The following is a 57671-nucleotide window of genomic DNA, read 5'->3' on the forward strand; positions in this document are numbered from 1 at the left end:
ATAAGCGATGCATAATAGGGCGTGATGTTTAATGGGATTGTTTTTGTTGCGATTTTAACTCCTTCTTCTTCCTCCGGTGTTAAGTTGACAACTTTCTTTAAGTCTTCTAAATTTTTGATCGTATTCGTCAATTGCCACACCCAATCGTTCCATTGCTCGTCCGTTACATCCTTCCAAAGCTCGATTTCTTTCCAATGTCTTTTTGGTTTGAATAAATTGTTTCTCATCATTACCCCTCCATAAATTAACATATTTTTTATTGACCTTTTTTGAATGAGTTCTCCATGATCATTACTTTATTAAGAAATGTTGTACTCCATATAATAGCGATTTTCCCCTTCGCCAAATTCATCGAATCTCGTCTCTTTTATGACAAACCCTAATTTTTCATATAACTTGACTGCAGCTTTGTTTTTAGTACTGACCGTTAAGCACACCTTATGAAAACCTTCTTGCTTTAGAATCGGATAAATTTCCTGTAAAAATAATTTCCCGATTCCTTTTCCTTGCTGGTCGGATCGGACATAAAACCCAAAAATGTAGGCTTTATGAATATCATGGTAATCTCTCATCAATTCACAAATGGCAATTGGTCTTGGATCATTTGACTGCCGATATTGAATGAGTTTCCCGTAGCGTGTAAGCGGAATAAGAGTTTGTTCATCTACAGCTCCTAATCCTGGAAAGGCATCTTTTTCAAGCTCCATCATCATTTTTAACTGTTCTGGATTCAATGAAGCCGGTACTTCGACATAATAGGATTTGTTTATTGTTTCCACTTTTCTTTCCTCCTCTGTTCGACTTCATATTGGATATCATTGAGCGGCCATATTGGCCTTGGAATGTGCCGATACGTAAATGTTGTTAAACGATTGGAAGCAACACCGGGTGCGTCCACATAAATAATACGGCCAACAATCGGTTCAAACGCTGCCCGGAAATGATTTTTAGCTTTTAACCCAAGAATTCTCTTTGTCGAAGGCTCAAGGCCAATATGACGAAACATTTCAGGATCATTCGCTGACATCGGCCTTCCAATAAGTAGGACATCCAACTCGCCCACGCGAATGTGTGCCGTTCCCTTTAAATCCACTTTTAAATGCTGATTGAAGGGCCCGGAATTGTGAAATATACCGTCTGATAGAGCCATGACCGTTGCTTCGACCTGAACGGGTTCCCCAAATTCCGGCGATACCTTCCCTCCAAGAGACAACGATACCTTGTTTCCGACTCCGGCATTAAGGCAAGCCTCAATGGATTCGGGATCGTAGAGTCCTCCAAACAGTGTGTCAGGAATATTCAAGTGCACCATTTCTCGAAGCAGCTCTGTTGTATCCCCGCTCCCGCAGCTTAACGGATTATCTGAGATATCCGCCAGCACGATTGGCAAGGCCTCTTCTATAGCCAATGCAAAATTCAGTCCTTCTTTCACATCAGGTAAATCCATGATAAATTCTTCTCTTACACTCCAAAACAAGGAAGCTAGCTTTTCAGCTGTCTCTTTTCCTTTTTGCGGATCGAGCGCCACAACCAGCACGCATGCACCTGCCATAGGAATATCCGAGTATGGAAACCCGCCAAATACGGACACATTGTAAATTCCCTCATCCTCTTCCGCTTGTTTCGCCCATTCGATCATTTTATGCATCGGCCCTTCAGCCGTTCTCATATTGATAGATGGAGGCATCATCGGCAATTTTTCAAAAGAAGCGTAAAAAGTCACACCTTCCTTTAAGTGCTTTAATAAAGCGATAGCCGCATGAACGCCTTGTTCATACATATCAATATGGGGATATGTTTTAAATCCAAAATGAAGCGGTGTGTAATCAATTATTTTTCCGCTTAAATTGGCGTGCATATCCAGGGTTGTCGCAATCGGGACATTAGGTCCGATGATTTCACGGATTTTTCCTAGTAAATGGGCTTCCGGATCAAAGAGGTGCTCCACAACCATCGCGCCATGCAGTGCCAGCAATAAACCGTCCAGCCTTCCCGACAATTGGATGGACTTCAGCATTTGCTCTTCGATGATAGAGTAAGCATTTGTTGAAACAACGCCCGATGGGATTGCAGCCGCACAAAGAAGCGGTACGATTTCAACATCCTCTTCCTGTTTCAATACATCCAGAAACCCTCCCACTTCCGTTTTCGTTCCTGTATAGGCATCATAAATTTCATCCCCGACAAAGTAGCCTTCATTACGAAAATGTTCAATTTCGGTTTTCATCGGGCTGAAACTGTGGGATTCATGGTAAAAGAACGCAATACCAATACGGTGTTTCCTCATATGCTCCACCCTTCGTAATAGACATAGACGTTCATCAATAGTTCGTATAGATTGACTTCCATTCTGTCATGACATCGAATGCATGATGAGAAACTTCACGGTGGCCGTTTCCAGACATTTTCATACCTCCAAAAGCCACACCCATCTCGGCATTTGACGTTCCGTTATTTATATAGACAAGCCCACTTACTGCTTCCGTTGAAGCCCGGTTCGCATAATGAAGGCTCTCTGTATAAATGGCAGTCGATAACCCATAAATCGTCCCGTTATTTACCTCAATGGCTTCCTCATATGAATCTACTTCAATGATGGCAAGAACAGGACCAAATATTTCTTCTTGTGCAATGGTATCATTCGGTTTCACATTCTCAATGATTGTCGGCTCATAATAATAGCCGCCCAATTCTTTGACACGCTGCCCGCCTGACACAATTTTCCCACCTTCTTCAATCGCTGTATTTACATATTTTTCGACTGTATGAAGCTGGTCTTCATTTACGAGAGGGCCCACTTGTTTTCCTTCTTCAAGTCCATTTCCTATTTTCATAGACTTTGTTAATTCTACTACTTTTTGTACGAGCAGCTCCTTTACTGGACGCTCAACGATTACCCGGCTTGCTGCTGTACAGCGCTGACCAGTTGTTGTAAACGCTGATTTAACAATTCCATCCGCCGCTTTTTCCAAGTTCGCATCCTTCAAAACGATTACCGCATTTTTTCCACCCAATTCTAAAGAAATACGTTTTAACGTTTTACTGCTCATTTCAGCAAGCTGTTGTCCGACTTCCGTTGAGCCAGTGAAAGAAATGACTTTAACATCCGGATGCTCAGCGAGTGTTCGCCCGACTGTCCTTCCTGAACCTGTAATTAAGTTCAACACTCCTGCCGGCAATCCGGCTTCATTTAGTATTTCTACGAAAATCTTTGCCGATAACGCTACCTCTGAAGCCGGCTTCCATACGACAGTATTCCCCGCAATCAGAGCTGAAAAGATTTTGTAAGAAGCAAGCGCCACCGGGAAGTTCCAAGGGGTAATGCACGCAACAACTCCAAGAGGTTCACGAACCATTCTTACGTTCCGGTCCGAGAAGCCGACAGGAACCGTTTCTCCAAAGAGGCGTCGGCCCTCTCCTGCCATATATTGAGCAGTAGCGCTAACCACTCCGACTTCGCCTAAAGACTCCGCAAGCACCTTGCCCATCTCCATTGTCATGACTCGAGCCAATTCTTCTTTGCGTGTTTCAAATACTTGAGCCGCTTTCGTTAAATAAGCTGCCCGTTCCGGAATAGGGATGTTCTTCCATTGTGAATATGCTGTATTCGCTTTTGCGACCGCATCGTTCACTTGCTCTGTTGTAGCAGCTGCACATATCCCGACAAGCTCTCCAGTGGCCGGATTCAAACTTTCAAAGTAGGATTGATCAGGTTCACTCACCCATTTCCCATTTATATAAAGCTCTCCCTGAAGAATCTTTTTGATTTGATTAGACATTAACGTGACCTCCTCTTCTGTGGTACCCATGTAAAAATGAAGATTAGTTTCCTGCGACCGTTTCTGATATAGCATCTTCCAAAATCGTTAATCCCTTATCCAGCACATCTTCTTGAATGTTAAGCGGGAGCATTAATCGGATTGTTTGCCCGCTTACACCGCAGTTCATAATGAGCAAGCCGTTTTCTAGTGCCTTCGATTTAATCTTCGGTACGAGTGAAGCTGAAGATTGCTGGTCAAATTCAATACCGATCATCATGCCTACGCCTCGGACTTCAACAATGTCCGGTAAATGTCCTACCGAGTTTTGAAGCCGATCGACTATTTCTGCTCCAAGCATTGCACTTCGTTCTACCAACTTCTCTTCTTCAATCACCTCAATATTTGCCAGGGCTGCAGCACAAGAAACCGGATTTCCGCCAAATGTCGAACCATGACCAGCCGTCGGCCATTTTTCATGAAGCTCACGACTTGCAACAATGGCACCAAGAGGCATGCCGCCGGAAAGGGCTTTTGCCAGTACTAAAATATCAGGAGTCACATTTGCATGCTCTGATGCAAACATTTTGCCTGTACGTCCAAATCCTGTTTGTACTTCGTCAAAGATAAGCAAAATGCCGTGTTCCTCTGTAGTCTTTCTTAACGCCTGCAAAAAGCTTGGCGGTGCCGGATAATAGCCGCCTTCACCCATTACCGGTTCAATGATGATGGCTGCTACACGTGAAGGGTCCACTCGTAAATCAAATAGTTTTTGAAGCTGATTCAAGCAATACTCTTCAATTTCTTCCTCTTTAATGTTTTTCAATTGGCTAGGATACGGGTAAGGGACGTGGTACACTTCACCTAAAATCGGTTCATAATAACGACGGTATTTAGAGCTTGAAGCAGTAATGGCTGTTGCGCCTAATGTACGACCGTGAAACGATCCTTCAAAAGCAATGATGGCCGGTCTGCCTGTAGCAGCCTTTGCTAATTTAAGCGCACCGTCTATGGCTTCAGCACCCGAATTAGAAAAAAAGACAGTGTCCAGATTTCCTGGTGTGATATGAGCAAGCTTTTCCGCCAAATTCGCTGCCGTTTCATAATAACCGTAGTTCAATCCCACATGGATCAAATTTTCTGCTTGCTTTTTAATGGCTTCAACCATTTTTTCATTCGTATGCCCGACTGCATTGACGGCCACTCCCGAAACGAAATCAATGTATTCGTCGCCGTCGGTTGTCCAAAACTTGGCGCCATGCGCTTTTTCAATGACAAGTTCTGTTACTCTTGTCATGACCGGTGATAGATGCTTTCTTGCTTTTTCTTGAATTTCATCTGTTTTATTTTGTAATTTCATATGTCTCATCCTTTCTTAATTGCTCCTTGAATATCGTAAATGCTCTATCTAAAATGTTCACCATCTCATCAATTTCTTCTTTTGTGACATTTAAAGGAGGACTGATGATGAGATGTTCTCCCTTTATACCGTCAATTGAACCGGTGCCCGGATAAAAAACGGCTCCGAGTTCCATCGCAATTCCATTTAATGTTTCAGCGGCTTTTTCAGATGGATCGAACAGCTGATCATGCTCACAATCCCTTACAAGCTCCATGCCGATTAATAGTCCTCTGCCTCGAATATCAGAAATATAGGAATGTTTTTGCTTCAACTCTAATAGTCGGTCGACGAGGTAAGGACCTTGTTCATTAACGTTTTCCAGCACTCTATCTCGATCATATACGTGCATTGCAGCAAGACCGGCTGCCACTGCCACAGGATGTCCGCTATATGTATAGCCATGAATGAATTTCCCGTCACTGTTTTGAATGAGGCCATTAATTATTCGATCATGAACGATCATCCCGGCAAGCGGTGCATACCCGGCTGAAACCCCTTTTCCAAAGGTGATGATATCAGGTTCAATTCCAATCTGTTCCGTCGCGAAGTTGGTACCGGTACGGCCGAATCCTGTCATCACTTCATCGATGATCAAGACGATTTCGTATCGGTCACACAGTTCTCGAACTTTCTCAAAATACCCAGGCGGCGGCGGAACGGCACCTTGCTGGCTTCCGACGATTGGTTCAGCGATAAATGCCGACACATTTTCGGGACCAAGCTCTAAAATGGTTCTTTCAATATCTGTCAAACACGTCAAATTTTCTTTAGCAAGACAATCGTCTTTCTGACGGCCATATGGACATCGATGGCAATACGGAGAATAAACGTGCGCATAGTTTAATAGATTAGGAGTGTATGCATGCCTTCTTTTGACATCTCCCCCTGCCGATAAAGAACCAATTGTGTTGCCATGATACGATTGCCAGCGCCCAATCACAATATGCTTTTGGGGTCTGCCGGCATCCCTATGAAATTGCCTTGCCAGCTTCAATGCACTCTCATTCGCTTCTGAGCCTCCGGTTGTAAAATACACTTTATTTAAGTGGTCCGGAGCCATTTTCCCTATCGTTTCAGCCAATTCATGCAATACATTCGTTTCAAAGCGCATCGTATGGACGAAGGCTGCCTTTTTTGCTTGTTCTGCCATAGCGTCTCCTATTGAAGCAACCCCATGACCCAAGTTTGCCGCAACCGCACCTGAACAAGCATCCAAATATTTTTTCCCATTCTCATCGAAGAGATAGACCCCCTCACCGTGAGTTATGATTGGGTAATCCTTTTTTAAATCACGATGAAACACGTAGTCTCTTTTTATTCTGTCCATCTTTCCACCACCATGGCCATTCCTAATCCGCCCGCTACACAAATCGTCGCAAGGCCGTATCGGCGTTTTTGTTTTTCAAGCTCATGACATAATGTAGTGATGATTCTTGCACCAGAGCATCCAAGCGGATGGCCTAAAGCAATTGCCCCACCGTTAACATTCACGTTTTCGCCTTTCAGGCCCCATTCTTTTAAACATGCAAGACTTTGAGCTGCAAACGCTTCATTTAATTCAATTAAATCAATATCTTCTAAACGAAGATCTGCTTTTTCCAATGCAAGTTTGGAGGCAGAAACCGGGCCAATTCCCATTTCTTTCGGTGATACACCTGTTGCAGCAAAAGAACGAATCCTTGCCAACGGAAGCAATCCAAGCTGTTTCGCCTTTTCTTCCGACATCAACAGCAGCATGGAGGCACCATCATTTCTACCAGAGGAGTTCCCGGCTGTGACCGTTCCATCTTTTTGGAACACAGGATTTAGGGTTCCTAATTTTTCAACGTCCGTTAATCTTGGGTACTCATCAATGGCAAAGTCTCTAATCTCCTTTTTCCCTTCCTTTACCGGTACAGGAATGATTTCATCATCAAAAAGACCCATTTCAATTGCACGTTTCGCTTTCTGCTGACTCATGAAGGCAAATTCATCTTGTTCCCTGCGGCTAATGTTATATTTTTCAGCGAGCCACTCAGCTGTTTGTCCCATTGTGAATCGGCCGTAAATATCCTCCGGCTGTGATTTAGGCTGACTTTCTGTATTAGAATCATACAGTGTCATATTTCCCGTCATGGATCCAAATCGAGTTCCAACCGTATAATGCGGAGCTTGTGACATGCTTTCCACTCCCCCGGCCAAAACGACATCTGCCTGGCCGGATAAGATGGACATTGCTCCGTTCATGACAGCCTGCATGCCCGAACCACACTGACGATGGACCGTATATGCGGGAATCGATTCCGGAAAAAGAGCCTTTAATGACGCAACCCTGGCAATATTCGGTGCATGGGCACTCTGCTTCGTTTGACCAACGATGATTTCATCGACTATATTTGCACCGTATCCGGCAGAAGAAAGATTATTTTTCATGATAGTGGATACGAGCTCCTCCGGGAGTGAATCCGCCAGTGATCCGCCTAATTTTCCGATAGCAGTTCTAAATGCATTTACGATTACCACCATTATGCATTCACCTCATTCCCTATAATGGATTCAGCAATATGGAAAGGCGCTTCTGTTTTCTGTTGAACTTCCTTGAGGGAAATTCCAGGGGCCAATTCAATAAGATGAAGTCCATCTCTTTTTACAGAAAATACTGCTAAATCGGTAATTATTAAATCCACTATTCGTTCCGATGTAATCGGATAGGTTAATTCCTTGACGATCTTTGACTCTCCTTCATTAGTTGTATGCATCGTTGTCACTATTATCTTTTTTGATCCTTCTAATAAATCCATCGCTCCTCCTACACCAAGAACACTTTTTCCCGGTACAGCCCAATTGGCGATTCGCCCCTTGGCATCTATTTGCAGCACACCTAAAATCGAGACTGTCACATGCCCCCCGCGAATCATCGCAAAAGAGGAAGCGCTATCAAAAAAGGCTGAACCCTCCATTACTGTGACAGGCAGTTTTCCTGCATTGACAAGTTCCTTATCGATGTGCGCTTGATCAGGGGTCGGACCTACTCCAAGAATGCCGTTCTCTGAGTGTAAAAAAACGTGAACGCCCGGTGGAATGAAATCAGCTACCATCGTTGGAATCCCAATCCCCAAATTAACGATATCGCCTTGCTTTAATTCCTTAGCTGCTCTTGCGGCAATGTATTGTTTCACATTCAAGTTAAGCCCCTCCGTTCACTACGATAAAATCAACATATAAATGAGGGGTAACAATTTCTTCTGGAGAAATTTGGCCTACCTCCACAATTTCGTCTACCTCGGCAATGACTACATCCGCAGCTGTTGCCATCATCGGATTGAAGTTTCTTGCCGATTTGTTATAAATGAGGTTCCCTAATCGATCCGCTTTTTTCGCTTTAATTAACGCAAAATCGGCTTTAAGTGGTTCACACAATACATATTTTTTACCGTTAAGGGTGCGTTGTTCTTTGTTTTCGGCAATTTTCGTTCCAACGCTGACCGGTGTATAAAACCCGCCAAGCCCTGCACCGCCTGCTCGAATAGCTTCAGACATCGTTCCCTGCGGGATGAGCTCTACTTCCAGTTCCTTATCCTGATAGGCCTTTACTACCTCCGGATTGGATGTAAAATACGAACCAATTGCTTTTTTTACTTGTTTTTGCCTTACTAATACTCCAAGACCTCTGCCCGGTTCTCCGAGGTTATTACTAATAATCTCCAAATCTCTCACTTCTGACTGAGCCAATGCGTCTACTAAACTAAGCGGACTTCCTACAAGTCCAAATCCTCCTACCATTATTCGCGAGCTGCTTTTAATCATTTTTACAGCTTCCTTGCACGTTATCAGCTTGCTCATCTTCAATTTCCTTCCTTTCCATAGATTTTATGGATTTTAACGGTTGGATATCATAAAAAAACCGAGCAAGACATAAATCCTCTATAAAGAATGACGTTTTAATGCGCATTCCTCATAAAGTGTTCATGTCTGCCCGGTTTTAATAAGACCATGGAAAGAGGTCATCTCCCCACTTTATTCTAACCAAACGTTATGTATTCATTTACTTCAAATTATCCCAGTATCGTTGAACTGCAGCCTGGAGAGCCACAATAATCGCTTGCTGAGAAGGAGCAAAATAATAGTTTTGGATTCGTTCTATTAGCTGCTGAATCCCGTCCTGAAGACAGTAGCCTATCAACAGTCTTTGAAAAAAGTTTTTTGTTATTTCTGTTACGAATGTGAATTCGGCGTTAACAATTCTATGGTCTTTCAGATTCACTTCCAGTACGATTCCCGCATGCTTATACATTTCATACATGGACGTTCCCTGAGGAGCTTTTGCATATCCGGTAACAATCACTGTTTCCAGTGTTTGCATGCCCCACCCCCCTTTCAAAAACTAATTGATCATTTTCTGTCTCTGAATCTAGTATATGGGGAAAAAAAAACAATGTCAATACAGAATATTCAAAATAATCAAAAGATTCAGTGTATAATTATGCACTAAAGAGAGCGCTTTCAAATAGTAACCCATATGGTGAATAGTAAACGAAGTTTAACCTTATGTAAAGACCTAATTGTAAAATTTTTGCTACCACGAATGAAGATCTATTATGACAACTCGAAGAAAATTGCAGCCGGGTTCGCGTTAAGAGGCAATTGAACTATCATTCTAAAAAAAACTCACCGTGACCGACGAGTTTTTTCACTTATATAGATTTCTCTAATCCTCCCTAGGAAACCACAGGATAATACTCGTTCCTTTATTTACCTTGCTTTTTACCTTAATCATTCCTTTATGGGCATCCATCAATGCTTTCACAATGGAGAGCCCGATGCCAACGCCGCCCGTCTTACGGTCACGGGATTTATCACCGCGATAGAAGCGCTCAAAAATATGCGGGATATCGTCTTCAGCCATTCCTGAACCTTCATCGGCAATCACAAATCCTACATAGCCTTCCTTCTCTGTTGAAATGGAAATTGTGACATTTTTTCCTTCTGACGTATATTTAAGGGCGTTATTAAGGATGTTTGATAGAATTTGCATCAAGCGGTCCTTATCTGCCAAAAACATTTCCTCCCCAAGCGGTTCCTCGATATGAAGCCGGACCCCCTTTTGATTGAAGGCGGGAAGAAACATTTCCCATAACGCTGCTAATACACTGCCGGCTTCCAATTCGATCTTTTCCAACCTAATTTGCGGATTTTCCGCAGCCAGCAGCTTTTCCAGTTCATTTACGAGCCGAACTAATCTCATCAGTTCCTCGTGGCTTGTTTGCAAACGCTGCGGTGTCGGCTCCCAAATACCATCCTGAAATGCTTCAAATTGGCTTCTTAACGTAGCAAGCGGTGTCCTGAGCTCATGTGCTAAATCACCGGTAAATTGCTTTCTTAGCATTTCTTCCTTCGCCAATGATTCGGCGAGATTATTAAAGGAAATCGCTAGATGCTTAACTTCTGTAGGCAGTCCTTTTAAGGGAATCCGGATATTTAAGTTATGCTGTTGCAATTCATTTGCTGCAAAAGAAAGCTTTTTCAATCCGGAGGTTAATTTTTTTGAAAAAAGCAGGCTAAAAACGATTGCCAAAATAATCGTTAAACAAACAGAAGCAAAAATATATAATTGGATCGTTTGTAAAAATGTATATTCATCATCTATTAAGCCTTCAGGGTAAATCGCCGTCAGCTTTCCGACCTTTTCATTATCAACTTTAAGGGTATAGGATTGGGAATGCCATTCATCTCCATTCGGTGCCAGCTCTGTTAAGCCCAAACTGTTCATCATTCCTCGGATTTTGGAGGAGTCCATCTGAATTTGCCCAAAACGATCATATAATTGAAAATAAAGCTGGTCTGTCATCGCTTGCTCGTGTAAAATTCCAAAAATCTGACCGCTAGTAAAATGACCGCTTTGTTTATAATCCTTTTCGATTTCGACGATAATTCTTTCAATCTTTTTATCTCTGTTCCGGTCTAAATAGCTTTTAAAGCTCGCTTCAAAGCCCCACTGAATAAAAAAACTGACAAAAAGAATGCCAATCATCGAGATGATAACAAAATAAAAGAGAATTTTAGACCGGAGTGTTTGCAGCATCTAAAACCCCTCCAAATTTGTAGCCCATGCCAAAAACAGTCAGGATAAATGCGGGCTGCCTTGAATCCAGCTCAATTTTTTTACGGAGATTTTTTATATGGGTATCAACACTCCGTTCATAGCCTTCATAATACATGCCTTCATCCTGAATTTTTTCAAGTAAATCCATCCTGCTGTATACCCGTCCGGGATTTAGCGCCATATTCGTTAACAGCTTATATTCAAGCGGTGTCAAGATAACATCCTGGTCATGTACGGTCACTTCTTTTTTTATCAAATCAATCGCTAATTGTTTACGATTAAATTCAAGCCGTTCCAATTTCTCAGATTTTTTTACCCGGCGTAAGATTGCTTGGACACGAACCACGACTTCACGAGGGCTAAATGGTTTTGTTAAATAATCATCGGCACCAATCACAATCCCGTTAATCCGGTCATCCTCGGCAGATTTAGCTGTCAGCATGAGGATGGGAACATCCGATTCTTTTCTGACCAGCCGGCAAACCTCTTCCCCGGAAATATCAGGAAGCATTAAATCGAGAATCATTAAATCAGGGCATATTGTTTTAGCTTTTTTCAAGGCATCAATGCCATTATCGGCGCTATAAATATCATAACCTTCTCTTTCAAGGTAGGCTTCGAGGACTTCGATAATTCTCTTTTCATCATCAACGAGTAAAATCTTCATTTCTATCACTCCCTACACCATAAATATATCATTTTGGTTCGGGGATTTTTTCAACTTCACAAATTCACCACAACTTCTTCATAACATCTTCAATCTTTCCCGCTAAGATGAAACTGTGATTACAAGAAGGTGAACATCCTTCATTGTCTTATCTTATTCGGATCTTACTTATTTCTAAATTAACCTCCATTTTTACATAGGGTGCCCCCATGTCAGGGCACCTACTTTTTTTGTTTTTAAAAAATAGCTACAATTGGGAGCACCAATAAAACCAAACTTGCTGTATGCTTTTACTAGTGAGGTGCTTTTGAAAATGAATAAACTATCCTTTAAAATTGGTGTACTATTCTTTTTAGCTATTTTTCTATTAGAATCGATTTCGATGTTTTTTTTACATAATACTATCATTCATTCAAGAGTACATGATGAGCTGTCTGCCCTGCAAACAAGAGGGAATAATCATCGGGAAATTCTGGAGGCAGCCTTTCATGAGGAGACGATCAAGCATATTGCCCTGATGGAATCAAGGACAGATACCCAAGTGATCTTAACGGATCAAAAAGGAAAAATCGTAATGTCTTCCAATACCGTTACAAGGAACATGAGGAAAATCATACAATCCGCCCCTAAAAAAGTGCCGCATGACGGGTTAATTTTGGAAGAAGATTGGCAGCGTGAAGCCTATATTGCCTCTGTCAGCCCGATTATCATCAACAATGAGATAAATGGTTATGTGTATATGTTTCAAAACACCCAAAAGATAAAGGATTTAATTTCCGGTCTAAACCGGCACTTTCTTTTAGCCGGTGTCCTTTCGCTTTTATTTATGTTTATTATTATTATCTTTCTAACGAGGTTCGTAACCCTTCCGCTGATTCAAATGAGCGAAGCAACAAAACGAATCAGTAAAGGGGATTTCTCGGTTTCGTTACCGAAACTAAGGAAGGACGAGATGGGAGAATTAGGCGAATCAATCATGATATTAGCTCACGATTTAGAACTTTTAAAAAATGAACGGGATGAATTTTTAGCGAGCATTTCCCATGAGCTTAGGACACCGCTCACCTATATAAAAGGGTACGCGGAAATCGCCAGGCGGAAAGACACCGGAGTTGAGGACCTCGATAAATACTTGGGAATCATTCACGAAGAGGCGGTGAAGCTGTCAAAGCTTGTAAAAGAATTATTTCATTTAGCCAAAATGGATGAAAATAATTTCTCTATTGAAAAAGAACCGGTCCATTTGCGTCCGTATTTGTTAGGAATCGCTGAAAAATTTTCACTGGCATTGAAAGAAAACCAAATGGAGCTTGTCCTTAATTGTCCTGATGATCTTTATTCCTGCCTTGACCCTATCCGCTTTGAACAAGTGATTTTGAATTTGCTTGTTAATGCCAGGAAATATTCAGACCCCTTTACCAAGATCATGATTGATGTGAGTGAAATGAATAGTAAGCTCCATATCAAGGTAGCGGATCAAGGAAAAGGAATTCCCGAAAAAGACCTGCCAAGAATCTTTGAGCGTTTTTATCGTGTTGAAAAGTCCCGCGCACGGGCCCTCGGTGGAGCAGGGCTTGGGTTGGCCATTGTCAAACAATTAGTCGAAGCCCAAGGGGGGACGATTCATGTCACAAGCCGTCCAAATGTGGGGACAACATTTGAGATTATTCTTTGAGAAAAGCGAAAGCGCCCATTTAGCGCACGACAGGACTGGAGCGCTTCGACTGAGATAAAGTTAAATATAAAAAATGAATTCTACATAGTTTATAGGAAGTGGCAATAATACCGGATTCATTTAGGAGGTATCTCCAAATAGAAATGGACTTTTATAGTACAAAAAGCCGATTTCCTAAGACAATAAGGAATCGACTTTTTTATTAATCTCTCTTCAACAATTGCGCCCGATTGTAGAACGAGAAAACCTTTTTAACATAACAGTCATTACCTGAAGTTAAAATCTTTTGTTTTATAACTCAGTTCTCATAATAAAAACTGTTACAAAATTTATCCAACCAATAAAACAGCTGCGAAAAATATAATTTGTAAGATGGTTCTGAGAAATAAAGGAGTAGTAGGCTTTCCGTCAATTGTGATTCCTTTTCTTGCAGCATATATATTAGCTGGAAACATAATAATAAGTAGCAATGCCAAACCAATTGAAGCAATACTTGAAGTAAATGGAATCAGTAAACATATAGCACCAATAACCTCAAGTATCCCAGTTATGGTCACCATGAGCTCAGGTTTTGGGACACTCAAAGGTACCATTTTAATAAGATCAGGACGTCTCTTTCCCCAATGAGCTGTCGCCGAAAATAAGAACATCAGAGCAACAGCACCTCGTATAGAACTTTCCCATCCATCAAAATAAGATATTCCTAAAACACCGGTTATACGTAAAATCAAAAATGATAAGATCAGGACGAAAAACGGAGCCATTTATATTTCCTCCCCTTAACAATCTATTTACTTATTGATACTACTCTATTTTTATATGTATAATCTATTCATTTATAGTTTACATAAACATTCTTAGAGGGATACATTCAGGAAAAATGCGTAATTACAACGTTAAGAAGAGCCCAATTTCTTAATGTTATATTCAATGGGGAAAAAACGTCTTCTTCTAAAGCCATCACGAAAAAAAACATGTATAATTCATACTCCGTTCGTTTCAGATTACGAGACAAAAGGACAGATTAACTCAACCTGCCCTTTATGCCATTAGAATTTAGTAGCTCATAAAAGAAGTTCCTACGATGATAAGTAGAACGAACAATACAACGACTATCGCAGTAGAGTTTTTTTCCTCACGTTCCTCACGCAAAAATAACACCTCTAGCTATTGCTTACTAATGACTTTACTCTCCTAAATTATATTTTTGGCTTATTACAATACGGAAAGTACGATAATCAGCAGAATGAACAATACTACGATTAATACAAAGCTGCTGCCGCCATAGCCACCACCGTAGCCATAACCAGATGACCAACACATATTTATCACCACCTATTGGAATATCCGAAAGAAAAAATCTCGGTATATTTATATATATTCCGTAAGACAAGGGTGGATTGGACAAGTATCATTGTGGTAGAACAAAATCAGCGATTTGCTTAAACAATTTCTAAAATGAAAAGAACCGTCATTCCTTCATAACATCTGTATTTTTTCTTTTTCGCTCTTAAGTGTCTACGATATGATCTTGAATCTCGGACTTCTATGTTTTTGATTTTTTCTCTGAATTAATTTTTTCTTTTTTGTCTTCTATTTCTCCATGAGTTTCTTTAAAAACATTGGTTGGTTACATTTGCATAGAATGCTCCCAAACTTCTAATATCTCATTAGCTACACTGTTCCACTCAAATTTAGAGACTGCAAGTTCTCTTCCTTTTTTTTCATTTTTTTCATTAATGATTTGTCCGATAGTATTTCAGTTATCTTCTCAGCAAAACAACTTGGATCCTCTGGATTTTCAACTATTAGACCGTTCTCTCCTGAGAAAATAAAAAGATTGATAACCGCAGCTATCAATCTTTTTTTAGAAATTACAGAACTTTTTTTCATTGCCATAACATCAATAAATTACAAATCTAGTATCCTTAGTTTTTAAAGATACATAGTTCAAGAAAACCCATATTAATTCGAAAAGATTTTCTTTGCATTGTCCATAGCCATTTTATTTCCTAATGCAGAATAATCAAGCCACGGCTGATCAGAGATTAGATAAACATGTTTTTCTTTAACAGCTTTTAAACCTTTCCAAATTGGCGTTTTTTCCAATTCTTTAAAAGCTGTTTGGGATTTATCATCTCTATTGACAATAACAAAAATAGCATCTGCATCAAAATCTGGAAGTACTTCTTGAGAGATAACTTCGTATGATTGGTTTTTATCAATATCTCCAACCCCATTTGCAGGCTTTAATCCTAAATCTTGAAATAGAATGGGTCCCATTGGTTTTTTTGTACCAAACACTCTTAATTCTTTGGCTGTAACACGAATTGCCATTACCTTACTATCATCTCCAAGCTTATCCTTGATTAGAGCTTGGACATCTTTGCTTTCCTTTTCATAATTTTCAATAAACTGATCTGCTTGTTTTTCACGATTAACTAATTTCCCTATCGATATTAAATGATCTCTCCAGGTTCCATCATTTAGGTCAAATATATGAGTGGGCGCAATTTTTTTATATTTTGATACGTCTTGGCCTGAAAATTCGTTATCAAGGTAAATAACAGATGGTTTTAATTCAAGTAATGCTTCCATATCCGGATCTTTCACAATCCCAAGCTTTTCAGTATTTTTTAACTGGTCCTTTACGTGTGGAAGAAAATCTTTTAACTCTCCCCCAATAACTGAACCCGCTGGCGTTATACCTAAGGCAAGCAAATCATTCGTTAAGTGAATAGAAAGTGAAGCAATTTTGGGCTCTTCACTACCATCTTTTTCATTCTTAGCTACATTGTTAACTTTTGAATTATTTTGTCCACATGCTGTTAACAGAACGATTAACATAAAACTAATTAGAATAGTAATTTTCTTCTTCATAATTTCCCTTCCCGATAAAAATATTTATTTTGTTTTTGCAAGTAAATATAGAAAATAGGGTGTTCCTGTTGCCGCAACTACTATACCTGCTGGTATTGCATTTGGCTGAAAAATAGACCGTCCAATCGTATCGGCGAGTACTAGGATTATTAATCCGATTAACCCTGAAAGAGGAAGAAAATGCTGATACATCGGTCCAGCTAAACGACGTGCAAGATGAGGCGCGACCAGACCAATAAAGCCTATTCCTCCTGCCATTGCAACACTAGCACAAGATAAGCCAACAGCAGTTGCCAATAAAAGCAAACGATTTTTCCCAACAGAAACACCTATTCCGGATGCGATATCGTCCCCCAGAGATAATGCATTTAGCGTTTTGGATTTAATCCAAGAAAAAGGCGCTAAAATTAAAATCCATGGAAGAAGGGCAATTACATGGATCCAATCTCTTCCCCAAACGTTGCCTACTAACCACCTAGAAGCAAAATTATATGTCTCTTCATTAAGACGGAGAGAGAAAAAAAGTGTAATGGCACTAATACCGGCAGAAATGGCAATTCCAACTAAAATAAGCCGGATTGGTAATATTCCTCTATATGGGTCATAAGCCAATAAGAGGATTAATAATGCAGTTAAAGCTCCTCCCCCAAACGTAAACAATGGAATAAAAAGAGATGCATTTTCATCCATTGAATGAAAGAATGTAACAAAGATAATAAGGCCCAAAGCTGCTCCTGCATGTAATCCTAGAATTCCTGAATCTGCTAAGGGATTACGAGATAATCCTTGTAATATTGCACCGGAAATCCCCAAACCTACTCCGGCTAGCATCGTAATTACTATTCGTGGCAGACGATAAACAAATAATACGGTAGAGCTTTGAAAATCCCCTTGTCCCAAAAAAGTTTGAATGACTTTTACTGGTGGAATCTTAAGTGAACCTGTATTTAAACTTACAAGTACAGCTGCGATACTAATAAAACTAAATACAGTGGTGACAATAAAAGCCCTCTTGGTGTCTTGGTCCATACGGTATTTCACTTATAAGTCCCTCCCTGTTTTTCGCGCAATATATAGAAAGAAAGGGACTCCTACAAGTGCTGTCATCATTCCGATAGCTAGCTCACGAGGCGGATCAACCATCCTAGCTCCTAAGTCGGCCAAAATTAATAATATAGCTCCTAGCAATGCTGACATTGGAATAATCAGCTGATAATTCCCGCCAACTAACTTTCTTGAAATATGAGGAATGACAAGTCCGACAAATCCAATGGAACCAACAGCTGAAACGGAAACCCCTGCTAAAATGACAGCTGCTGTTATCCCTAATATTCTGACACGATTTGTTTTAACTCCCAAATTTGCTGCGATATCATCACCGAGCGATATAAGCGAGACGGATCGTCCTAAAAGCATTCCCCAAGTAATAGTAATAAGAATAATGGGAACTAATACTTTCAAGTAACTCCATTTAATCCCAGCGAGTCCTCCTGCATACCAAAAAGCTAAGTCTTGACTAAGATCATAGTAAATAGCAACTCCTGAGCTAATTGAATGTAGAAATGCAGCCACTACTGCACCTGAAATAGTAAGTCTAATTGGAGTTAAACCTCCAGGAGAAGCTGAGCCAATCATAAAAATCATCAAAGTGCTTAATAAAGCTCCAATAAATGAAAAAACCATCAAAAGAGAGTAAGGGATACTAGGAAAAAACGCGAAACAAAGTGCAACCACAAGCATTGCGCCCCCGTTAATCCCAAGAATTCCAGCATCAGCTAATGGATTCCGTGTTATTCCCTGCATTAATGCTCCTGCTACAGCAAATGCCGCTCCAATAACGGCAGCACCAATAACACGTGGAAGACGCAGTTCGTGAATAATCTGTTGCTGTGTCAATTTTGGGTTATAATCAAATATAGCAGACCAAACAGTATGGAAAGTTAACTGCTTTGATCCAAATGTTACAGCTAAAAACATGCAAATTAATACTCCTAAAATAATCAAAATGAAAAGAATAGTAATTAAATAATTCCGAATATTGATTTTGATGATTCTTGAAGAAAAGCTGTTTAACATAAAACTCATCCTTTATTTTAAATAAATATGTAATAAATAAAATTACATAAAACTCCACCATCCATTCATGTGTTTTCCAAATGAATTTCTATGCTTTTAATCTTCTCAAAGATAATTGAAAATGATAATCTTTATCAATTGCATTATTATCTTAAAATATACAATGTTTATCTGTCAACGCTTAATTAAAAATTATTTTCAACAGAATTTTGAACAAAAATTTTTATAAATGAAAATGATTATCATAATTATCATTGATAACCATTATCATTTAGACTGAAAAAAGAATATATATGTACTAAAAATTTGAGCTTATCCTAATAACAAAAACCTTATCAACTTTTTTGGTTGATAAGGTTTTTTTTGTTTACGCTTCTTTCTTTTTGACTTCGTCTGTCAGTTCTTCAATGCTTCGTCTTACATTGGACTTTCCTGAATAGTTTTCAATCAGTTCCTTCACATCAATGCCGCTGGAAGCTTTTAATGACTCTTGGAGGCTTGCCATTAAGTTTGTTGCATAACCGGTGATTTTATTGGCGCCGCCATTTTCTCCGGAGCTTCCTGTATCAACAACAGTAATTTTATCAATATTGGACAGCGGGCCGGCCACTTGCTTCGCATATTCAGGAAGCATTTTGATCACCATATCCAGGATGGCCGCTTGACCGAACTGTTCGAAGGCTTCGGCAATTTTTTCCTTTGCTTCGGCTTCCGCTAAACCTTTTAAGCGGATGATTTCGGCTTCTGATTGCCCCTGAGCCTTTTGTGCTTCCGCTTTTGCCGTACCATCGAGACGAATCCGTTCGGCCTCTGCTTTTGCCATTGCTTCGACGCGATATTTATTGGCTTCTGCCTCTGCAAATTGTTTTGCCTTATCTGCAGCAGCTGCTTGTTCAACCGCATAACGGTCCGCATCTGCTTTTTTCTTCACTTCGGAATCGTATTGACGTTCACGGCGGAGAATTTCTTTTTCCTCAAGTTCGATTTGTTTTTGTCTTTCGATAATCTTGATTTGCATTTCCTGCTCTGTTACATCCTGTTTTGCCCTTGCACTTTCAAGATCATAAGCTTGGTCGGCACGTGCTTTTGCGATATCCTGTTCACGGCGGAACTCGGCAATTTTCAACTGATTGATTTTCTCCGCTTCCGCGATTTCTGTTGCCCGCTCTAATTCGGAGCGCTTCGCTTCTTTTGCCGCTTCCGCTTTTTTAATCCGTGTTTCTTTTTCCGCTTCTGCTGTTGCGATGTCGGCATCTCTTCTTACTTGGGCAATCCGCGGTTTACCGAGAGATTCAAGGTAGCCGTTCTTATCTCTAACATCCTTTATCGTAAAAGAAACAATGACTAATCCCATTTTAGCAAGATCCTGTGAAGCAACCCTTTGGACCTCCTGGGAGAACTTGTCGCGATTTTTGTATATTTCTTCAACCGTCATCGATCCCAGAATTGAACGCAAATGGCCTTCAAGGACTTCCCTTGCTTCATTTTCCCGATCTTCCTTTGGCTTTCCAAGGTACTGTTCCGCTGCTGTCGCAATTTCACTAATGGAGCCGCCAATTTTGATAATTGCCACGCCATCGGCCATGACCGGAACACCCTGTTCAGTGTAGACCTCGGGGGTTGTTACTTCCAGCTTGCTTGAAAGCAAACTTAGCGGCTTTGCCTGTTGAAAAACAGGTAAAATAAAGCTGCCTCCTCCGCGGATGATTTTTATTTTATTGCCCGCTTCATCGACATGGACATTCCCGCTGCCCAAAAAGCTTCCGGTGACGATCAGCGCCTCATCAGGTCCTGCTGTTTTGTACTTTGTGATAAAAACCCCGATTAAGGCAATGATTATTAACACAACAATCCCGATAATAATCCAAATAATGTTGAAATCCATTTTTTTCTTCCCTCCTATAAAAACCTCTCTAATTCGTTTTGGGTTGATACGTGAAGGACCCCATTTTTACTATCGACAACAAGGACGCGCGTGCCATTTGGAATCGGCACGCGATCAAAGCTTGTCGCCGGTTTGGCAATTCTCCCGCTGATGCTGTCAATCATGACTTCCCCATAGCCATCCACAGGAATGGCGGTAATAACGGTACCAATCCGTCCTCTTAAATCTGTTTCTTTATACACAAGCGATTCTTCAGCTGAAGATAATGGGATGAGAACGAAAATATTTAATAATGACACAATAATGAAGGAAGTTGCCGCCGCGATTCCCATGATTACTAAATAATGGAATGAAGATAATCTCTCTAACAGATATCCCGTCGCTGAAAGTATCGTCACAAAAGCAAAGAGCAAGACAGGATTCAGAAAATGAAGTCCTCCGTCTCCAACTCCCTGAAAATGAAAAACATCGGCAAACAATACAAACAAAACCGTCAATACGCCGGAAATAATTAATCCGTACAAATAAATGGTTTCTAAAGGAATGCTGAAAGGTTCCACCTGAGATCAGTCCTTATTTTTCGATTCAAAAAATTAATAAAACATTCGAATGCATTAAGTGCACATTTCATTCAAATTTTTGGCATCCGTCCCCTTCCTATGTGTACAGATGAATATACGGATTCCGAATGGAAAAGATTCACTTTTTCAAGGAGTTTTTTTGAAAAAAATTCCTTTAATTTAACTGTTCGAGAGTTTGGTACTACTTTTGGGCAGTTTTGTACTAGTATTGAGGAGTTTTGTATTCTTTCAAAATTGTTTTGTACCTTTTCTTAAGGTTTTTGTACTTATTTTTAAGTTTTTTGCATTTTTAGATAATTATTACCAAAATCAACACATAAAAAAAGTGTCATGGTCCCAGACCACAACACCTTACTGAATCATATTCAAAAACTTCTTCGTCCGTTCTTCTTTCGGATGATTAAAAATTTCTTCAGGTTTATTTCTCTCCACGATGACGCCCTGATCCATAAAGATAACTTCATCCGCAGCCTCACGGGCAAAGCGCATTTCATGGGTAACGACGATCATCGTCATCCCTTCTTGAGCAAGGTCCTTCATTACTTTCAGGACCTCACCAACAAGCTCGGGGTCAAGCGCGGAAGTCGGTTCATCAAACAGCATCACCTCAGGCTCCATGGCAAGCGCTCGTGCAATCCCGACACGCTGCTGCTGACCGCCCGATAGCTGGGCAGGGTAATAATCTTGTTTTTCACCAAGGCCTACTTTTTCTAATAGCGCGACTGCTTTTTTCCGAGCCGCTTCCTTCCCTTCATTTTTAACAATGACCGGACCCTCCATGACATTTTCAAGGGCTGTCTTATGAGGGAATAAATTATAGTTTTGAAAAACCATCCCCGTTAACCTGCGGAAGGAAGCGATATTTTTCTTGGAAACAGCGTGTGAAAAATCGAGATTCTGACCTTCGATGGAGATTAAGCCATTGGTTGGTGTTTCTAAAACATTTAAACAGCGCAGCATGGTCGTTTTTCCCGAACCGGATGGCCCAATCACGACAACAACCTTGCCTTTTTCAACCTCAATATTAATGCCTTTTAATACTTCTAAATCACCAAACTGCTTATATAGTCCTTTAATTGAAATCATTGTCATTCTCCCTCTTCTCTAAGACACGTACCGGTCCAGTTTCTTTTCCATCATTTGTTGAAGGATGGAAAGGAAAAAGCAGATGACCCAATAAATAAGCGCCGCTTCTGTATAAACCAATAAGTATTCATAGTTGGTTGAAGCGATTTCCTGTGCCTTTCGAAACATCTCTGTTAGAAGAACCAGTGATGCTAAAGATGTATCCTTTACAAGACTAATAAATGAATTGGATAATGGCGGTATCGATACACGTGCAGCTTGTGGGAGTATAATTCTCCGCAAAACTTGTGAATAGGACATCCCAATTGAATAGCCTGCTTCCCATTGTCCTTTCGGAATTGAAATAATCGCCGCACGGATGATTTCTGATCCATAGGCACCTACACTTAGCGAAAAGCCGATAATAGCAGCAATATAGGAATCCAAGGTAATCCCGATCGTAGGCAGCCCGTAAAAAATGATAAATAACTGTACTAACAAAGGTGTTCCGCGAATGGCTGACACATAGACTCTTGCAATACTTTGAAGTATTTTACTTTGAGAAATACGGGCAAGCGCTGTTAAGACGGCAAAAATCAAACCGATGACAAAGGTAATCAACGTCAACGGTATTGTATAAAAAATAGCCCCTTTCAAAAGGGGCAGAAAGGAACTTTGAGCTATATCGACTAATCTGGCTGTTCTTTCCGGGTCAGCAAAAATACTATTTAAGTACATCTTCACCAAACCATTTCTCAGAGATTTTTTTATACGTGCCATCTGCAATGATATCTTTTATTGCTTTGTTAACGGCATCTTCAAGTGTAGTACTGTTTTTTCTAAACATAAAACCGCTTTGAGAAGCATCAGCCGAAGTCGCAACAATTTTAACCGGAGCATCAGGCTTTTGTTTTTTGAAATCTAAAAATGAAAGCTTATCATTTACCGTAACATCAACACGTTTTGAAGTTAGCAGCTGGATCGCTTGGTCGAAGCCTTCGACCCCAACAATCGTAGCACCATTTTTCTTAGCGATATCTGCATAGTTACTTGTTAATGATTGAGCAGATTTTAACCCTTTCATATCCTCAAATTTTTTCACCTTATTGTTATCACTGCTTGCAATAAGAACGGCAGCTGATGAGATATATGGAGAAGAAAAATCGTATTTTACCTGACGGTCCGGGCGAATCCCTACTTCGTTAGCAATCATATCAAAACGCTTAGCATCTAATCCCGCAAACATCGCATCCCACTGAGTTTCCTTGAATTCAGGTGTCACGCCGATACGTTTCGCAACTTCGGTCGCAAGCTCAACGTCAAAACCGGTTAATTTACCATTTTTATCATGGAACGTAAATGGAGCATATGTACCTTCTGTCCCAATTAATAACTTTCCGTTTGCTTTCACTTGTTTTAATAGATCACCGCTTGTATCCTTTTGGGCGGTTTGCTTGTTATCTGTTTTCTTCGAAGTATCTGTAGCGTTACTTGTGCCGCATGCAGATAAAACAACCATAAAACTGAGTAAAAGTGCAAAAATTGCGGTTAGCTTTTTCATTATTAATCCCCCTAATTCTGAGTGTATTTCTCGGATTTATTAATCATAGTACATCCTTTCTTTTCTGTCAAAGGAAAAATAAAGGAAACAATTATATTTTACCCAATAATGAAAAATTCATGTTCACTACAAAAAAACCTACCTGGGAAATCCCTGATAGGTGGAGAATCTTTAAGCTGATAATGGCTTTTTTTGCGTTTGTTTTTGCTTTACCTTTACACTGTTTTTCTTAATCGGGCCATAAAAGAATAATCCACTGGCCAATAATATCATCCCGTAGGTAAATGTTTTAATGTCTGCAGTTCCTGCTATTATAACCCAAACGGAATAAATGGTAGCAAGAATGGCGATGATCCCATCTGCAATTCTTGATTTATCCCCTTTATATGTTTCACCTGTGATGACCAATTTAAGCTGATAAACAGATGAAATTAAATAGGGTACGAGATAGGCAAGGGTGGCAATCAAAACAACAAAGTCAAAAGCGCCTGAAATCGATTTTGATACCGTTGAAAAAATAAATAATTGTCCGAGCCCGTTTGTAACTAGCAAGGAGAGCAATGGTAAACCTTTTTTGTTTTCCTTTAGAAAAACCGGGAGAAATAAACCTTGTTTTGCCGCTTGATGGGGAACTTCAGCACTTAACATTACCCAGCCTATGGTTGAGCCAATTAAACTGATTAAGCCAATACCCGCTAAAAATTTGCCGCCAATTGGTCCTAATACGGTTTGGATCGCATCAATTAATGGTTTACCGGAGTGAATGAGTGTTTTTTGGTCTAACATCCCCATCACAAGGGTACTAATACCGATATAAATACCAAGAGCAATAAATAAACCAAGCATTGTCGCACGTTTCACATCTGATTGTTTTTTAGCACGTGAGGCAAAGACGACAGCTGATTCAACTCCGATAAATGCCCATAATGTATTGATTGCTGCATTGTTGACCTGTTTCATTAACCCAACTGCATGCCCTGCACCATCCAGTCTCGTTGCCATAAACGGAAGCATATTGCTTTTTTGAAAGGCAAATAGACCAACGATGATAAACACTAAAAAGCCAATAACCTTTGCAGCTGTTGCGGAAAAATTTAACTTTCCTGCGCTCTCCATACCCCGCAGGATGATGAAGTGAGTTCCCCAGAGAAGAAGGGAACAAACGATAAACGTTAACCCATTTCCTACTTTTAAAGTGAAATTGCCAATCGTAAACCACTTAGCCTCACTTGTTAAAATCGGGAAAAATGTAGATAAATACCCTGCAAACGTTGTGATAATTGCAACATTTCCTGCAAGATTTCCAACCCAGTAGCCCCATGATGACATAAAACCCGATAAAATCGAAGCCTGTGACCCTGATTTAAAAATTTCTTTTGCGTAAATCTGAGGACCACCTGTTAAGTTTGGCTTGCGAATTGCCAGGTTTCCAAACACAAGTGCCAGCATAAGTACACCGAATCCGGTCATCAGCCAGGCTAATATCACACCGGCAGGACTAGCTGCTTCAGATAAAGAACGAGGCAGCATAAAAATTCCTGAACCAACCATATTTCCAACGACAAGAGCCGTTAATACCCATAAACCTAATTTATTTGAATTTTCCATGGTAAAATGCCCCTACATAAGATGTTGTTTTTCAAAGATGATGTCGAGCTTCCGTACTTAGGATAAGCCTGGAACAAGACTTTGTCAATGAAAAATTTCACCTTGCTAAAGTGGTAGAGGATTAAAATAATACTTGTGCCTAACTGTTTCATTTTTGGGATGCAAATAACAAAAAAGCACACGCTATTGTGTGCTTTTTTGTTGGAAAATAAAGAGTTAATGGTGTTTTTATTGTGTTTCACATACAAAAATCGCAGGGGAAACTTTGAAGGCAGAAAAAATATTAAAGGGTGTGAATTCGAGTGAATTATAGGTTGAAATGGTTCTTTAAGAAGGATTTCAAGGACATTACTCGCTCTATACACGCCTTAACTGTCCTTCAAAAGGGATTTCAAAACTGTGACTTGACTTGTAAAGCGGTTTACCCTTAATGTGGAAACCCCTTAGCAAGTGACCCCTTTTTTACTATTCCTTCCACCAACTATCAAACATTGAAGCAGGCAGCCTTCGTTTATGCTCCGTAATGATGTAGCGCTGTTCAATTTTTTCAGCAACTCCGGTTGCAACGGATTTTCCTTCCAGATAATCATCGAGCTCATCATAGGTAATGCCCAGTTCTGTTTCGTCAGCCTGGCCCGGTTTTTTATCAAGCAAGTCAGCTGTAGGAACCTTTAAATATAGCTGTTCGTCTGCACCAAGCTCTTTTAGCAATTCCTTTCCCTGACGCTTTGTTAAACCGGTTAACGGAAGAATATCCGCTCCGCCATCACCATACTTCGTAAAGAAGCCGGTAACTGCTTCTGCCGCATGATCGGTGCCAATAACAAGAAAGCCTTCCATACCGCCGACTGCATATTGAGCAATCATTCTTACCCTGGCTTTAACATTACCTTTTTGAAAATCGCTTAACGGTTTATCCGTAGTTATGGAATTATATTCTTTTTGAACATCATCCACAGCCTCTTTGATATTAAATGCATACTCACGGTCTGCTCGAATAAAGGCTAATGACCGTTTCGCATCCTCCTCATCCTGTTGGACACCGTAGGGTAAGCGGACAGCAATAAAGGTCGCTTCCTTCCCTTCACTCCGTAACTCCTCTACCGAAAGCTGGGCGAGACGCCCTGCCAGTGTGGAATCCTGCCCGCCGCTAATTCCGAGAACAAAGCCTTTTGCCTTTGCTTTTATTAAATAATTTTTTAAAAAGGCAATCCGTTTTCTAATCTCTTCTTTCGGTTGAATATCAGGATTCACATTTAATTCTTTCATAATCTGCTCTTGTAATGTCATCCACAAAGCCTCCAATCAAAAACCTAGTCAATATATGTAATGTACCACACCATTTATTAAAATTCTAAATTCGAGTACATCCAAATTAAAAATTAATGTTTTTCATTAATTATGCCATAAATGTCGGCTGCAACCTTCTTGATATCTCTCTCTTTATCACGGACGTTCAGGAGAACGACAATCGAAGTTTTATCTTTAAAATAAACATGGAGCGATTCCCAGCCCCCAACAACCCCCCTGCTGTAAACCCGGTCACCCGAATGATAAACTCCCAGACCATAGCTTGATTTTGGTCCCGGTGTTACCATTTCCTTTAAACTTTGGTTTTTTAGGAGCTTACCGTTCATTAATGCTTCATCAAACAGGCATAAATCAAGTGCGGTTGCGTATATATCTCCGCATCCAAAAAGTAAATAAGGATTCAGTTTACTTGAATTGATCAACCGTTCTGCGAGTTTGATATATCCCTTTGAGGTAAATGGGACAATGTTTTCGGGGGTGATAAACCCTGCATTTACCATGGATGACTTATTAAAAATATTCTTTTCGATATATTCATGCAAAGTGGTTCCTGTCACTTTTTCGACTATGTAGCCAAGTACTAAGTAGTTAATATCGTTATAATCCCATTTTGTTCCTGCGGGGAATTTACCGGCTCTCTTTGCCGCTTTCTTGATAATATCCCTCGGCTCCTTGTCCCCTATATGCCAAATCGGCGGCTGAATTCCTGAGGTGTGATTTAACAAATGGACAATTTTTATATTTTTCGGAAGATTTGAGACATATTTTGATACCGGATCTTGAATTGTCAGCTTTCCACTTTCCTGAAGCTGAAGAATACAAACTGCAACGATTGTTTTTGTTATCGAAGCAATTGGAAAGGTCGTGTATTGACTATTTAACGTCCGGTTAAAGATGTCAGAATATCCCACTCCTTCAGAAAAAAACCTCTTGTTATTTTTTACTGCTGCAATACTTCCATTAACATGGTTGGATATCAAATATTCTCTAATCTTCTGCCGAATATGCTCTTCCTTTGAGACAGGTATTACTGAATTTTTTTCATATTGGGCAGAAGCATTATGTAAAGGCTTAAGATATATTTGATTAAAAAGCTCGTCAGAGCTAGTGCTGGAGGAAAGTCCGAAAAAAATAATGGCCATAAACAAATAGAACAGAAGATATTTATATTTCATTTTTAACCCTCATCTTCAAGTATTAGTCCAACAGTTTATTTATGGATTATTATGTATAAAAAGGAAAAATTCCATCCATATCTAATGGTTGGATTTTTTCCTTTTCAAAACAATTTTTTCGTTTATAGAAATAGATTCTGGTAAACTATATGTTTGTAGTGATTTTATAAAAAAGAACGCACTTCGCCATCATCAAGCAAAAAAGAAGAAGAGTTATTCTTTATTGGAGGGATTAATTGTGGAAGCAAGAAAGTGCAATGATTCACTGGTAGTCAGAACAAGCAGGATTTTTCCAAATGATGTAAATAACCATAATACGTTGTTTGGTGGAAAGTTAATGAGTGATATCGACATGACCGCCTCCATTTCCGCGGAAAGGCATTCAAGAACAGAAAATGTTACGGCCTCCATTGACTCTGTTGACTTTTTAAGTCCAATTACACCTAAGGACTCAGTTTGCATTGAAACCTTTGTAACGTGGACAGGCACCACTTCAATGGAAATTTGTGCTAAAGTGATCGCCGAGAATCTTAAAACAGGCGATCGAAAAATCGCTGCTACAGCCTTTTTAACCTTTGTGGCATTAGATAAAGATGGTAAGCCGACAAAAGTTCCAGCAGTTATTCCAGAGACCGAAGAGGAAAAAAAGTTATTTGAAACAGGAAATGAAAGAGCGGAAAAGCGAAAAGAACACAGAAAAGATAGTACGGAGCTTGCAAGTTACTTTACCACATTTAAACCATGGGAATAAGAAAAGGTTCGCCCAAAAAGGCGAACCTTTTCTTATTGTTTAATCATTTAACTTCTGTAGCTCCCTGCGATCCGGTGCCTGTGGCGGTTGCTGCATCCAGCCGCGCTCGACCATGATCGCAAATCCATATTGAATATAACCGTAATTTGTTGGATATGTCCCTCTGAAATTTCTACTGCCTGCTGCAAAATCGTTTTTATTTCTTCATCCTGATTGTGATAGAGAAAGTATTTCAACAGGCAAACCGCTATGCTCTCTTGGATAAAGGTAGCTCATAGTCCTCCCAACTCCGCACTGGAAAGTCTAGCATTGTGTTCAACCATGAACTGCCACCCCCAAAATGCTTTATTAATAGATTTCCAATCGTCGATTTGATTTATTCATCTACCGTGATTTCGAATACCTATTTTACATATGTTTCACTGCGCTTTTGCCACGTCATCACTCCGTCTTCTTCATCAATCTCTATTGTGACATCGACAACCCCATTTTCCGCCATGATTTTTTCTTCCAAACGGTCTTTAATATCATCTGCTGCAGCAACCGTTAACTTTGGATCTACTTCAATTTCCAACTCAACATGCAGGTCCTCTCCCTCTTTAATGACAGTAATTCCTTGGATATCTTTTACATCAGGATCCTCCATTACTAAAGCACCGATTTTGTACTCCATTTCTTCATCCGCTTGACCAATAACTCCTGCAGCATTATCCAAAAAGACCTTCCCTACCACAAAAAACATCATCGCTCCGATTACCATAGAGGCAATTCCTTCTGCACGATGGAATGCAGTAAAATGTGAAATTATAATCGCTATAATGGCCAATAAACCGCCAAAAGTAGCCACCAAATCCTCCATGAACACCAGTTTCGTTGCAGGTTTTGCTCTTCCCAAATTGACTAAGCTTTGAAAAAATACATTCAATCCATTTGCTTCAATTTCAATGTCATGTAATATTTCCTTCATCGCTTTAAAAAGGACAAAGGTTTCAAGAAGGGTGGCTACAGCCAAAACCACTATATTAAGAATAAAACCTTGAGATGGAGACGGATGGATTACATGATGCCAGCCTTCAACAATGGTCTCAAAAGCCATAATGCCGACAATTAAAACGGCACCTAAAAGCACCAAGTTAACCAACCGGCCAAATCCATTTGGAAAACGCTCAGTCGGTGCCTTTTTACTTAAGGCCGAACCGACAAATACGAAAAACTGATTCGCTGCATCCCCAAGACTATGCATGGTTTCGGCAAACATGGCAACATTGCCTGTAAACATAAAGGCAGTTCCTTTAATGATCGCAATAATCGTATTAATAATAGCGGCAAGCATCGCCGATTTATTTCCTCTTTTCAGTAACTGGAAAAGTTCACTCATTCTATCTCCTTTCTTCAATTACACCTTTTATTGCTATTTTTACTATTTTCTAAATGAACCTATTTCATGAATATAATTGCTTTTTCAACCTATTTAAAAGATGTATTTTCCGGAAATGATTAATAATGGTAAAATTAGTAACACAATACAGACAGAGAAATTTTTTTAAAAGGGAGGAATAGAATTGAATTTTGACGAAATCATGAGCAGGCTCGCTGAATTGGGCACGGCCCAAACTAAGAAAACCTTTTTGAATCACGGTGCGAAAGAGCCTTTCTTTGGAGTCAAGGTCGGTGATCTAAAAAAGCTGGTCAAATTCGTAAAGAAGGATCATGACTTAGCATTGAAGCTATTCGCTTCAGGAAATCATGATGCGATGTATTTAGCAGGTCTCTCCGTTAATCCTAAAGCGATGGCGAAGGAAACCCTTCAAGACTGGGTAAAGAAAGCGAATTGGTATTTGCTGGCGGAATATACTGTTGCCGGGGTTGCGGCTGAAAGCATTTATGCCCTTGAACTGGCGCGGGAATGGATGAATTCCGAGGAAGAAATGACGGCCGTATGCGGCTGGAGTACGTATGCAAACTATATATCGATCACGTCTGATGACCAATTAGACCTGGGAGAAATCCTAACGTTGCTACATCAAGTAGAAACAACGATTCATGAAGAACGAAACCGTGTCCGCTATGTCATGAATCTCTTTGTTATTTGTGTCGGGGCTTATGTTACTGCACTTCATGATGAAGCAATAAGAGTAGCAGAACTAATTGGAAAGGTTCATGTCGATGTGGGTAAAACAGCCTGTAAAGTTCCCCTTGCCAGAGACTACATAAAGAAAATAGAACAACGGCAGAAAATTGGCGTAAAAAAGAAAACTTGCATTTGTTAACACTGGCCAACTACATTTCTACGTTAACTGACCGGGAGATTGTCTCCCGGTTCCAATTACATGTTAACGATTCATCATACGTTTTTCAGGATAAGATTCAAGCGGTTTGTCCGCTCATTTTTTTCTTTTTCTGATGCTAAGTCATATTTTTTTAGCAGGTGAAATACTTCGTTTAATAGCTCTTGAGAATGCTCGTTTTTAAAGAAGTTTGTAAACAATGGCTGCATTTCCTCAGGTAAAAAAGCTGCTTGCGATTCATATTTACTCTTGACATCGGCCTGTGAATGATTAAGTTTGCATTCGCTCATGCATTTTCCTCCTTAATTTTACTCTTATTAGAATAACAGAAAACCCATTCCTATTATGAGAATGGGTTTTGTTTTTTAGACTAAATTATTTAATCTCCGTCACTTCCAGAACATCCAAGAGGAACACGAACACCGGGATTCCGACAATGAGTCCCCAAACACCAAAAAAGTGCTCTGAAAAAATTAACACGATAAACGTATAAAACACCGGTAGGTTTGTTTTTGAAGACATTAAATTCGGGTTTAGAATATAGGCTTCAATTCCGTGAACAATCAAAACAGCGATGCCGATATAGAGCACCTTCATCATTCCGCCGATACTATAGGCAATGATACAGAGCGGAATTAACGAAAGAATTACCCCTGCAACCGGAATCAGGCCCAATAAGAATATCATAATGGACAAGCCGCCCAGCTGCGGGAAACCAAGGATCCATAAGGAAATCGTCGTTAATATACAATTGACAACAGCAATTATTAATTGGGCTTCAATTACTTTACCGAAGGTTCTTGCGAATTTTCGGGCAAAAAACTCAACTTCCTCGTAAATCGAAGCCACTTTGCTTGATTTGAATTTCTTTGTAAATTCAATCAAACGCGGTTTTTCCAATAAGAAGAATAAGCTCATCAAAATCGCCAGAAGCACTTGCAAACCAAATTTACTTATATCCGTAAAATATTTGATGATAAACGTAAAACTTTGCTCCAGATAATTGGAAATTTGAATTTTTTCGACGCGGGTAACCAAATAATTCAAAATAAAGTTATCATGCTTCTTCGTATAAAAAACGGTCAGCTGGCTGATTAGTTCCCTAATTTCTCTGGCGATAAGCGGCAAATACATGACCAGGGCGTAGGAAAGTAATCCGACGATCAGGACATAGGAAATCACAACAATCAACTTACGGTTAATGGGTATTTTCCCTTCAATAAACTTAACCAGCCGATCCATTAAAAATGTGAAAATAAACGTAAATAAAATTAAGTTAATCATGTCTTTCATTGCGTATAATACGACCGCAATGAAAATAAAAATTAAAATCCGTTTAAATCCGCTGCTTTGAATTAATTTATTTACCATACGTTATTTTCTAACCTCATTTTTTTGTTCTATTATTACAATGATAAATATTTCACAATATACTTATTATATCAAATTTTTACTTATATGTTATTTCTTAAGCCAGACTAAAGTGAAACTTTTATAACTTTCTACTAAAAATGGATCGGGGGAATTGTGCTATCAATCGCTTTGCACTCATATTGCTGTTTACTTAAATAATCCAAGAGCTTCGGCAATTGGGCAAGCGTTTCTTTCTTCTCATGCATAAGGATCACGATCGGTCCCGGTTTACCTGCCCTCTTTTGTAATTGTGCAATGACACTATCAACAAAGCGGGCATCCCTGTAATACCAATCCTTACTATCAATATTCCAATCCCACATTAAATATCCATTATCAAAGACGGCTTTCTTTTCTTCAGGTGTCAAATCAGGAACACTGCCATATGGTGTTCTGATTAAAACCGAATCTACACCAGTAATTTCTTTTAACGTATTGCGGTCCTGGTTCATTTCACCTAAAACCGAAGCCGGTGTGGCATAAAACAGTTTCGCGTTATGTGTAACCCCATGGAGTCCGACAGTTTCTCCCATTTTGACCATCAGTCTAGCAGAATCCGGATATCTTCTAATATTTCCATCGAGCATAAAGAATGTTGCTTTAAAATGATACTGCTCTAACAGCGCGATGATCTCACCTGAAAAACTTTCGGGGCCATCATCAAATGTTAAATATACAGTTTTGAGGGAAGTATTGGCCGGCTGTGTATTTTGCTCAGATTGACCTGCACCCGGTTCTGACGGTGGTTTCGTACCATCCTCGTTATTTGCGGCAGGTTTTTCCGGTGTTGTTATATTATTCGCAGGATTATTTTCCGGTAGTTTACTAGTCTCTTGATCTGTTTTTTGACGATTCTCTCTATACGCTTCATTTTGTCTCCGGCGAATCAATTCTTTTTCAACCTTAGAACCATTTGCAAGTTGTGCAGCTTTTTCGACCCCTAGATGGTATGACTGATTTGTTTTTTGTTGATTAATAGGTTTATTGCCTGCGGCTTTTGCAAATAAATAATGATTTACAACTATTCCTGCACCCAAGAATCCACCCACAAAAAAGAGAAGAAATATTCCTTTTGCCCATCCTCTTTTAAGTATCCCCATTTTCCAATCCCTCTTTGATGTTATATTTATGTTCTTTTATCCATTATAGACGATTTTTTCCATAAATTGTTTCGAATATATTAAAAATATTACAAATCTATTAAAAAACAATATTGCTAGAATGGAAATAGGGAATTAGGCACAAAAAACCGAACCAACCAATGAAGGAGGTTCGGTTTAATATGAATATTAAACAAAATTCTTTACACTATTATTTCTTCCAAACTTATACGTAGCAATTAAGAAAAATGCCAGCGCAAAGGCAATCAAAATCATAAAATTAAGATACAAGCTCCCCAAATGACTTCCCTGCTGCAATTTAGTGATCGTATCTAACGTCCAGTGCTGCGGCATAAAATCGGCGATCTTTTGAACAGCCTCGGGCATGATTTCTACGGGCCAGAAGCATCCTGCCAGTAAGCATGACGGCGTAGAGACTAAGTTTTGTAAGGCACCTGCCGAACTGGAACTGCTTGCAAACGAAACAATCATTAATGATAACCCCACTGCGACTAACGAAAACATAAATAATACAATGGCCATTTGCCAAAAAGGAACATGCATTTCAATATGAAAAATGTTTGTCATCATGAATATAGTAAATAGGATTTGTGCCAGCATGACAATCATATTAACGGCGATATTTGCTAACACATATTTTCTCGCATTAATTGGAGTGGAGAGTAAACGAAAAAAGGTTCTATTTTCTTTTTCTTTTATAATGATTTCTGCAAAATTACCTGATGACATCAGCATAATCATGATTAAAAAGCCAATCGTTTGATAGGTCATATCTTTGTTTTTAGATGTGTCCGCTAATGATTTAGCGGTAAGCTTGAAATTTGCCTGTTGATACCCTGTGTACATTTTCATAAAGGTAGTCGAATCCCCGTTGGCTGCTTTACTGATGCTGACAATATTATCGAGATAATTATACAAATACGACTTCACGAAGGTTGTTATTTGTGCCCCTTTAATCGATACAATTCGGATGTTACCCGGATTTCCATTTATAATGCTTTCTGAGAAGCCTTGATGAAGCGTAATCGCGCAATCAAGTGTACCTGAAGTAATTTTATCATTGACTTCCGATTCGTTTATTTTCATCACTTGAACATTCTTCAAGCTCTCTAAAAATTGGACCGTATCATTGGCGATCTGCTGATGATCCTCATTGATAATCCCTACCTTAAGTGTCTGCTGTCCCGAACCTCCATAGACAAGGAAGGAGATGAAGATTCCAACTAGCGGCATACCAAAATACATAATGATGTTTCGTTTCTTTCTAAAGGTAACACTTAGGATTTTTTTCATTAACCAAAAAATATCCTTCATCACAGTCCCTCCCGTCTGTTTAACGAAATAATCGCAATCCCTAAAAATAGAGCGGATATCACCAGATTTAAGCTTATTGTCGGAATCGCCGCTGTTAAGTCGTTAGCATAGATGATTTTCGTTATCGCGTTATTCATCCAGGAAAGAGGAGAAAGCTGCGTGATCACGTTCATGATGCCCTTCGGATTTTCGATTTTAAAGTAGGCGCCTCCGAAAAATGAGGATAATTGAATAACAAGCATGACAATCATCCTTGCAGCCTCCCCTGTTTTCGCCATGTAGCTTATTCCTAAACCAAAGCTTACTGCCAGAAACACTTCTGTTAATAACACAAGAAGGACGATTCCAACATGGTCACCCCAATTCGCTTTGAAGGCATAATGACTAAAACCGACAACCACCAATAAACAAAGAGCATTCATCACCAAACAGCCAAGAATTTTCCCGAGAAAAATTTCACCCTTCTTAACCGGTGCCGCTGCCAGCCTTAACGCAGTATTCCTTACTCTTTCCCCGCGAATTAACGTACTTGCATAAACCGCACCATAAAGAGCAATCATTGTCGTCATCGCCATGGCATAATAGTCCATTGAGCCAGGCTGCTTTGCCGCTTGCAACGATCTTTCCTTAATAAAATCGTGCCCGGTTCCGCTTGTCATCGCTGTACTTACTTTTGAGGTATCGACACCGGCTACGGCTGCTGCCACATTATATTTATCGGCAAAGGCTGCCAGCATACCTTGGACAATACTTTCTTCAATACTGTTACGGTCACTGCCATACAGTTTCATACCTATATCGCTAATTTCTACATAAGCCGTATAGTTATTTTCCTTCACTTCCTTTTTTCCATCGATGTTCCCGGATGCCAGTTTAAAATGGACACCTGATTTTCCTGCCTGTTTTGCGAAGGATTGAAAGTAGGAGTTTAACTCGGGCCCTGCTGTATTTTTATATAAAACATGGATATCACCAACAGAAACCTTGCTATCAAAGACGTTCGAAAATGCCGTTCCTAAAATTAACATTAAGACAATCGGAAATGCCAGCATAAAAACGAACGTTCGCACATCGCGAAAGGTTTGTTTAATTTCCTTTAAAGCTATCGTTAATGTGTTCAAAGGTTGGTCCCTCCTTTCCTTTAAAAATTAATCCCGTAAATTTCTTCCCGTAAGCGTTAAAAATACCGTTTCTAAATTTGGTTCTTTTTCTTCCAGTGAACTGATTTCGATATTATGGTTAATTAAATGCTGAACAATTTTGTTTAAATTGTTCACTTCAATATCAGAGTTGATTTTAATAAAGTTTTCTTCAAGCTGAACCGTTTTTACGCCTGTGATTTCCTTGATTAATTCTACATTAATTTTTTCAGCTGTTTTAACCTCTATCCATACATCCTTCGTGTTGGTAATGATGGCAATTAATTGCTCCTTCGTTCCTTCAGCAATCACTTTCCCATGGTCGACAATCGCGATTTTTGTACAAATTTCTTCCACTTCTTCCATGTAGTGACTTGTGTAAATAATCGTACAGCCCATCTCATTTAATTTTCGTACGGATCGCAAAATATAATTCCTTGATTGCGGATCAATTCCCACTGTCGGTTCATCCATAATAATCAGTTTGGGCCTGTGGGCAATCGCACAGGCGATATTTAATCTCCTTTTCATCCCGCCTGAAAAACTCTTTGGATATTCTTTATGTTTGTCACTAAGTCCAACAAACTGTAAGGCTTCATCCACCCGTTCCGTTAATTTTGCGCCGCGTAAACCATACAATCCGGCAAAAAAACGTACATTTTCGGCTGCCGTCAAATCCTCATAAATAGCCAAATCCTGCGGAACAATCCCGATATTCATTTTGGCAAATTTACTGTTTTTCGCAATATTTTTACCAAGAATCGTGATTTCACCGTCATTAATCCGTAATAGTCCTGCAATCATATTGATTGTCGTACTTTTCCCCGCACCATTGGCGCCTAAAAATCCGAATATTTCTCCTTCTGCAATTGATAAGGATATATTGTCAACTGCAATGAAGTCAGCAAATTTCTTCGTTAGGTTTTTCAATTCTAATACATTCATCCTTGATATCACCTCTCGCTCTTTATGTATTTAGTATAAAAAAAAGGATGATTCTGCATAAGTGCAGGAGTTCATCCTTTTCATATGAGAAACTTCATATTTTTTTATTAAACATTTCATCACTGAATCGGGAGCAGCATCGTGACCGAGAATCCCTCTGTGCCGTCCACAATAATCGTTCCATTAATAGAAGCCGTCCGTTCCTCCATGCCAACGATTCCCAGACCTTTTTTGATTTTTTGAACCCCTTTGCCATCATCCTTTATTACCACCTTGACCATGGTATTTAGCACATGTAATTCGATGGAAATAACAGTTGCTTCAGAGTATTTAAGGGCATTGGTCATTGTTTCCGTCAGGTTCTCGTGAATGATTTTCCATTGGATGGGCGTGATACGTTCAATATTCCCTTTGTAGATAAAGGGAGTATGAATAGGATGCCTGGCGGAAAAATCATCAATGAATAATTTCAGGCGGTTGATTCCCATTTGCTCTGTCGGCGGCTTCAAATTTTTCAAGGTAATTCTGATATTTTCAATTCCTACCTTAGAAATGTTGATAGCGTTTTGCAATAGTTCTTGTGCTTTATCTTTGTCCGTATTCATCAGCCGCTTTGATGCTTCCATTTGAATTAACGCCCCTGTCATCGAGTGGCCGATTTTATCATGAAAGACCTGGGCAAGACGATTTCGCTCTTCTAATTTAAACGTATATTCCGACTGTCTGATGAACTCATTGTTTTCATTGAAGCTCTTTGATAATTTCTGCATATCTTTTCTCATAAGGTCTAATTGGTTTTCTTGATAGTGAATTCGGGTGGTAAACTGTACTAGCATCGTATAGATCACAAAACTAAAAACTGCCACAAGACCGTATTGGAAAGCGATTGAGTTATCAATCCATAGGATCGGCAACAGAACCAATACAAACAAAGTTATTTTTTTATCGATATAATAAGCAGAGAATTCGCATAGGCTAAGCGGCAAAAGTAAAAGAAACAAAGTCTGTACTTCAATATAAGTAACCGCTAGTTGAACGATTGATAAAATAAGAACGATTTTTTTTCCGATATCAATTTTCACAATATAAATGGCTACATTAATACAGAGATACAACAGAAATGAAAACACAACCCAAGGGATATTGGTTATTGTGGAATGAATATAAGTTAAGGCAAGGTACACTAATAGGACAAGTTTACAAATGATAATCCAGAATTCCATCCTTCATCCCTCAGTTAGTTCACTTTTCCGGTTAAATAGTAAATCGCAATTTGCGTGCGATGATTAAGTCCTGTTTTCCCTAAAATCGAGGATATATAGTTAGCAATCGTCCCCTCCGAAATAAACAGCTGTTTCGAAATCTCCTTGTTCGAAAGCCCCTTTGCTATTAAGGACATAATATCAAGTTCTCTTTCAGTAAATAGGCTTATATCTACTTTGCTTTCAGGTTTATTTTCGCCTAAATTTGCTTTTATTTTCTCAAGGACAACCTCCTGCATCACGGTGTTGCCGTTAAATACACTTTTAATCGCATCGCGTATTTGTTCAGGATCATTATTTTTCAAAAGATACCCCTTTGCCCCATTTTTGATGGCATCCAGGATATATTCATCATCATCGAAGGTCGTTAAGATCAACGGTTTCGTCTTTGTTTGTTCCGTAATCAGCTTCGTCGCCTCAACACCGTTCATATTCGGCATCCGAACGTCCAGCAGCGCCACGTCAACCTCATGTTTTTTACAAAACGCCAACGCTTCAAGGCCATCATTAACCGTTTCCAACACTTCAAATTCTTCGTATGTATTTAAGATAATCTTCATGCCTTCACGAATAAAGGAATTATCGTCAGCAATGATTACTTTTATTTTCATTAAACTGCATCACATCCTTCAATGGTTGTGTTTGTCTTTACTGCTAGTTACTTCGTTTTAAACTATTCTTGCTCCACCTTATTTAATACCATAAAGTTTGCATTTTTCATAGAAGCTGGTTTTACTGATTTCCAGTAATTTTGCCGCCTCAAGCTTGTTTCCTTGTGTAACCCTTAGTACATTTTGAATCGATTGTTTTTCAGCTTGAGCAACTGTTTCTTTTAATGGCTGAACGGGAAAGACCGAAGGATTATTTGCCGCTTCGAATGTTAATTTTTGATGAAGCGACTGATTTTCTTCATGATCCCGGAGGTAAAGCGGCAGGTGAATCAGCTCAATTGTTTTACCATCCAAAACATTGATGGCTCGTTCTAACACATTCTCAAGCTCACGAATATTCCCCGGCCATAAATGATTCTGAAGTCTTGCGATTACATCCGCCGATAAGTTAATTTCCGTGCGATGGAATTTTCTACTTAGCTTTTTTAACAGATGCTTGCCAATGATTTGGATATCTTCTTTCCGTTTTCGAAGCGGTGGAATTTCTATTTTAATAACATTTAAACGATAATATAAATCTTGGCGGAACTCCCCTTCTTGCACCATTTTTTCTAAATCCCTGTGAGTTGCAGCGATAACCCTGACATCCACCGGTGTGGATTTTTGTCCGCCGATTCGCTGAACTTCTTTTTCCTGCAGGATTCTTAGGAGCTTACTTTGCATCGAAAGGGGCATATCCCCTATTTCATCAAGAAAAATCGTACCGAAGTTGGCATTTTGAAATTGCCCCTTTTTGCCGCCTTTTTTAGCACCTGTAAAAGCCCCCTCCTCATAACCGAATAATTCTGATTCCAATAAATGCTCCGGAATGGAGGCGCAATTAATCGGGACAAACGGGAATGCTGCTCGAGTGCTACTGGAGTGGATCGCATGGGCAAATAACTCCTTGCCGGTCCCGGATTCCCCCAATAATAACACTGAAGATTGACTTCCTGAAACTCTTTCTGCCAGTTTTTTTGAAGCCGAAAATGCTTGGCTGTTACCAATTAAATCGTTAAAGCTGTACTTACTTTTCAGCTCTTTTTCGAACCTGTTTTTGTAATATTTAAGTTCTTCTACAAGTGCTTGAATTTTTGTCTGATAATGCCACCATTCCTCGGGATTACGAAACATCACAGTTCCGACGGCACCAACCAGTTCTCCATCTACAATAAGCGGAAAACGGTTGGCAATCATGTCACTCCCATTTATCGATTGGACAGCGGCCAGATCGGCATGACCTGTTTGAGCAACGATATGCATGCGCGTGTTCTCAATGACATCCTGAACATGCTTCCCAATCGCCGATTCGGCCGTTGTTCCGATAAACTCACAATAGCCTGAATTGATATATTGAATGATTCCTTTGCGATCAACTAAAACAATCCGTTCTGCTGCTAGATTAATAATTTCTTCGAGCCAGTGGTAGGGAATATGAGCAAGTCCTTTCATCGAAATTCTCCCCTTTACGTCTTGATAACTCTATTATAACAAAAGTTTAATCGGTGGTCTGAAACTTCCAAAAATTGAAAAAGAACCCATAAAGGGTTCATATCTAATTTTATTGAACTGTATAACCTCCATCAAGAACAACTGCCTGCCCGGTGACTCCCCTTGCTTTATCACTGGCTAAAAAGACAGCGTAATCTGCAATTTCCTCAACCGAGAGCAGTCGTTTTTGCGGAACAAGCGGGAAGAGAACTTCTTCAATCACGCTGTCGAGCCCGACATTTCTCGTTGCGGCCAAATCTTTCAACTGATTTCTAACAAGGGGAGTATCCACATATCCGGGGCACAATGCATTTACGGTTATTCCATGCTCCGCCCCTTCCAATGCCGCTACTTTCGTTAAGCCTATGACACCGTGTTTTGCACTATTGTATGCTGCCTTTCCGGCAAATCCGACCAGTCCATTGATGGAGGCCATGTTAATGATTCTTCCAAATCCTTGCTTTTTCATAATTGGGAAGACGTTTTTAATCCCAATAAAAGGTGCAGTCAGCATTACATTGATTAATAACTTAAATTTTTCTGTTGGAAATTCTTCAATTGCCGATATATATTGCAGACCTGCATTGTTTACCAAAATATCTACACGGTCAAAAGTTTGATAGGCCTTTTCAATACTCCTTTTAAAGGCCTCCTCATCCGTAACATCACACGGGGCGGCTAATGCTTGAAAACCTTGCTCTGTTAACTCAGCTGCCACCTTTTCAGTTGCCACCTTATTCAAATCCGAAATGACAACCTTGGCCCCTTCCTTTCCAAAGGTTTTGGCAACTTCAAGCCCGATTCCACTTGCTGAACCTGTAATAAAGGCTGTTTTTCCTTCTAAAAGCTTTCCCATAGATGATTCACTCCCCGATACACAATAGTAGTTATTGGTGCTTTGACATAAGTTTTGGACTGACAGTAAATGAAGCCTCTGTTTTTTCTTGAACTTCCTTTATCGTCACACCCTCCTGCAATTCTATTAAAATCATTCCTTCCTCATTAAAATCAAATACGGCCATATCAGTTATTAACCTGTTGACAACGTTTTTTCCTGTCAAAGGCAGATCACATTCATGCTTTACTTTTGATTCGCCATGCTTATTCACATGCTCCATGATAACAACAACCCGTTTAGCCCCATTAACAAGGTCCATGGCACCGCCCATCCCTTTAATCATCTTGCCGGGTATCATCCAATTGGCCAGATCACCTCTTTCGGACACCTCCATGCCTCCAAGGATCGCTAAATCAATATGTCCTCCGCGAATCATCGCAAACGATTCAGCGCTATCAAAATAGGATGAACCAGGAACAGCTGTTACCGTTTCTTTTCCGGCATTGATTAAATCCGGATCAACTTCATCTTCAAAAGGATATGGACCAATCCCCAGCAATCCATTTTCCGATTGAAGCAATACACTGTAATCTGAGGGAATTTCATTCGCTATAAGTGTGGGCATTCCAATCCCTAAATTCACATTCATACCATCTTCAATTTCTAAAACTGCCCGCTTAATAATTTTTTGTCGTCCATCCATTGGAAAAATCTCCTCTCTATACTTGAGTCACTTTCCTTCGTTCGATTCGCTTTTCGTAATTTTCTCCTTTTAGAACTCTTTGTACATAGATGCTTGGAGTATGGATTTGGTCAGGATGAAGTTCACCTGCTTCCACTATTTCTTCCACCTCTGCAATCGTAATTTTTCCCGCCATCGCTGCAAGCGGATTAAAATTCCGTGCTGTTTTCTGATACACCAAATTTCCTAAGGGATCTGCTTTCCAAGCCTTTACTAATGCAAAATCTCCAACGATCCCTTTTTCAAGAATATAGGTTTTTCCATCAAACTCTTTATGTTCTTTCCCTTCGGCAATTGGTGTTCCCACACCTGTTGCCGTATAAAAACCAGGAATCCCTGCACCTCCCGCCCGGATTCGTTCGGCAAGTGTTCCTTGAGGGACAAGCTCTACCTCTAACTCTCCGCTTAAAAATTGCCGTTCAAAAATCTTGTTCTCCCCCACATAAGAGGAAATCATTTTCTTAATCTGTTTATTCGCTAATAAAAGCCCGAGTCCCCAATCATCCACACCACAGTTATTGCTGACAATGGTCAAGTCTTTTACTCCTTTTTCCCGTAAAGCGAGAATGGCCTTCTCAGGTATCCCGCAAAGACCAAACCCCCCGACAATGATGGTCGCACCGTCATAAATATCTTGAATAGTGGCCTCAAAGGACTCGGTGATTTTTCCTTTTTTCATTTTACAATCTCCTTTCTATTCATCTATCAATTAGTTAAAAAGGTTACTAGCCAATTAAGGACTAACAACCTTATAAAATACATGCTTATACAATACCAGTTAAAGAATAAAGGGCAATAATGAAGAAAACTGCAAGTGTTTTTATAATTGTTATGGCAAAAATATCACGGTATGATTGCCGATGTGTGAGTCCGGTTACAGCAAGCAATGTAATCACAGCACCATTGTGTGGAAGCGTATCCATTCCACCGGACGCCATTGCCACTACACGGTGCATTACTTCCGGTGGAATGTGGGCCGCGGCAATTGCCTGGTTGTATTTATCAGCCATTGCACTTAAGGCAATTCCCATACCGCCGGATGCTGAACCTGTAATCCCTGCTAGCGTAGAGGTCGTTACCGCACCATTTACTAGTGGGTTTGTAAAAGTATGAGAGATTCCACCACTTATCGCTGAGAAGCCTGGTAAAGCCGCGATGATTCCGCCAAAGCCATACTCAGCTCCGGTATTCATCGTAGCAAGCAGTGAACCACCGATACTGGCATTTAAACCCTCTTTAAAATTTTGAGTAACCCGTTTCCAGTCATAAGCAAAAGTGGCCACAATTCCTACGACTAAAGCCATTTCAACTGCCCAGATCGCAGCAACTGCAGCAGTATCGACTACACCAAAAGCTTTTAAGCCTATTTTTGAAAAATCAAAGCCATTTGGATACCATTTAGGAATGTATGTGACAAAAACCTTATTCATTACTCCCACAAGAACAAGAGGCACAAAAGCCAATAGTTGGCGGGCTACAGATTGTTCAACTGAGAAGTTTGCAACAGGCTCTCCATTATTATTAAGATTTGCCTCTTCAACAGCTGCAGCATTTTCTGTACCGAAGCCAAAATAGCCTTCACCTTCTTTTGCTGCCTTTCTCCTTCTAGATTCCAAGTATAGTAGGCCAACAACAAAAATAAATAAGCCGCCGATGATCCCCAATACCGGTGCCGCATAAATATTGGTTTTAAAGAAAGCAATCGGTATAACGTTTTGAATTTGCGGAGTACCCGGAAGGGCATCCATTGTAAAAGAAAATGCACCTAATGCAATGGTTCCTGGAATCAAGCGTTTTGGAATATTCGCTTCCCTGAACAAATGCGCTGCAAATGGAAATACCGCGAAAACCACAACGAACAAGCTCACACCGCTGTAGGTTAAGATGGCGCCTAACAGGACGATTGTCAGAATTGCTCGTTTAGCTCCAATTACTTTAACAATTGTTTTAGCAATCGATTCTGCAAGGCCGGACATTTCAACAACCTTACCGAAAATAGCACCTAATAAAAAGACAGGAAAATAATTTTTAATAAATCCGACCATCTTTTCCATAAAGACACCTGAAAAGAACGGCAAAACATAGCTTGGCTCTGTCAATAAAACAGCAAAAAGGGCACAGATTGGAGCAAATAAAATAACAGAAAAGCCGCGATAGGCAACAAACATTAATAACCCTAGTGCCAAAAGGATGATAATTAAATCCATATAAATCCCCCTTGTTCAATTATTACTTCGATACAAAAAGAAAGCGATTACAAAATTATATTTACACCTCCTTTATTAAAATTCCCCTTACATAATTGTAGGTTGCAAGTTCCATACCAAAGTAACTTGATATTCCAAATTATTAGAAAATGATGAATAAAAACCAACTTTGGGTGTGTTTAAAGAAACGAAATGGCTTTAATTCAGATAAGTGTTTTCCGTTTTTTCGGAAATTTCACAATGTATATATTCCGAAAAACAGGAAAATTCCGCTTTTAAGGAATTCGTTTAAATATAACCATCATTGTAAAGCGCTTTGCACCCCGATAAATCATCTATCGAGGTGCGGCAGCGTTTTTTAATTTGTGAAATTGTTCACCTTTTGTACATTTCATTTGAGAGTATTTGGCAATATGATGAAAGTATAGATTATCTTTGAAAGTGAGTTAGGCCAATGAGTAAAGAGATAAGATTACAAGTTATTACAAAACTAATCTCTGAAAACGAGATTAAAACACAAGAAGAGCTAAGTCAAATGCTTTCAAATAATGGGCTGCATGTAACACAGGCAACAATCTCAAGAGACATCCGGGCATTAAAACTCATAAAAGTACCGTCAAAGGATGGCTGTCTCAAGTATAGCTTTGAAATGGAAAATAGCTTTATCATTTTGGAAAAACTGGAGCACAAGGTCAAGGATGCACTGGTTAGTTTGGAAGTCATCAACTACTTCGTGATGATGAAAACACTGCCCGGACATGCCCATTCATTTGGCGCGCTGCTGGATTCTTTGGAGCTTGAAGGCAAGGCAGGAACCATTTGCGGGAATGACACCTGCTTAATCATTTGCCGATCCCATCAAGCGGCACTCAGTATCAAACAACAAATTGAAAACTATCAAAGATAGATGATTATAACTCTTTGTAAGGGAGAGATCATATGCTTCATTCCAATGTAGTTAAAATGGATGTGATTTCAGATTTAAACCAGTTTGATATTTTTTCTTGCCTTCCAATAAAAACAGTGCAAAAATATCTTCCTTTTATTTATTATCGCACCTACAAGAAAAACCAACGGCTCTTTATGGAAGGAGACCCAAGAGATAAAATCTTCTTTTTGCTAGACGGGTATGTGATGTATGAGAGCGGCAGCGAAGAAGGCAGTATGCTCTACCTGGACTTTGTTAAAAATAATCAAATGTTTCCCTATGGGGGCCTATTTACCGATGATGTATACCACAATACGGCCATCGCCGTGACAGATATCCATGTTTATTTCATCCAAACTCACGTGCTGGAGGATTTGCTGAAAACAAATTCTAAGTCCTTAATGTATGTGATCTCAAAGCTTTCCGATATTCTCAGCCTCCATCAAAAACGCGTACAAAAAATCCTTATCCCTTGTGCCCAGGAACGAGTTTTACATTCCCTGCAATTTTTGATGGATGATCTTGGTGAACAGGACGGCGACGATATTACCATCCCATGTCCACTTACCGCCTCCAATATCTCAAAACTATCCGGGACAACGCGGGAAACCGTCAGTTTAATCATGAACCAATTAAAACGGGAACAGGTTATCTCTGTAACCTCCAAAATCATCAAAATTCACAAACCGGATTATTTTAAAGAAATTGGTTAATAAAATTACATAAAACCATTCTGCAAAAAGACCGTTGATAGATTCATATCAATGGTCTTTTTATGACGCTTACTATCGGAATTTTCACAATTATAGAACTTTATAACCCTATTTTTAAATCTATTCAATGATTATTCACATGGTCCTGAAACGAAGTCTCGAATTAAATAAAAAAACTCAATAAATATACATGAACCCTTATGTAACGGACAAAAAAACGTAATGATTTTAACATTTTGTTTGTTATGGACATTACAAAATGAACCGCTTACATGGCGTAAGATAAGGGTGTAGCAAGGAGATACAAAAAAAGGAGGAAGAGAGATGAGCAGTATAACAGAGATCGTTTCGACGCCCGAGATCCAAAAAAACAGAATGCATCCGATCAATGTTACATCGGAAATTGGTACGTTAAAAACCGTTCTACTCAAACGCCCTGGGAAAGAAGTAGAAAATCTCGTACCGGAGTATCTTCAAAGACTATTATTTGATGATATCCCGTATTTACCGGTTATACAGCGGGAGCATGATTATTTTGCCGAGACATTAAAAAATAGAGGCATAGAAGTTTTATACCTAGAAAAATTGGTTGTTGAAACATTAAGTAATCAAGAATTACGAAAACAATTTATCGATGATATTTTACGAGAAAGCCAAGCAAATGTTAATGGAGCAGCGAAAGTATTGAAGGAATACCTCCTTTCCTTCCCTACTTCAGCAATGGTTGAAAAAATAATGAGCGGTGTACTTAAAAGAGAAATTGAAAAGAGTAAAAAAACACACCTTTACGAGTTTATGGAAGATCATTATCCATTTTATTTAGATCCAATGCCAAACCTCTATTTTACCCGTGACCCGGCTGCAAGTATTGGAAACGGGATCTCGATTAATAAAATGCGGGAACCCGCACGGCAGCGGGAGTCCTTATTTATGGAATATATCATAAACTATCACCCTCGCTTTGCTGGACACGATGTTCCTGTCTGGCTGGACCGAAGCTTTTCCTTCTCGATTGAAGGGGGAGATGAACTGATTCTTAGTAAGGAAGTCGTGGCCATCGGCGTTTCCGAACGTACCTCTGCTAAAGCAATCGAAAGGCTGGCCCTTAATTTATTTAAAAGACAGGATTCGACTAAGAAAGTGGTTGCCGTCGAGATACCTAAATGCCGTGCCTTTATGCACCTTGATACGGTATTTACGATGGTCGATCATGATAAATTTACGATTCATCCGGCTATTCAAGGTCCACAGGGCAATATGAATGTCTATATTTTGGAAAAAAGTCCTGAAGCGGAAATTGCCACAATCTCACATCGGTCTAATCTGCAGGAAGCATTAAAAGAAGTATTAGGCCTAAGTGAACTAGTGTTAATACCTTGTGGAGGCGGCGATGAAATAGCCTCTTCGCGTGAACAATGGAATGATGGTTCCAATACCTTAGCGATTGCCCCGGGAGTAGTCGTTACGTATGATCGAAACTATATTTCTAATGATTTACTGCGCCAGCATGGAATGGAAGTGATTGAGATTACCAGCTCGGAATTATCCCGCGGCCGTGGGGGTCCACGTTGCATGAGCATGCCAATCGTTCGTGAAGACATCATTAACTAATTTTACATAAAGGAGAGAGATTACGATGTTAACAACCATTTCAAAATTTAATGGAAGAAGCTTTTTAGCAGAAAAGGATTTTTCAAAAGAAGAATTTATGTATCTGATCGATTTAGCCTTTCAATTAAAGGATGAAAAAAAACACGGTATTCCTCACCGCTATCTTGAAGGAAAAAACATTGCCCTGCTTTTTGAAAAACCTTCAACACGCACTCGCTGTGCTTTTACTGTCGCCTGTACTGATTTAGGAGCACATCCTGAATATTTAGGTAAGGATGACATCCAGCTGGGGAAAAAGGAATCGATTGAAGACACAGCCAAAGTTTTAGGCCGGATGTTTGACGGAATCGAATTCCGCGGCTTTGAGCATAAAAAAGTGGAAATGCTGGCTGAACATTCGGGCGTACCCGTTTGGAATGGTTTGACCGATTTATGGCATCCAACCCAAACACTCGCTGACTTTTTAACCGTAAAGGAAAACTTTGGCCGCCTTGAAGGAATTACATTCGTATATGTCGGGGATGGGCGGAACAATGTCGCCAACAGCCTGCTGGTAGGCGGTGCCCTTGTCGGTATGGACGTTCGCATCTGTTCACCGGAATCCTTATTCCCTGCAGCAGAAATCGTTGAACTGGCTCAGGAATTAGCAAAACAATCAGGTGGGCGCGTGACAATCACAAGCAATGTAGATGAAGGGGTTGCCGGAGCAGACGTCATCTACACAGATGTATGGGTTTCCATGGGGGAAGAAGACAAGTTTGAGGAAAGAATTGAGCTACTTTCTCCCTATCATGTCAAAATGGAGATGCTTGAAAAAACAGGTAATGAAAATGTCATTTTCCTCCATTGCCTCCCTGCTTTCCATGACCGGGAAACTAGCTATGGAAAAGACATTTATACAAAACATGGTCTTGCAGAAATGGAAGTAACGGATGAGGTATTCCGCAGCAAGCATTCCAAGGTATTTGATCAGGCTGAAAACAGAATGCACACCATCAAAGCGGTTATGGCGGCTACACTGGGTAATCTTGTATAAAAATCACACAGGAGAAGGGATTTATTCTCCCTTCTCCGTTTATTTCTTACCAATCAAAAATGAAGGAGTGGAATCAAAATGGCTAATGGAAAGAAGCTGGGACAGTTTTCATTAATCGCCATCGTAGTTGGCTCGATGATCGGAGGCGGCGCATTTAACCTTGCAACCGATATGGCCGGCGGTGCTTCAGCAGGGGCAATCATCATTGGTTGGGTGATTACCGGTATTGGAATGATTGCCCTGGGACTTTGTTTTCAAAATCTAACAGATAAACGTCCGGACCTTGACGGGGGAATCTTCAGTTATGCATCAGAAGGTTTTGGGAAATTCATGGGCTTTAACAGTGCATGGGGCTACTGGTTCTCAGCCTGGCTCGGAAATGTAGCCTACGCCACCTTATTATTTTCATCGATCGGCTATTTCCTCCCTGTATTTAAAGGCGGACAAAATGTTGCCTCTATCATCGGGGCAAGCCTTCTTCTATGGCTGGTGCATTCCTTAATCCTGCGTGGCGTCCAGTCGGCGGCATTAGTAAATCTGATTACCACCATAGCAAAATTAGTACCGGTGTTCTTATTTTTAATCATCGCCATTTTTGCCTTTCATTTTAAAACATTTACTGCAGGTTTTTGGGGAACAAATAGTGCTTTCCACTTTAGTGATGTGATGGGGCAGGTAAAAAGTACGATGCTTGTTACGCTATGGGTATTTATCGGCATCGAAGGCGCAGTAGTTTTATCAAGTCGTGCACAAAATAAAAAAGATGTTGGGAAAGCAACGATAATCGGACTACTTGGAACGCTAGTTATTTATATCCTTATTTCAATAATGAGTTTGGGTGTGATGAGCAGATCGCAAGTGGCGCATTTAGATCACCCTTCTATGGCATTTGTTTTTGAAAGTATTGTTGGTAAATGGGGAGCAACGGTTATCAATATTGGCTTAATTATCTCGGTTCTCGGAGCCTGGTTAGGATGGACATTGCTGGCATCGGAAATTCCATTTCTGGCGGCCAAAAGCAAGCTGTTTCCAAAATGGTTTGCCAAAGAAAACAAAAATGGTGCTCCAATCAATTCCTTATGGATCACGAACGGATTCATCCAACTATTCCTATTGACCTTCTTATTCACTGATAAGGCCTATAACTTTGCCTTTTCGTTAGCCTCATCAGCGATTTTAATCCCTTATGCATTTTCTGCCTTTTATCAGCTTAAATACTCACTGGCAACCAAACAATCAGATCGAACGAAAAATATTATGATCGGTGTAGTAGCCAGCATTTATAGTATCTGGATGATTTATGCAGCCGGAGTCAGTTATCTATTATTAACGATGATCTTATATGTTCCCGGAGTCTTGGTGTTTAGAAGCGTTCAAAAAGAAGCCAAATTACAATCTATCTTTACGAAAGGCGAGCTGGCAACAGCAATTGTTTTTGCATTATTTGCAGTTCTTGCCATTTATGAATTAGTAAATGGAACTTTGAGTATTTGATTTTATAATTGGAAATTCAACAATATTGGAGGTTTTTACGATGATGAGAAAAAAAGCAGTGATTGCTTTAGGCGGCAATGCCATTCAATCAGGTGATGGAACTGCAGAAGCGCAGCAAAAGGCTATTGAAAATACAGCAAAACAGCTGGTCGATTTTATCGAAAACGGAATAGATATCATTATATCTCACGGTAATGGCCCGCAGGTCGGAAACATCTTATTACAACAAAAAGCAGCTGATTCTGTAAAAAATCCAGCGATGCCGCTTGATACCTGCGGTGCTATGAGTCAGGGAATGATCGGGTACTGGATGCAGAATGCAATGGACAAGGCAATTAAAGAGCGGGGCATGGTGAAAAATATTGTGACGGTTGTCACCCGCGTTGTCGTAGATAAAAATGACCCTGCTTTTACTAATCCTACCAAGCCAATCGGACCTTTTTACAGTGAAAAAGAGGCTCGAAAAATAATGGAAGAAACTAGTTCGTTTTTTAAAGAAGATGCAGGCCGCGGCTGGAGACGGGTTGTAGCTTCACCTAAACCAGTCAGTATTAAAGAGTATTCGATTATTAATTCGCTAGTCGAGCAAGGTACTATTGTCATCTCTGTCGGCGGCGGTGGAATCCCGGTAATTGAAACAGAAAATGGCTTAGTTGGAGTTGAAGCCGTAATCGATAAAGATTTCGCTTCCCAAAAGCTTGCTGAATTAGTCGATGCTGATGCATTAATTATCCTTACTGCAGTTGACAATGTATACATTGACTATAACAAACCCACACAACGGAAGTTAGAAGATATCAGTGTAGGAGAATTAAAAGCATTTATCGAATCCGGCCACTTTGCCGCTGGCAGCATGCTTCCGAAAGTCGAAGCAGCGATCCATTTCGCTGAAACGAGCCCCGTGCGCAAAACAATTATCACCTCATTAAACCAGGCTTTTAACGCGATTGAGGGAAAAGCCGGGACGGTTGTATCCATGCATGGTGCTCCGGTTACGGTGTAACATTTATTTTAATAGGACCATGAGTATCTAAAAAGGGCTTACCTGTGTAGGTCCTTTTTATGTTAATCCAAGAGGTTTTTCAAGAGAATTGTAGTTATTCTTTTAAATGAAGATAAATAGTTCCTCGGCTAACATTTGCCCTGTCGGATATATAGCAGAAACATAATACTTACAATTGTTAAATGAACGCAATTTGTTTATTAGTAAACAAATAAACGAAAATTGTTAATTATCTTTTAGAAAGTTTGGTGGACCTTAAAATATCTAAAGTGGATAGAAGAATAGCCAAGAGCCAAGAAGCTATAAAAAAAGCTGTGATTGAACTGATGTCTGAAAAAAGTTTTGATGACATTACAATCCAATTGGGCAAGTATTGTTAGTTACTGGTGGTGAAGGTTGGTATCAAGAAGAAGGAAAACCAGCTCAATTACTCAAAACGGGTGATGTGGCGAATATTCCGCCGAATGTGAAACATTGGCATGGTGCGACAAAAGACAGTTGGTTTGTACACTTAGCAATTACACCAGGACAAACGGATTGGTTTGAACCTGTCGATGATGAATGGTTTAATAAATTATAATTTGAAACTACTATATCATCACAAAAGGATGAAATAATTGCGATTTCATCCTTTAAATTATTCTCCATTCTGCAAATGATGGAATCCGGAGGAACCATGCTTTTCGAAGACGCTTGGTGAGCAATGAAAAGGCTCATGCGGTCTATGGAAAAAAACTTTGAATCCATTTAAAAGAAGAAAACAATCTATTAAACTTAATTTTGTACTGCCCTTTCCACCCCTTTAGTCTTTGATACAATTGAATCAATTGACAAAAAGCGGCTGCCGTTTAAAACGTGGTAAAGGGCGATAATCATTAATGATAGTTCTAGTTCATATCCAGTCATCTTCCCGTTACCTGTAAGACCAGCTGGTAATTTTACAAATAAAATGGCTCCAGCCAATATTAACACAAAAAAGGACGAAACAATTCTTGTACCCAATCCCAATATGATTGCGATTCCACCCACCAATTCGATGCTTGCAACTACATATGCCATGAAACTAGGTATTCCTAAACTATGGAACCAAACTCCAATATTATCAATACCACCTTGGAATTTTGACAAACCATGTACAAAGAAAGTAATACCTAATACAACCCTTAATAGTAATGAACCAATTTCTTGATTTTTCCGCATTTTTTTTCTCCTTTCAAAATTAACACTATAAAATGTAGTGTAAAAATATATAAAAATTCTAGACATGCTATTTCTAGAATCTCTTCTAATAAAAGTAAATCAAAAAACAATTAGGTCAGTATAAAAACATTATTAAATAATTTAAAAACAAATAATTTTTGACTTACACCAATTATTTAATTACACTACACATTGTAGTGTTATAATTTATATCCGTCAAGGAAAAAGGACAACTTAACATTTATCACAAAAATTCCTGAGGGGAGTCCAAATTCTTGTATTATTTGTTTATTATCTTTGTGATTATAATCGACCAACTATCCAAATATTGGATTCGTACTCATCTAAAATTAGAAAGTTCCATGGAAGTCTGGAAAGGTGTTCTGAATCTTACCAACTATGAAAATAGTGGAGCGGCATTTAGTTCCTTTCAAGGGTACGGACGCTTCTTTGTTCCAATTGCTTTTTTAACCGTTATCATCGTCTTAAAACATCGCAGCGGTATAAAAAATAAGCGGCTTATAATGGATTTAGGCACTGGCCTTTTAATTGGAGGGGCAATCGGAAATATGATGGATCGGATTTTGTATAATCAGGTTACGGACTTTATCAGCTTTCATTTCAGCAATGGTATTCTTAACTTTGCAGATTACGCCATTCAATTTGGTATCATTTTTCTATTATTAGACTTGGCCATTAACTACTTTTTAAATAGAAAAACAAAAGATACCTTATAAAGAAACTTAGCGGGTCGTCCGTCCTTACGACTTCCCGCAACAGTTTAAATAATCAATTCTATAAGGCTTTATTTGTCTACATTCATATCATAGTTACACAATAATCATTAAAATGATTGACAAAATCATGACATTAACCGAAATAATAATCGATTTTATTTGTAATTTAAAAGGCAATGTATAATATGGTTCAATTAATTGTTTAAGCCTGTAATCGATAGTCCCATCCGCAAAAGGTACAAGTAAGGAATTAGTTTTATAATCTAAGTGAGTATTTATCAACTTTAACAAGGCACTACCTAATCCGAGTTCAGAACCCATTCGTGTAATCGCATATTCATCTGCCACTAGTTCAATAATAATTTTAAAATTTTTATAAGCCCATTTGGTAAGAGGAATATACCACATAACTTCATAGATCATCTTCAAAACAAAGATTTTTAAGGTATCATGATATTTTTGGTGGGCAGTCTCATGGTAAATAACAGCTTCTAGCTCGGTTTTGTCTAGCATCTTAATTAAATTCGTAGAAAGGAGTATAAATGGATTTCGGAGCCCAAAAGTAAGAGCAATCAGTTCATTACTATTAATGACAATAATATCCCTTCCACTCCTATTAAATCTTTGATTCATTTCAATTGTTTTTTCTCTATTGGTTAGATGACCAATTTTTTTCTTCAATCTATTTGTATTTACCACTTGCTGTATGATCTTTTTACATAAAACCAATATTGAAAAGACTACATAGGTATTAACTAGTAATAAAACTACGTAATATTCAACTGTACCCTTTTTAAATATCCTAATACAAAACTGAAAGATATTATCAAAGAATGTTGGACCAAACAAAATATTGGCAAGATACAATCCCAATTGAATACATAAAACCATTCCAAAACAAAGACCTACACCTAAAACAAAAAATGACTTATTTCTCCACAACATTACTTATTACCCTTTTTTAATTGTTCAAGTTTTTGCTCAAGTTTATCGAGCAAGTTTGGATTAACATCTTCCAAGGAATCAAGCATGTGATTTACTATCATCTCACCAAATTCATCTAAAAGGTTTTCAGTAAGCTTCTTTGACTGTTCATCAATAAATTCCGTTTTTGTTTTAATTGGTTTATAAAGCGAAGTTCTTCTTTCGACTCTCTTTTCGAGTATCTTTTTTTCTACTAGTCGATTCATTACTGTCATGACAGTATTAAAATTAATGGATCTTTCTTTTTCGATTAACTGTTGAACCTCTTTGATGCTCTTTTCATTTCCATTCCATAAAATATCCATAATCTTCGCTTCTAGCGGTCCAAAAAAACGATTCAAACCAACCTTATCGTAACGGAAGTTTTTAATGCTCATAATTACACCTCCATTACATATTGTAGTGCAAAAAGACAAGACTGAAAATAGTTGTAAAACAAAATTTAAAGTTTTTAAAATAAATGTAAAGCTTAAGGCTAACTAAAACGGCATGTTGGTTCCATTATTATAAATGAAAAAAAATGACACTACAGGAACCAATAATAAGAACGTCATTCATCAATCCTTATTTCTTCAAATTCTCTGTATGTAGGGATAACAGAGAGTACAGCACAAATAATAACATTTTCAAGCATATTATAAGGAGAGTTAAAAATAAGAACAAATATACTGATAAAAGTGAAGCTGAAAATATAATCCCTTAAATGGGCATGATGATGATAATTACTAAATACGCTTTTTCTTCATCCATTATTTTTCCCCTCCATATTCGATTCCATTGTAGTTAGGAATATGGTTAAAAAGAAACAGGAAAATAGTTAATGAATTGTTAAGTTATTGTAAATGGAATCTTTTAGAATTGTTTTATGTTCATTTACGGAATCGATTGTAAGAATAATGGACTTGTGGTAAAACAGTTTACGAACCCTTACTTTAAATTCACTTTCAAGAATGTCGTGCTTAGTAGATTTTTATATAACAAAATAAAATATGAACTGGACCAGGTTATATGTAATGGTGACGACATAACGGAGGTCATACTAGAACTAGATAAAACCAGGACGCCATTACAGGCGTCCTTAATGTCAGAGGATTTTTTCACTATATAGACGCTATGATTACAACATACTGGATTGAACAAACGTTAATTTCGTGTTTTATTTTATTTTCCGTTTAGATTAAATGAGGAGTTTTGAGGGTCTTCCCTAAAAACAAGATGTAATAAATGATGGAAAGGTTTCGATTTAATGTTTATTTCGATCAGCTAAATATTTAGCGTACAGAATCGTATTTTTAACTACGTCTAATTCAACATTATATATATTAGGTGGACCAGGTCTCCAATTTACTTCAAAAAGCCATAGTTTTTGGTTTTCATCAATTCCGACATCAATTCCTAATTCATCCAATTCATTATTATATAAAGAATCAAAATGATTTGAAAAGCTTATCGCAAACTGTTCAAGATACCTTTGAATATCATACCAGGAGTCACCAAACTCTGTTTTTAAAAAAATATCAAGGTAAGTACTATAACCGCCACTACCCATATTAGATGTTATGGTCCCCAACCTACCTATCCTTGGATAAATAGATGTAATAACCCATTTTCCTTCTCCATTTTTTTGTACATGCAATCGGAAATCAAAAACATGACCAGATTTTGTTTGACTATTTATAAACTGTTGAACTAAGTAATCTTGTCCTTGTATTTTATGGGATATCAAGTCTAGCAATTGTTTTTCATTAATAGAAGATATTAATTCTGCTTCATTAATTTTGTATTGATTAAATCCATATTTTTCGATATAAACAACGCCGCCACCTTGATGTCCAGACGACGGTTTGATTATAACTTTTTTATAAAGTTTGATCATATTTAAAAAAATCTGAACGTCAGTTAATTTATAAAAAGGAATAAGATATTGTTTGAATTTTTTTGCCTTTATAATTCTGTTATATACACTTAATTTGTCCCCAATAGAATGACTTGTAAACGGAATCCTCTCGAACAAATAATCTACGATTTGTTCAGCTTTATTACCTACAGGATAACTCGCATTATAAATGACATCAGGAAAAGGAAATTCCTTTTCTATCCACTGTCCATTTTCATAGACTTTCCCTAAAATTCTTTGTTGTTTTATATTTACCCTACTTGGGGTAAAGTAAAAAAAGTTTAACCCTTCAGCTTTTGCTACAACGGCATAAGCATATGCTTTCTTTACATTATTTGGATCAGCACGATGATGGAGCATGCCAATTAGCGTCATAATACTTCACTCCCCCTCTCCAAATTCTTTTCCCAATATTTTTTGTTCAATCATTAAAAGTTTGTTTTAGGTTTGTTTCTCTTAATTTCTTCTAATTTATAAAAATTACGTTTTATTTTTAGATAATCGTCATGATTTTTCACCCCCAATTTTTAAATTGGGTCAAGGTCGAAACGTATCTGGCTGGCTGCTTTCATGGCAATTCTTTTCGCTTCTTCTTTAACATCTGAGGATGCCAAAATGTATCCGCAACGATCTCCCATTGATAAAGGCGGGCGTAATATCTGTCCTTGTTGGGGTTTTATATATACTTCTTCTACTCCTGGATATTGGGAACAGCGATTTTTGCCCGTTACCTTTATTAATTTTCCTCTAGAATCAACAGTTAAATAATGTGCGTATACATATTTACTGTGTTTTTTAGTAAGGTTAGGCTCATTTCCTAACATTAATTTAATGGTTTCCTCAACTAAATTAATTCCATATCCAACTTCAATGATTCGATTCATGGCTCCACCTGAGATTCTCGGGTTAATTTCAATTAATTTCCACACCCCATTTACTAGGCGCATTTCTAAGTGAGCGGCACCATTTTTCATTCGAAAAGCCTTTAAGATGGAACTTACTGTCACAAGGATACTATTGTATAAACTTTGATCGATAACTGGTAGTAAACAATATCCGGTTACAATAAATCGTTGTAAAAAAGTAATCTGCTGTTCGATTATCGCGACAATATGAACTTTTCCATTGTGTACTAAAACTTCAATTAAATATTGGGGTCCAGATAGATACTCCTCCAGCAAAATCTGTTCACTTTTTTTTAGTAATTTTTGTATTGCCAGTTTCAACTGGTTCTCGTTATTTGCCACCAGAACATCTTTTGAGCCAGCAGATAAGGGAGCCTTTACAATAAGAGGTAAATAGTTCTTTTGTTTCTGGATAAATTTCTCTAGTGATTCATCTGCTGTATAAATTGCATAATAAGGAGACATTGGTAGGTCTTTGAGAAGCTCACGAGTTAAAACTTTATTTTCCATTTTTAGAATTGGATCTGCTGAAACAGCATTTTGACAAAATTCTTCTGATAAGGCTGCTGCTACATGAACAAAAGGATCTACAAAACTCAAAACGCCTTGTATTCGTTTTCCTTGTTTTTGTATTTTGATGAGGTTATTTTTTAAATCATTGTAATTGGATAATTCCACTAAAATCATTTGATGGACATCGGGAAATTCTGTTCTTTGAAAAATGAAATTTTTTTTATTGGTTAATAACACCGTAAAATAGCCTAGTCGTTCTGCAGCTTTTATTGCTTCTCTACTTGATCCAGATTTGTTAGTTTCAATAAAAACAATGGTTCGCATAAGCTTTGTCATCCCATCTTTGATTATTTTATGTAAGATTTAGCGTTTATTCCTATATTGAACTGAAAAACATACTGCTTACCTTTTTAATATATTGAGTTAAGACAAGAATGGTTCGGACAGTTGTCATAAGTCTTAAGACGTGTGAATTAATAAATTTGTAAAAATGAAAAGAGCGTCTGCAATATATGCAAAGCGCTCTTCAAAAGTTTTATAACGGAAGGGTGTTGTTGGTTCGATGGGAGTAATAGTTTGTAATAAATAATTCCACTCAATTTTCTTTTTTGTCCCCTATTAGGAAAGCTGCCTTTTTAAGAGCAAAATTTCTACCAATTTAACTTCTTAAATATTCGATGACATCATCAAAGTCTGAATCATTCGCGTTCGTTTTGAAATAAACAATGTCATTTGGGATTAAAAATGAATCAAAAAACCTCTT

General features: G+C 38.9%; 58 protein-coding genes and 2 pseudogenes (2 of these 60 only partly in view). 12 read left to right on the plus strand and 48 right to left on the minus strand.

What is annotated here, in order from left to right; all coding sequences use genetic code 11:
• From kamA to J2S10_RS10310, 12 genes are all read right to left on the minus strand, one after another.
• On the minus strand, nucleotides 1-227 hold the beginning of the coding sequence (gene kamA / locus J2S10_RS10255) for a lysine 2,3-aminomutase (RefSeq protein ID WP_307407283.1). Its footprint begins 1183 nt before the window's first position; the window shows 227 of its 1410 coding nt (coding positions 1-227); its start codon is at nucleotides 225-227; its stop codon lies off the left edge, out of view.
• A gap of 72 nt (nucleotides 228-299) precedes the next feature.
• Entirely contained in the window at nucleotides 300-779 is a 480-nt protein-coding gene (locus tag J2S10_RS10260) for a GNAT family N-acetyltransferase (protein ID WP_307407285.1), read from the minus strand.
• Nucleotides 767-2287, minus strand: coding sequence for a M81 family metallopeptidase (locus J2S10_RS10265; protein ID WP_307407287.1), 1521 nt, complete (start codon nucleotides 2285-2287; stop codon nucleotides 767-769). Before J2S10_RS10265 ends, J2S10_RS10260 begins: the two co-directional genes overlap by 13 nt.
• Before the next feature lie 34 nt (nucleotides 2288-2321).
• Nucleotides 2322-3779 (minus strand): aldehyde dehydrogenase family protein, encoded by a 1458-nt coding sequence (locus tag J2S10_RS10270; protein WP_307407288.1) that lies wholly within the window; start codon nucleotides 3777-3779, stop codon nucleotides 2322-2324.
• A 43-nt stretch (nucleotides 3780-3822) separates the two neighbouring features.
• A complete protein-coding gene (locus J2S10_RS10275) occupies nucleotides 3823-5118 on the minus strand; it encodes an aspartate aminotransferase family protein (protein ID WP_307407290.1) in 1296 nt (431 codons plus the stop codon).
• Entirely contained in the window at nucleotides 5102-6487 is a 1386-nt protein-coding gene (locus tag J2S10_RS10280) for an aminotransferase family protein (protein WP_307407293.1), read from the minus strand. The genes J2S10_RS10275 and J2S10_RS10280 overlap by 17 nt, the downstream gene beginning before the upstream one ends.
• Nucleotides 6475-7665, minus strand: a complete 1191-nt coding sequence (locus J2S10_RS10285) for a thiolase family protein (protein WP_307407295.1) — start codon at nucleotides 7663-7665, stop codon at nucleotides 6475-6477. The genes J2S10_RS10280 and J2S10_RS10285 overlap by 13 nt, the downstream gene beginning before the upstream one ends.
• On the minus strand, nucleotides 7665-8324 hold the full coding sequence (locus J2S10_RS10290) for a 3-oxoacid CoA-transferase subunit B (RefSeq protein ID WP_307407297.1): 660 nt from the start codon (nucleotides 8322-8324) through the stop codon (nucleotides 7665-7667). Before J2S10_RS10290 ends, J2S10_RS10285 begins: the two co-directional genes overlap by 1 nt.
• 1 nt (nucleotide 8325) lies before the next feature.
• Nucleotides 8326-8982 carry a CoA transferase subunit A gene (locus tag J2S10_RS10295; protein ID WP_307407299.1) on the minus strand — a complete coding sequence of 219 codons (657 nt, stop codon included), beginning with the start codon at nucleotides 8980-8982 and terminating at the stop codon, nucleotides 8326-8328.
• Nucleotides 8983-9184: 202 nt separating this feature from the next.
• Entirely contained in the window at nucleotides 9185-9502 is a 318-nt protein-coding gene (locus tag J2S10_RS10300) for a DUF3870 domain-containing protein (protein ID WP_307407301.1), read from the minus strand.
• A 345-nt stretch (nucleotides 9503-9847) separates the two neighbouring features.
• Entirely contained in the window at nucleotides 9848-11221 is a 1374-nt protein-coding gene (locus tag J2S10_RS10305; protein WP_307407303.1) for a sensor histidine kinase, read from the minus strand.
• Nucleotides 11199-11909 carry a response regulator transcription factor gene (locus J2S10_RS10310; RefSeq protein WP_307407305.1) on the minus strand — a complete coding sequence of 237 codons (711 nt, stop codon included), beginning with the start codon at nucleotides 11907-11909 and terminating at the stop codon, nucleotides 11199-11201. The genes J2S10_RS10305 and J2S10_RS10310 overlap by 23 nt, the downstream gene beginning before the upstream one ends.
• Before the next feature lie 313 nt (nucleotides 11910-12222).
• On the opposite strand from J2S10_RS10310, the gene J2S10_RS10315 reads away from it, so the two are divergent.
• Nucleotides 12223-13584: a sensor histidine kinase gene (locus J2S10_RS10315; RefSeq protein ID WP_307407307.1), complete on the plus strand. Its 1362-nt coding sequence runs from the start codon at nucleotides 12223-12225 to the stop codon at nucleotides 13582-13584.
• A gap of 329 nt (nucleotides 13585-13913) precedes the next feature.
• On the opposite strand, the gene J2S10_RS10320 is transcribed toward J2S10_RS10315, so the two are convergent.
• From J2S10_RS10320 to J2S10_RS10390, 15 genes are all read right to left on the minus strand, one after another.
• Nucleotides 13914-14348: a DoxX family protein gene (locus J2S10_RS10320; RefSeq protein WP_307407309.1), complete on the minus strand. Its 435-nt coding sequence runs from the start codon at nucleotides 14346-14348 to the stop codon at nucleotides 13914-13916.
• A 292-nt stretch (nucleotides 14349-14640) separates the two neighbouring features.
• Nucleotides 14641-14745: a YjcZ family sporulation protein gene (locus J2S10_RS10325; RefSeq protein ID WP_307407310.1), complete on the minus strand. Its 105-nt coding sequence runs from the start codon at nucleotides 14743-14745 to the stop codon at nucleotides 14641-14643.
• A gap of 54 nt (nucleotides 14746-14799) precedes the next feature.
• Nucleotides 14800-14907, minus strand: a complete 108-nt coding sequence (locus tag J2S10_RS10330) for a YjcZ family sporulation protein (protein WP_307407313.1) — start codon at nucleotides 14905-14907, stop codon at nucleotides 14800-14802.
• Between the two features lie 351 nt (nucleotides 14908-15258).
• Nucleotides 15259-15477 (minus strand): glycosyltransferase family protein, encoded by a 219-nt coding sequence (locus J2S10_RS10335; RefSeq protein ID WP_307407315.1) that lies wholly within the window; start codon nucleotides 15475-15477, stop codon nucleotides 15259-15261.
• 72 nt (nucleotides 15478-15549) lie between these two features.
• Nucleotides 15550-16464, minus strand: coding sequence for an iron-hydroxamate ABC transporter substrate-binding protein (locus J2S10_RS10340; RefSeq protein ID WP_307407318.1), 915 nt, complete (start codon nucleotides 16462-16464; stop codon nucleotides 15550-15552).
• A gap of 24 nt (nucleotides 16465-16488) precedes the next feature.
• Nucleotides 16489-17493 (minus strand): FecCD family ABC transporter permease, encoded by a 1005-nt coding sequence (locus J2S10_RS10345; RefSeq protein ID WP_370876191.1) that lies wholly within the window; start codon nucleotides 17491-17493, stop codon nucleotides 16489-16491.
• Between the two features lie 12 nt (nucleotides 17494-17505).
• Nucleotides 17506-18441, minus strand: a complete 936-nt coding sequence (locus J2S10_RS10350; protein WP_307408114.1) for a FecCD family ABC transporter permease — start codon at nucleotides 18439-18441, stop codon at nucleotides 17506-17508.
• A 466-nt stretch (nucleotides 18442-18907) separates the two neighbouring features.
• Entirely contained in the window at nucleotides 18908-20425 is a 1518-nt protein-coding gene (locus J2S10_RS10355; protein WP_307407322.1) for a flotillin family protein, read from the minus strand.
• 14 nt (nucleotides 20426-20439) lie between these two features.
• Nucleotides 20440-20985, minus strand: a complete 546-nt coding sequence (locus tag J2S10_RS10360; RefSeq protein WP_307407323.1) for an NfeD family protein — start codon at nucleotides 20983-20985, stop codon at nucleotides 20440-20442.
• Nucleotides 20986-21357: 372 nt separating this feature from the next.
• Nucleotides 21358-22092 carry an amino acid ABC transporter ATP-binding protein gene (locus J2S10_RS10365; RefSeq protein ID WP_307407325.1) on the minus strand — a complete coding sequence of 245 codons (735 nt, stop codon included), beginning with the start codon at nucleotides 22090-22092 and terminating at the stop codon, nucleotides 21358-21360.
• Nucleotides 22093-22110: 18 nt separating this feature from the next.
• Nucleotides 22111-22809: an amino acid ABC transporter permease gene (locus J2S10_RS10370; RefSeq protein ID WP_307407327.1), complete on the minus strand. Its 699-nt coding sequence runs from the start codon at nucleotides 22807-22809 to the stop codon at nucleotides 22111-22113.
• Nucleotides 22796-23632, minus strand: a complete 837-nt coding sequence (locus J2S10_RS10375) for an amino acid ABC transporter substrate-binding protein (RefSeq protein ID WP_307407329.1) — start codon at nucleotides 23630-23632, stop codon at nucleotides 22796-22798. Before J2S10_RS10375 ends, J2S10_RS10370 begins: the two co-directional genes overlap by 14 nt.
• Before the next feature lie 171 nt (nucleotides 23633-23803).
• Nucleotides 23804-25240, minus strand: a complete 1437-nt coding sequence (locus J2S10_RS10380) for an amino acid permease (RefSeq protein ID WP_307407331.1) — start codon at nucleotides 25238-25240, stop codon at nucleotides 23804-23806.
• A gap of 465 nt (nucleotides 25241-25705) precedes the next feature.
• Complete coding sequence (nadE, locus tag J2S10_RS10385) at nucleotides 25706-26530, minus strand: ammonia-dependent NAD(+) synthetase (RefSeq protein ID WP_307407333.1); 825 nt, start codon at nucleotides 26528-26530, stop codon at nucleotides 25706-25708.
• Between the two features lie 92 nt (nucleotides 26531-26622).
• Nucleotides 26623-27726, minus strand: a complete 1104-nt coding sequence (locus J2S10_RS10390; protein ID WP_307407334.1) for a serine hydrolase domain-containing protein — start codon at nucleotides 27724-27726, stop codon at nucleotides 26623-26625.
• 238 nt (nucleotides 27727-27964) lie between these two features.
• On the opposite strand from J2S10_RS10390, the gene J2S10_RS10395 reads away from it, so the two are divergent.
• Nucleotides 27965-28477 carry an acyl-CoA thioesterase gene (locus J2S10_RS10395; RefSeq protein WP_307407336.1) on the plus strand — a complete coding sequence of 171 codons (513 nt, stop codon included), beginning with the start codon at nucleotides 27965-27967 and terminating at the stop codon, nucleotides 28475-28477.
• A 47-nt stretch (nucleotides 28478-28524) separates the two neighbouring features.
• Here J2S10_RS10395 and J2S10_RS10400 read toward each other — a convergent pair whose 3' ends face one another.
• Together J2S10_RS10400 and J2S10_RS10405 are read right to left on the minus strand one after the other, a co-directional pair.
• Complete coding sequence (locus J2S10_RS10400) at nucleotides 28525-28740, minus strand: DUF3231 family protein (protein WP_307408115.1); 216 nt, start codon at nucleotides 28738-28740, stop codon at nucleotides 28525-28527.
• A 140-nt stretch (nucleotides 28741-28880) separates the two neighbouring features.
• On the minus strand, nucleotides 28881-29855 hold the full coding sequence (locus J2S10_RS10405; protein ID WP_307407338.1) for a cation diffusion facilitator family transporter: 975 nt from the start codon (nucleotides 29853-29855) through the stop codon (nucleotides 28881-28883).
• 184 nt (nucleotides 29856-30039) lie between these two features.
• Here J2S10_RS10405 and J2S10_RS10410 point away from each other — a divergent pair, with 184 nt between their 5' ends.
• Nucleotides 30040-30747: a DNA alkylation repair protein gene (locus J2S10_RS10410; protein WP_307407340.1), complete on the plus strand. Its 708-nt coding sequence runs from the start codon at nucleotides 30040-30042 to the stop codon at nucleotides 30745-30747.
• Nucleotides 30748-30821: 74 nt separating this feature from the next.
• Here the strand turns inward: J2S10_RS10410 and J2S10_RS10415 are convergent, their stop codons facing one another.
• From J2S10_RS10415 to J2S10_RS10475, 13 genes are all read right to left on the minus strand, one after another.
• Nucleotides 30822-31055 (minus strand): hypothetical protein, encoded by a 234-nt coding sequence (locus J2S10_RS10415; RefSeq protein WP_307407342.1) that lies wholly within the window; start codon nucleotides 31053-31055, stop codon nucleotides 30822-30824.
• Between the two features lie 85 nt (nucleotides 31056-31140).
• Nucleotides 31141-32136, minus strand: coding sequence for an AI-2E family transporter (locus tag J2S10_RS10420; protein WP_307407344.1), 996 nt, complete (start codon nucleotides 32134-32136; stop codon nucleotides 31141-31143).
• 134 nt (nucleotides 32137-32270) lie between these two features.
• On the minus strand, nucleotides 32271-33278 hold the full coding sequence (locus J2S10_RS10425) for a polysaccharide deacetylase family protein (protein WP_307407346.1): 1008 nt from the start codon (nucleotides 33276-33278) through the stop codon (nucleotides 32271-32273).
• A 189-nt stretch (nucleotides 33279-33467) separates the two neighbouring features.
• Nucleotides 33468-34613, minus strand: coding sequence for an ABC transporter permease (locus J2S10_RS10430; RefSeq protein WP_307407348.1), 1146 nt, complete (start codon nucleotides 34611-34613; stop codon nucleotides 33468-33470).
• A complete protein-coding gene (locus J2S10_RS10435) occupies nucleotides 34613-35734 on the minus strand; it encodes an ABC transporter permease (RefSeq protein ID WP_307407350.1) in 1122 nt (373 codons plus the stop codon). The genes J2S10_RS10430 and J2S10_RS10435 overlap by 1 nt, the downstream gene beginning before the upstream one ends.
• Before the next feature lie 27 nt (nucleotides 35735-35761).
• On the minus strand, nucleotides 35762-36697 hold the full coding sequence (locus J2S10_RS10440) for an ABC transporter ATP-binding protein (protein WP_307407352.1): 936 nt from the start codon (nucleotides 36695-36697) through the stop codon (nucleotides 35762-35764).
• Between the two features lie 119 nt (nucleotides 36698-36816).
• Entirely contained in the window at nucleotides 36817-37920 is a 1104-nt protein-coding gene (locus J2S10_RS10445) for a sensor histidine kinase (RefSeq protein ID WP_307407354.1), read from the minus strand.
• A gap of 14 nt (nucleotides 37921-37934) precedes the next feature.
• Nucleotides 37935-38570, minus strand: coding sequence for a response regulator (locus J2S10_RS10450; protein ID WP_307407356.1), 636 nt, complete (start codon nucleotides 38568-38570; stop codon nucleotides 37935-37937).
• 78 nt (nucleotides 38571-38648) lie between these two features.
• Nucleotides 38649-40061 carry a sigma-54 interaction domain-containing protein gene (locus J2S10_RS10455; RefSeq protein ID WP_307407358.1) on the minus strand — a complete coding sequence of 471 codons (1413 nt, stop codon included), beginning with the start codon at nucleotides 40059-40061 and terminating at the stop codon, nucleotides 38649-38651.
• A gap of 109 nt (nucleotides 40062-40170) precedes the next feature.
• Nucleotides 40171-40956, minus strand: coding sequence for a 3-hydroxybutyrate dehydrogenase (locus tag J2S10_RS10460; protein ID WP_307407360.1), 786 nt, complete (start codon nucleotides 40954-40956; stop codon nucleotides 40171-40173).
• A 31-nt stretch (nucleotides 40957-40987) separates the two neighbouring features.
• Nucleotides 40988-41641, minus strand: coding sequence for a 3-oxoacid CoA-transferase subunit B (locus J2S10_RS10465; RefSeq protein ID WP_307407362.1), 654 nt, complete (start codon nucleotides 41639-41641; stop codon nucleotides 40988-40990).
• Nucleotides 41642-41657: 16 nt separating this feature from the next.
• Nucleotides 41658-42359: a CoA transferase subunit A gene (locus J2S10_RS10470; protein WP_307407364.1), complete on the minus strand. Its 702-nt coding sequence runs from the start codon at nucleotides 42357-42359 to the stop codon at nucleotides 41658-41660.
• An 85-nt stretch (nucleotides 42360-42444) separates the two neighbouring features.
• Nucleotides 42445-43887 (minus strand): GntP family permease, encoded by a 1443-nt coding sequence (locus tag J2S10_RS10475; RefSeq protein WP_307407366.1) that lies wholly within the window; start codon nucleotides 43885-43887, stop codon nucleotides 42445-42447.
• Between the two features lie 454 nt (nucleotides 43888-44341).
• Between J2S10_RS10475 and J2S10_RS10480 the strand changes: the two genes are divergently transcribed.
• The 8 genes and pseudogenes from J2S10_RS10480 to J2S10_RS10515 form a co-directional block, all read left to right on the plus strand.
• Nucleotides 44342-44794: an arginine repressor gene (locus J2S10_RS10480; RefSeq protein WP_307407368.1), complete on the plus strand. Its 453-nt coding sequence runs from the start codon at nucleotides 44342-44344 to the stop codon at nucleotides 44792-44794.
• 32 nt (nucleotides 44795-44826) lie between these two features.
• Nucleotides 44827-45528, plus strand: coding sequence for a Crp/Fnr family transcriptional regulator (locus J2S10_RS10485; protein ID WP_307407370.1), 702 nt, complete (start codon nucleotides 44827-44829; stop codon nucleotides 45526-45528).
• Between the two features lie 375 nt (nucleotides 45529-45903).
• Nucleotides 45904-47139 (plus strand): arginine deiminase, encoded by a 1236-nt coding sequence (arcA, locus tag J2S10_RS10490; RefSeq protein ID WP_307408117.1) that lies wholly within the window; start codon nucleotides 45904-45906, stop codon nucleotides 47137-47139.
• A gap of 25 nt (nucleotides 47140-47164) precedes the next feature.
• Complete coding sequence (gene argF / locus J2S10_RS10495) at nucleotides 47165-48175, plus strand: ornithine carbamoyltransferase (protein ID WP_307407372.1); 1011 nt, start codon at nucleotides 47165-47167, stop codon at nucleotides 48173-48175.
• 78 nt (nucleotides 48176-48253) lie between these two features.
• Nucleotides 48254-49669: an arginine-ornithine antiporter gene (gene arcD, locus J2S10_RS10500; RefSeq protein ID WP_307407374.1), complete on the plus strand. Its 1416-nt coding sequence runs from the start codon at nucleotides 48254-48256 to the stop codon at nucleotides 49667-49669.
• Between the two features lie 40 nt (nucleotides 49670-49709).
• Nucleotides 49710-50672 carry a carbamate kinase gene (arcC, locus tag J2S10_RS10505; protein ID WP_307407376.1) on the plus strand — a complete coding sequence of 321 codons (963 nt, stop codon included), beginning with the start codon at nucleotides 49710-49712 and terminating at the stop codon, nucleotides 50670-50672.
• A gap of 260 nt (nucleotides 50673-50932) precedes the next feature.
• Nucleotides 50933-51034, plus strand: a pseudogene (locus tag J2S10_RS10510) (TetR/AcrR family transcriptional regulator); the annotation flags it as partial.
• Nucleotides 51022-51252, plus strand: a pseudogene (locus tag J2S10_RS10515) (cupin domain-containing protein); the annotation flags it as partial. The pseudogenes J2S10_RS10510 and J2S10_RS10515, both read left to right, overlap by 13 nt.
• Nucleotides 51253-51446: 194 nt before the next feature.
• Here J2S10_RS10515 and J2S10_RS10520 read toward each other — a convergent pair.
• A complete protein-coding gene (locus J2S10_RS10520; RefSeq protein WP_307407378.1) occupies nucleotides 51447-51872 on the minus strand; it encodes a DoxX family protein in 426 nt (141 codons plus the stop codon).
• Between the two features lie 275 nt (nucleotides 51873-52147).
• Here J2S10_RS10520 and lspA point away from each other — a divergent pair, with 275 nt between their 5' ends.
• Entirely contained in the window at nucleotides 52148-52609 is a 462-nt protein-coding gene (gene lspA / locus J2S10_RS10525) for a signal peptidase II (RefSeq protein WP_307407380.1), read from the plus strand.
• A 93-nt stretch (nucleotides 52610-52702) separates the two neighbouring features.
• Here lspA and J2S10_RS10530 read toward each other — a convergent pair whose 3' ends face one another.
• The 5 genes from J2S10_RS10530 to J2S10_RS10550 form a co-directional block, all read right to left on the minus strand.
• Nucleotides 52703-53554 (minus strand): M56 family metallopeptidase, encoded by an 852-nt coding sequence (locus J2S10_RS10530; protein WP_307407382.1) that lies wholly within the window; start codon nucleotides 53552-53554, stop codon nucleotides 52703-52705.
• Nucleotides 53554-53970 (minus strand): BlaI/MecI/CopY family transcriptional regulator, encoded by a 417-nt coding sequence (locus J2S10_RS10535; protein ID WP_307407384.1) that lies wholly within the window; start codon nucleotides 53968-53970, stop codon nucleotides 53554-53556. The genes J2S10_RS10530 and J2S10_RS10535 overlap by 1 nt, the downstream gene beginning before the upstream one ends.
• An 866-nt stretch (nucleotides 53971-54836) precedes the next feature.
• Nucleotides 54837-55865: a YheC/YheD family endospore coat-associated protein gene (locus tag J2S10_RS10540; RefSeq protein ID WP_307407386.1), complete on the minus strand. Its 1029-nt coding sequence runs from the start codon at nucleotides 55863-55865 to the stop codon at nucleotides 54837-54839.
• Between the two features lie 152 nt (nucleotides 55866-56017).
• Nucleotides 56018-57232 (minus strand): ATP-grasp domain-containing protein, encoded by a 1215-nt coding sequence (locus J2S10_RS10545; RefSeq protein ID WP_307407388.1) that lies wholly within the window; start codon nucleotides 57230-57232, stop codon nucleotides 56018-56020.
• A gap of 334 nt (nucleotides 57233-57566) precedes the next feature.
• On the minus strand, nucleotides 57567-57671 hold the final stretch of the coding sequence (locus J2S10_RS10550) for a Mur ligase family protein (protein ID WP_307407390.1). Its footprint extends 1275 nt past the window's final position; only the last 105 of its 1380 coding nucleotides appear in the window; the start codon falls outside the window, past its right edge; it ends in the stop codon at nucleotides 57567-57569.

The organism is Neobacillus ginsengisoli, assembly GCF_030813055.1.

Excerpts from the sequence above, each read along its gene's own strand:
- J2S10_RS10265 (WP_307407287.1), bottom strand. The coding sequence starts at position 2,287 with ATGAGGAAACACCGTATTGGTATTGCGTTCTTTTACCATGAATCCCAC.
- J2S10_RS10270 (WP_307407288.1), bottom strand. The coding sequence starts at position 3,779 with ATGTCTAATCAAATCAAAAAGATTCTTCAGGGAGAGCTTTATATAAAT.
- J2S10_RS10275 (WP_307407290.1), bottom strand. The coding sequence starts at position 5,118 with ATGAAATTACAAAATAAAACAGATGAAATTCAAGAAAAAGCAAGAAAG.
- J2S10_RS10280 (WP_307407293.1), bottom strand. The coding sequence starts at position 6,487 with ATGGACAGAATAAAAAGAGACTACGTGTTTCATCGTGATTTAAAAAAG.
- J2S10_RS10285 (WP_307407295.1), bottom strand. The coding sequence starts at position 7,665 with ATGGTGGTAATCGTAAATGCATTTAGAACTGCTATCGGAAAATTAGGC.
- J2S10_RS10295 (WP_307407299.1), bottom strand. The coding sequence starts at position 8,982 with ATGAGCAAGCTGATAACGTGCAAGGAAGCTGTAAAAATGATTAAAAGC.
- J2S10_RS10300 (WP_307407301.1), bottom strand. The coding sequence starts at position 9,502 with ATGCAAACACTGGAAACAGTGATTGTTACCGGATATGCAAAAGCTCCT.
- J2S10_RS10305 (WP_307407303.1), bottom strand. The coding sequence starts at position 11,221 with ATGCTGCAAACACTCCGGTCTAAAATTCTCTTTTATTTTGTTATCATC.
- J2S10_RS10310 (WP_307407305.1), bottom strand. The coding sequence starts at position 11,909 with ATGAAGATTTTACTCGTTGATGATGAAAAGAGAATTATCGAAGTCCTC.
- J2S10_RS10315 (WP_307407307.1), top strand. The coding sequence starts at position 12,223 with ATGAATAAACTATCCTTTAAAATTGGTGTACTATTCTTTTTAGCTATT.
- J2S10_RS10320 (WP_307407309.1), bottom strand. The coding sequence starts at position 14,348 with ATGGCTCCGTTTTTCGTCCTGATCTTATCATTTTTGATTTTACGTATA.
- J2S10_RS10330 (WP_307407313.1), bottom strand. The coding sequence starts at position 14,907 with ATGTGTTGGTCATCTGGTTATGGCTACGGTGGTGGCTATGGCGGCAGC.
- J2S10_RS10335 (WP_307407315.1), bottom strand. The coding sequence starts at position 15,477 with ATGAAAAAAAGTTCTGTAATTTCTAAAAAAAGATTGATAGCTGCGGTT.
- J2S10_RS10340 (WP_307407318.1), bottom strand. The coding sequence starts at position 16,464 with ATGAAGAAGAAAATTACTATTCTAATTAGTTTTATGTTAATCGTTCTG.
- J2S10_RS10345 (WP_370876191.1), bottom strand. The coding sequence starts at position 17,493 with ATGGACCAAGACACCAAGAGGGCTTTTATTGTCACCACTGTATTTAGT.
- J2S10_RS10350 (WP_307408114.1), bottom strand. The coding sequence starts at position 18,441 with ATGTTTTTAGCTGTAACATTTGGATCAAAGCAGTTAACTTTCCATACT.
- J2S10_RS10355 (WP_307407322.1), bottom strand. The coding sequence starts at position 20,425 with ATGGATTTCAACATTATTTGGATTATTATCGGGATTGTTGTGTTAATA.
- J2S10_RS10365 (WP_307407325.1), bottom strand. The coding sequence starts at position 22,092 with ATGATTTCAATTAAAGGACTATATAAGCAGTTTGGTGATTTAGAAGTA.
- J2S10_RS10370 (WP_307407327.1), bottom strand. The coding sequence starts at position 22,809 with ATGTACTTAAATAGTATTTTTGCTGACCCGGAAAGAACAGCCAGATTA.
- J2S10_RS10375 (WP_307407329.1), bottom strand. The coding sequence starts at position 23,632 with ATGAAAAAGCTAACCGCAATTTTTGCACTTTTACTCAGTTTTATGGTT.
- J2S10_RS10380 (WP_307407331.1), bottom strand. The coding sequence starts at position 25,240 with ATGGAAAATTCAAATAAATTAGGTTTATGGGTATTAACGGCTCTTGTC.
- nadE (WP_307407333.1), bottom strand. The coding sequence starts at position 26,530 with ATGACATTACAAGAGCAGATTATGAAAGAATTAAATGTGAATCCTGAT.
- J2S10_RS10390 (WP_307407334.1), bottom strand. The coding sequence starts at position 27,726 with ATGAAATATAAATATCTTCTGTTCTATTTGTTTATGGCCATTATTTTT.
- J2S10_RS10405 (WP_307407338.1), bottom strand. The coding sequence starts at position 29,855 with ATGAGTGAACTTTTCCAGTTACTGAAAAGAGGAAATAAATCGGCGATG.
- J2S10_RS10415 (WP_307407342.1), bottom strand. The coding sequence starts at position 31,055 with ATGAGCGAATGCAAACTTAATCATTCACAGGCCGATGTCAAGAGTAAA.
- J2S10_RS10420 (WP_307407344.1), bottom strand. The coding sequence starts at position 32,136 with ATGGTAAATAAATTAATTCAAAGCAGCGGATTTAAACGGATTTTAATT.
- J2S10_RS10425 (WP_307407346.1), bottom strand. The coding sequence starts at position 33,278 with ATGGGGATACTTAAAAGAGGATGGGCAAAAGGAATATTTCTTCTCTTT.
- J2S10_RS10430 (WP_307407348.1), bottom strand. The coding sequence starts at position 34,613 with ATGAAGGATATTTTTTGGTTAATGAAAAAAATCCTAAGTGTTACCTTT.
- J2S10_RS10440 (WP_307407352.1), bottom strand. The coding sequence starts at position 36,697 with ATGAATGTATTAGAATTGAAAAACCTAACGAAGAAATTTGCTGACTTC.
- J2S10_RS10445 (WP_307407354.1), bottom strand. The coding sequence starts at position 37,920 with ATGGAATTCTGGATTATCATTTGTAAACTTGTCCTATTAGTGTACCTT.
- J2S10_RS10450 (WP_307407356.1), bottom strand. The coding sequence starts at position 38,570 with ATGAAAATAAAAGTAATCATTGCTGACGATAATTCCTTTATTCGTGAA.
- J2S10_RS10455 (WP_307407358.1), bottom strand. The coding sequence starts at position 40,061 with ATGAAAGGACTTGCTCATATTCCCTACCACTGGCTCGAAGAAATTATT.
- J2S10_RS10460 (WP_307407360.1), bottom strand. The coding sequence starts at position 40,956 with ATGGGAAAGCTTTTAGAAGGAAAAACAGCCTTTATTACAGGTTCAGCA.
- J2S10_RS10465 (WP_307407362.1), bottom strand. The coding sequence starts at position 41,641 with ATGGATGGACGACAAAAAATTATTAAGCGGGCAGTTTTAGAAATTGAA.
- J2S10_RS10470 (WP_307407364.1), bottom strand. The coding sequence starts at position 42,359 with ATGAAAAAAGGAAAAATCACCGAGTCCTTTGAGGCCACTATTCAAGAT.
- J2S10_RS10475 (WP_307407366.1), bottom strand. The coding sequence starts at position 43,887 with ATGGATTTAATTATCATCCTTTTGGCACTAGGGTTATTAATGTTTGTT.
- J2S10_RS10480 (WP_307407368.1), top strand. The coding sequence starts at position 44,342 with ATGAGTAAAGAGATAAGATTACAAGTTATTACAAAACTAATCTCTGAA.
- J2S10_RS10485 (WP_307407370.1), top strand. The coding sequence starts at position 44,827 with ATGCTTCATTCCAATGTAGTTAAAATGGATGTGATTTCAGATTTAAAC.
- arcA (WP_307408117.1), top strand. The coding sequence starts at position 45,904 with ATGCATCCGATCAATGTTACATCGGAAATTGGTACGTTAAAAACCGTT.
- argF (WP_307407372.1), top strand. The coding sequence starts at position 47,165 with ATGTTAACAACCATTTCAAAATTTAATGGAAGAAGCTTTTTAGCAGAA.
- arcD (WP_307407374.1), top strand. The coding sequence starts at position 48,254 with ATGGCTAATGGAAAGAAGCTGGGACAGTTTTCATTAATCGCCATCGTA.
- arcC (WP_307407376.1), top strand. The coding sequence starts at position 49,710 with ATGATGAGAAAAAAAGCAGTGATTGCTTTAGGCGGCAATGCCATTCAA.
- J2S10_RS10520 (WP_307407378.1), bottom strand. The coding sequence starts at position 51,872 with ATGCGGAAAAATCAAGAAATTGGTTCATTACTATTAAGGGTTGTATTA.
- J2S10_RS10530 (WP_307407382.1), bottom strand. The coding sequence starts at position 53,554 with ATGTTGTGGAGAAATAAGTCATTTTTTGTTTTAGGTGTAGGTCTTTGT.
- J2S10_RS10535 (WP_307407384.1), bottom strand. The coding sequence starts at position 53,970 with ATGAGCATTAAAAACTTCCGTTACGATAAGGTTGGTTTGAATCGTTTT.
- J2S10_RS10540 (WP_307407386.1), bottom strand. The coding sequence starts at position 55,865 with ATGACGCTAATTGGCATGCTCCATCATCGTGCTGATCCAAATAATGTA.
- J2S10_RS10545 (WP_307407388.1), bottom strand. The coding sequence starts at position 57,232 with ATGCGAACCATTGTTTTTATTGAAACTAACAAATCTGGATCAAGTAGA.